This window comes from Bradyrhizobium manausense (assembly GCF_001440035.1).
Classification (GTDB): Bacteria; Pseudomonadota; Alphaproteobacteria; order Rhizobiales; family Xanthobacteraceae; genus Bradyrhizobium; species Bradyrhizobium manausense.
Genome location: NZ_LJYG01000062.1, coordinates 165068 through 210395, shown reverse-complemented (window position 1 = coordinate 210395; position 45328 = coordinate 165068). Strand labels below are relative to the sequence as shown.

34 protein-coding genes and 1 pseudogene are annotated in these 45328 nt (G+C 64.4%); 19 read left to right on the top strand and 16 right to left on the bottom strand.

Translation table 11 applies throughout. The features are described 5' to 3' along the window. On the bottom strand, positions 1 to 5655 hold a 5655-nt coding region (locus tag AOQ71_RS16470), incomplete at its 3' end, for a non-ribosomal peptide synthetase (protein ID WP_245316906.1). Between the two features lie 135 nt (positions 5656 to 5790). On the opposite strand from AOQ71_RS16470, the gene AOQ71_RS16465 reads away from it, so the two are divergent. Both AOQ71_RS16465 and AOQ71_RS16460 read left to right on the top strand, forming a co-directional pair. Further along, a complete protein-coding gene (locus AOQ71_RS16465; RefSeq protein WP_057748082.1) occupies positions 5791 to 9249 on the top strand; it encodes an ATP-binding protein in 3459 nt (1152 codons plus the stop codon). Then, the gene (locus AOQ71_RS16460; protein ID WP_057747871.1) at positions 9246 to 10040 is read left to right on the top strand and encodes a protein-L-isoaspartate O-methyltransferase family protein; all 795 of its coding nucleotides are present in this window, start codon (positions 9246 to 9248) and stop codon (positions 10038 to 10040) included. The genes AOQ71_RS16465 and AOQ71_RS16460 overlap by 4 nt, the downstream gene beginning before the upstream one ends. A gap of 67 nt (positions 10041 to 10107) precedes the next feature. Here the strand turns inward: AOQ71_RS16460 and AOQ71_RS16455 are convergent, their stop codons facing one another. Beyond that, complete coding sequence (locus AOQ71_RS16455; RefSeq protein WP_057748079.1) at positions 10108 to 11178, bottom strand: endo-1,4-beta-xylanase; 1071 nt, start codon at positions 11176 to 11178, stop codon at positions 10108 to 10110. 100 nt (positions 11179 to 11278) lie between these two features. Continuing rightward, positions 11279 to 12367, bottom strand: coding sequence for a glycosyltransferase (locus tag AOQ71_RS16450; protein ID WP_057748077.1), 1089 nt, complete (start codon positions 12365 to 12367; stop codon positions 11279 to 11281). 303 nt (positions 12368 to 12670) lie between these two features. Between AOQ71_RS16450 and AOQ71_RS16445 the strand changes: the two genes are divergently transcribed. From AOQ71_RS16445 to AOQ71_RS16435, 3 genes are all read left to right on the top strand, one after another. Further along, on the top strand, positions 12671 to 14101 hold the full coding sequence (locus tag AOQ71_RS16445; protein WP_057747868.1) for an oligosaccharide flippase family protein: 1431 nt from the start codon (positions 12671 to 12673) through the stop codon (positions 14099 to 14101). A gap of 91 nt (positions 14102 to 14192) precedes the next feature. Beyond that, a complete protein-coding gene (locus AOQ71_RS16440) occupies positions 14193 to 15422 on the top strand; it encodes a CaiB/BaiF CoA transferase family protein (RefSeq protein ID WP_245316905.1) in 1230 nt (409 codons plus the stop codon). A gap of 320 nt (positions 15423 to 15742) precedes the next feature. Continuing rightward, positions 15743 to 17302, top strand: a complete 1560-nt coding sequence (locus AOQ71_RS16435) for a L,D-transpeptidase (protein ID WP_057747865.1) — start codon at positions 15743 to 15745, stop codon at positions 17300 to 17302. Positions 17303 to 17332: 30 nt separating this feature from the next. Here the strand turns inward: AOQ71_RS16435 and AOQ71_RS16430 are convergent, their stop codons facing one another. Next, positions 17333 to 18145 (bottom strand): class I SAM-dependent methyltransferase, encoded by an 813-nt coding sequence (locus AOQ71_RS16430; RefSeq protein ID WP_057747862.1) that lies wholly within the window; start codon positions 18143 to 18145, stop codon positions 17333 to 17335. Between the two features lie 161 nt (positions 18146 to 18306). On the opposite strand from AOQ71_RS16430, the gene AOQ71_RS16425 reads away from it, so the two are divergent. From AOQ71_RS16425 to AOQ71_RS16415, 3 genes are all read left to right on the top strand, one after another. Beyond that, positions 18307 to 18891 carry a HutD/Ves family protein gene (locus AOQ71_RS16425; protein ID WP_057747859.1) on the top strand — a complete coding sequence of 195 codons (585 nt, stop codon included), beginning with the start codon at positions 18307 to 18309 and terminating at the stop codon, positions 18889 to 18891. Between the two features lie 106 nt (positions 18892 to 18997). Further along, positions 18998 to 20203 (top strand): adenylate/guanylate cyclase domain-containing protein, encoded by a 1206-nt coding sequence (locus tag AOQ71_RS16420; RefSeq protein WP_057747856.1) that lies wholly within the window; start codon positions 18998 to 19000, stop codon positions 20201 to 20203. A gap of 92 nt (positions 20204 to 20295) precedes the next feature. Next, a complete protein-coding gene (locus AOQ71_RS16415) occupies positions 20296 to 21093 on the top strand; it encodes an adenylate/guanylate cyclase domain-containing protein (protein WP_057747853.1) in 798 nt (265 codons plus the stop codon). A 97-nt stretch (positions 21094 to 21190) separates the two neighbouring features. Here AOQ71_RS16415 and AOQ71_RS16410 read toward each other — a convergent pair whose 3' ends face one another. The 4 genes from AOQ71_RS16410 to AOQ71_RS16395 all read right to left on the bottom strand — a co-directional run bounded on the left by AOQ71_RS16410 (position 21191) and on the right by AOQ71_RS16395 (position 25206). Next, positions 21191 to 22654, bottom strand: coding sequence for a tetratricopeptide repeat protein (locus AOQ71_RS16410; RefSeq protein WP_057747850.1), 1464 nt, complete (start codon positions 22652 to 22654; stop codon positions 21191 to 21193). A 129-nt stretch (positions 22655 to 22783) separates the two neighbouring features. Then, complete coding sequence (locus AOQ71_RS16405) at positions 22784 to 23110, bottom strand: hypothetical protein (RefSeq protein WP_057747848.1); 327 nt, start codon at positions 23108 to 23110, stop codon at positions 22784 to 22786. A 160-nt stretch (positions 23111 to 23270) separates the two neighbouring features. Continuing rightward, positions 23271 to 24266: an alpha/beta hydrolase gene (locus AOQ71_RS16400; protein WP_057748071.1), complete on the bottom strand. Its 996-nt coding sequence runs from the start codon at positions 24264 to 24266 to the stop codon at positions 23271 to 23273. A gap of 16 nt (positions 24267 to 24282) precedes the next feature. Beyond that, the gene (locus AOQ71_RS16395) at positions 24283 to 25206 is read right to left on the bottom strand and encodes an MBL fold metallo-hydrolase (protein WP_057747843.1); all 924 of its coding nucleotides are present in this window, start codon (positions 25204 to 25206) and stop codon (positions 24283 to 24285) included. Positions 25207 to 25453: 247 nt separating this feature from the next. On the opposite strand from AOQ71_RS16395, the gene AOQ71_RS16390 reads away from it, so the two are divergent. Then, positions 25454 to 26401, top strand: coding sequence for a LysR family transcriptional regulator (locus AOQ71_RS16390; protein ID WP_057747841.1), 948 nt, complete (start codon positions 25454 to 25456; stop codon positions 26399 to 26401). Positions 26402 to 26455: 54 nt separating this feature from the next. Here the strand turns inward: AOQ71_RS16390 and AOQ71_RS16385 are convergent, their stop codons facing one another. From AOQ71_RS16385 to AOQ71_RS16375, 3 genes are read right to left on the bottom strand one after another with little or no spacing between them, the layout of a single operon-like run. Beyond that, the gene (locus AOQ71_RS16385) at positions 26456 to 26764 is read right to left on the bottom strand and encodes a DUF4387 domain-containing protein (RefSeq protein ID WP_057747838.1); all 309 of its coding nucleotides are present in this window, start codon (positions 26762 to 26764) and stop codon (positions 26456 to 26458) included. Further along, positions 26757 to 28166, bottom strand: a complete 1410-nt coding sequence (locus AOQ71_RS16380) for an acyclic terpene utilization AtuA family protein (protein WP_057748068.1) — start codon at positions 28164 to 28166, stop codon at positions 26757 to 26759. The genes AOQ71_RS16385 and AOQ71_RS16380 overlap by 8 nt, the downstream gene beginning before the upstream one ends. A gap of 35 nt (positions 28167 to 28201) precedes the next feature. Beyond that, the gene (locus tag AOQ71_RS16375) at positions 28202 to 29626 is read right to left on the bottom strand and encodes an MFS transporter (RefSeq protein ID WP_245316904.1); all 1425 of its coding nucleotides are present in this window, start codon (positions 29624 to 29626) and stop codon (positions 28202 to 28204) included. Positions 29627 to 29776: 150 nt separating this feature from the next. On the opposite strand from AOQ71_RS16375, the gene AOQ71_RS16365 reads away from it, so the two are divergent. Continuing rightward, positions 29777 to 30484, top strand: coding sequence for a GntR family transcriptional regulator (locus AOQ71_RS16365; protein ID WP_063958248.1), 708 nt, complete (start codon positions 29777 to 29779; stop codon positions 30482 to 30484). A gap of 392 nt (positions 30485 to 30876) precedes the next feature. Here the strand turns inward: AOQ71_RS16365 and allE are convergent, their stop codons facing one another. Both allE and AOQ71_RS16355 read right to left on the bottom strand, forming a co-directional pair. Beyond that, positions 30877 to 31674 (bottom strand): (S)-ureidoglycine aminohydrolase, encoded by a 798-nt coding sequence (allE, locus tag AOQ71_RS16360; RefSeq protein ID WP_057747829.1) that lies wholly within the window; start codon positions 31672 to 31674, stop codon positions 30877 to 30879. 47 nt (positions 31675 to 31721) lie between these two features. Then, the gene (locus tag AOQ71_RS16355) at positions 31722 to 32687 is read right to left on the bottom strand and encodes a LysR substrate-binding domain-containing protein (RefSeq protein ID WP_057747826.1); all 966 of its coding nucleotides are present in this window, start codon (positions 32685 to 32687) and stop codon (positions 31722 to 31724) included. A 273-nt stretch (positions 32688 to 32960) separates the two neighbouring features. On the opposite strand from AOQ71_RS16355, the gene AOQ71_RS16350 reads away from it, so the two are divergent. From AOQ71_RS16350 to AOQ71_RS16330, 5 genes are all read left to right on the top strand, one after another. Then, complete coding sequence (locus AOQ71_RS16350; RefSeq protein WP_063958239.1) at positions 32961 to 34544, top strand: ABC transporter substrate-binding protein; 1584 nt, start codon at positions 32961 to 32963, stop codon at positions 34542 to 34544. A gap of 62 nt (positions 34545 to 34606) precedes the next feature. After that, a complete protein-coding gene (locus AOQ71_RS16345) occupies positions 34607 to 35317 on the top strand; it encodes an aspartate/glutamate racemase family protein (protein WP_057747821.1) in 711 nt (236 codons plus the stop codon). Next, positions 35314 to 36189: a polysaccharide deacetylase family protein gene (locus AOQ71_RS16340; protein WP_057747818.1), complete on the top strand. Its 876-nt coding sequence runs from the start codon at positions 35314 to 35316 to the stop codon at positions 36187 to 36189. Before AOQ71_RS16345 ends, AOQ71_RS16340 begins: the two co-directional genes overlap by 4 nt. Before the next feature lie 31 nt (positions 36190 to 36220). Continuing rightward, a complete protein-coding gene (locus AOQ71_RS16335; protein ID WP_057747815.1) occupies positions 36221 to 37159 on the top strand; it encodes a polysaccharide deacetylase family protein in 939 nt (312 codons plus the stop codon). 47 nt (positions 37160 to 37206) lie between these two features. Next, positions 37207 to 38331: a M20 family metallopeptidase gene (locus tag AOQ71_RS16330; protein WP_205668233.1), complete on the top strand. Its 1125-nt coding sequence runs from the start codon at positions 37207 to 37209 to the stop codon at positions 38329 to 38331. A gap of 23 nt (positions 38332 to 38354) precedes the next feature. Here AOQ71_RS16330 and AOQ71_RS16325 read toward each other — a convergent pair whose 3' ends face one another. From AOQ71_RS16325 to AOQ71_RS16315, 3 genes are all read right to left on the bottom strand, one after another. After that, complete coding sequence (locus AOQ71_RS16325) at positions 38355 to 39383, bottom strand: hypothetical protein (RefSeq protein ID WP_057747812.1); 1029 nt, start codon at positions 39381 to 39383, stop codon at positions 38355 to 38357. Positions 39384 to 39650: 267 nt separating this feature from the next. Further along, on the bottom strand, positions 39651 to 40442 hold the full coding sequence (locus AOQ71_RS16320) for a helix-turn-helix domain-containing protein (protein WP_162268366.1): 792 nt from the start codon (positions 40440 to 40442) through the stop codon (positions 39651 to 39653). Positions 40443 to 40791: 349 nt separating this feature from the next. Further along, the gene (locus AOQ71_RS16315; RefSeq protein ID WP_157083539.1) at positions 40792 to 41277 is read right to left on the bottom strand and encodes a hypothetical protein; all 486 of its coding nucleotides are present in this window, start codon (positions 41275 to 41277) and stop codon (positions 40792 to 40794) included. 414 nt (positions 41278 to 41691) lie between these two features. Here AOQ71_RS16315 and AOQ71_RS16310 point away from each other — a divergent pair. The 4 genes and pseudogenes from AOQ71_RS16310 to AOQ71_RS47885 form a co-directional block, all read left to right on the top strand. Beyond that, positions 41692 to 42423: pseudogene (locus AOQ71_RS16310) on the top strand (IclR family transcriptional regulator); the annotation flags it as partial. Between the two features lie 113 nt (positions 42424 to 42536). Continuing rightward, positions 42537 to 43460 carry an SMP-30/gluconolactonase/LRE family protein gene (locus tag AOQ71_RS16305; protein WP_057747802.1) on the top strand — a complete coding sequence of 308 codons (924 nt, stop codon included), beginning with the start codon at positions 42537 to 42539 and terminating at the stop codon, positions 43458 to 43460. A 194-nt stretch (positions 43461 to 43654) separates the two neighbouring features. Beyond that, complete coding sequence (locus AOQ71_RS16300) at positions 43655 to 45019, top strand: MFS transporter (RefSeq protein WP_057747799.1); 1365 nt, start codon at positions 43655 to 43657, stop codon at positions 45017 to 45019. 2 nt (positions 45020 to 45021) lie between these two features. After that, positions 45022 to 45273 (top strand): hypothetical protein, encoded by a 252-nt coding sequence (locus tag AOQ71_RS47885; RefSeq protein WP_245316903.1) that lies wholly within the window; start codon positions 45022 to 45024, stop codon positions 45271 to 45273. Positions 45274 to 45328: the final 55 nt, after the last annotated feature.

Here is a 45328-nt window from a genome sequence, read left to right as displayed (position 1 = left end):
GCGCTGCCAGCGCGCGACGCTGGAAAACGCCAGCGGCGTGCCCGGCAGGGGCGGCGACGGATGGCCCGCCAGCACGGCATAGCGGCCCGACAATTCCTCGAACAGCACGCCGATCGACCAGCCATCCGCGATGGCATGGTGCAGCGTCAGCAGCAGGACGTGATCCTCGGCATGAAGGCGCAGCAGGCGCGCCCGCAGCAGCGGTGCCCGCGCGGTGTTAACGGGGGTATAGGTCTCCTGCGCGATCAGGAGCTCGATCTTCCTGAACTCGAGCGCCTTGCGCCGCTGATTGTCGTGGGGCCGCCCGTCACCGATGGTTTCGACGGTCAGGACCGGACCGAGCGTGGCTGGCGCGATGACCTGGCTGACCGGCTGCTCGCCATTCCAACCGAATGCCGTTCGCAAGGATTCGTGCCGACGCACGATGTCGTCAATGGCTTGCGCCAGGGTGAGCGGATCGACCGGGCCTTCGAGGTGGAACGCGAAGGGCAGGTTGAACAGCGGCAGATCGGGCAGGTTCCGCTCGATCCGCATCATCTGGTCCTGCGCGATCGACAGCGTGGGAGGAGCGCTTTCGGCCAGGCGTGGAACGCCGGCCGCAGGCTTTTGCGGTGCCGTGGCCACGGCCTCGTCGACCCGCCGGGCGAGCTCCGCGATCGTCGGTGCCTCGAAGATGGTCTTGATCGGCAGCGATACGCCAAGCGCTCGGGCGATGCGCGCCATCGCTTGCCCGGCCAGCAGCGAATGGCCGCCGAGATCGAAGAAATTGTCGGTGACACCAAGGCTCTCGACCTTCAGCAGATCGATCCAGATATCGGACAGGACCTTTTCCGTGAAGCGCCGGGCCGGCACGGTCATCTCAGTCGCGGCGCTCTCCTGTTGCGGAGGCGCCAGCACGGCGGAGCGATCGAGCTTGCCGTGGGCGTTGAGCGGGACCTGATCCCGGAACAGGAACGCCGACGGGATTGCATGAACAGGCAGCCGGCTTTTGAGAAAATCGCGCAGCTCGCTGGCGCTGATCTTGTTGCCGGCTTTGGCTACGACGTGGGCAATCAGCCTGACATCGCCATTGGCATCGCGCCGCGGCTCGACGATGCCGGCCCGCACGCTTGCGTGGTCGGCCAGCGCAGTCTCGATCTCCTTGAGCTCGACGCGATAACCACGGACCTTGACCTGAAGGTCGGCGCGGCCGAGGCATTCGATCGTCCCGTCTCCGCGGCGCCTGGCAAGGTCGCCGGTGCGATAGAGCCGGCCGCCTTTCCCCCGCGCGAACGGATCGGGGATGAAGCGCTGCCGGCTCTGCGCGGGATCGTTGACATAGCCACGGCCGACGCCGGCGCCGCCGACGCAGAGCTCGCCGACCACGCCGATCGGCTGCGGCTCCAGATCCGGATCGAGCACGTAAAGCTGGGTGTTGGGCAGGGGCGCGCCGACCGGAACATTGGTGGTCGCAGCATCGGGTGCATGAGTCAATCGGTGCAGCGAGACGTCGTCTGAGCATTCCGAGGCGCCATAGGCATTGATCAGCGGCACTTTCGGGCAGCGGGCGAACCAGGCGCGGCAGAGCTCGACCGGCAGCGGCTCGCCGGTCGAGATCAATAGTCGCAACTTCGCAAAAGCGCGCAGCATCGGCGCCTCGTCCATCCGTTCGAGGATCACGCGAAGCAGCGAGGGCACGATCTCCAGCACCGTTATGCCTTCGCGCTCGATCTCCCGCGCCAGCAGCATCGGATCCTGCACGATCGAATTGCCGCAGACATGGACCCGCGCGCCAACCATGGGACCGGCGAGGAACTGCCAGACCGAGATGACAAAGCTCTGCGGCGCGGTCTGCGCGATCACGTCCGTGGCCGTAAGGCCGAGTTCATCGATGAGCGAGGCGAGATGGTTCGACAGCCCGCGCTGTTCGATCATGACGCCCTTCGGTGCGCCGGAGGAGCCGGACGTATAGATGAGATAGGCCAGGCTCGAATCCGCCCGCCGGGCAGGGCGGCCCGGCTCGCTCGATCCGCCTGCGATTATATCGTCGACTACGGCGACCCGGATGCGTGCGACCAGCGGTTCGAGTAGCGCGTCGACCACGGCGGACTGCGCGCGTCCCGTCAGCAGCACGTTTGCGCAGCTCGAGCCGAGGATGGTTGCGAGCCGCGCCGGCGGCTGCTCGGGATCGAGGTTCAGGAACGCTGCGCCCACACGCTGCGCCGCGATCATCGCTGCAAGCAGGTCCGGTCCGCGATCCGCCAATACCGCGACCACGGTCTCCGCACCGGCACCTTCGCTGGCAAGCCAGCGCGCGATCGCCTGGCTGCGATGCGCTAGTTCGCGATAGCTCCGGGACTGATGTCCATCTGAAATCGCGACGGCATTCGGCGCCTTTTTCGCCTGCCGCTCGAACCGTTCGCAGACATTTCCGCGCGCTGCGAAATTGGCTGGCCGGCCCTTCGTTAGCAATCGCCGGCGCTGCGCGGCCGTCAGCAGCGGCAGGCGCGAGATGCGCTGCTCGGGATTGGTGATGACCGCCTTGAGCAAGGTCTTGAAGCGATCCGCCATGGCCTCGATCGTCGCCGCATCGAACAGATCGGTGGCGTATTCGAAGAAGCCGGTGAAGCGGCCCTCGGCCTCGACCAGCTCGAGCGTGATGTCGAAGCGGGCGACTTGCGGATCGATTTCCAACCGCCGCGTCGACAGGCCGGGAAAGCGCGCGCTCTCGATCGATGCGTTCTGCAGGATGAACATGATCCGGAACAGCGGATTGCCGTCGCTCCTGCGCGCGATCTGCAAGGCACGCAGGACTTCCTCGATCGGAAGGTCCTGGTTGCGGTAAGCATCGAGCGTGGCCTGACGCACCCGGCGCAGCAGCTCGCCGAAGGTCGGGTCGCCGCTGAAATCGTTGCGCAGGATCAGCGTGTTGGCAAACAGCCCGATCAGGCGCTCGCTCTCGATCTGGTTGCGGTTCGCGATCAGCGAACCCGTCGCGACATCCTCGTGCCCGGTGTGGCGGAACAGCAGACACTGAAACACCGCGAGCAGCGCCATGTAAGGCGTCACGCCCTGGTCCCGGCTCAGCGAGCGGATGTCGGCGGAAAGGGGCTTTGAGAATTCGAAATAATGACGGGCGCCGTGGCCGCTCCAGAACTCCGGCCGTGGCCGATCGGTCCGCAGCGGCAGCGTGGTGACGCCGTCGAGCTGGGTCCGCCAATAGTCGAGCTGCTCGCTCGCGGCCGGGGTCTGCGCCCAGCTCTGCTGCCAGCGCGCGAAGTCGCGATACTGAAAGCTGGGCGGGGCGAGCGCCGTCACACTTCCCTTGCGCGCGGCAGAATATCCGGCGGCGAGCGCCTCCCACAACAGCCGTTGCGACCAACCATCGGTGACGAGGTGATGGACATTGACCACCAGCGCATGGCTGCATTTGTCGAAAGAGAGCAGCGTGACCTTCAGCGGCGGCTCACCGGCAAGATCAAATTCGTACTGCGCAAGCTTGAGCGCCTCGCGCCTGACGACCGCAACCTGCCTCTCGGCAGGGCAGGGCTCGAGCTTGATCCGCTCGAGCTGTGGCGATGCCTGAAGCACGCGCTGCACAGGCTCGCCCTCGCGTTCGACGAAGATCGAACGCAGCGCTTCATGACGTGTGCAGATCGCGTTGAGGCTTACCTGAAGCGCGGCAATATCGACCTCGCCCTTCAGCAGCGCGACCTCGACCACGTTATAATTGTAGCGCGTCGGGTCGAGCCTTGAGAGCACGTACATCCGCTGCTGCTGGAACGACAGCGGCGCGTTTGTTTCGGCAGCCTCCTGGCGCCAAGCCGGCAACGTCGCATCGCGGTGCGCCGTGGTCTCGATCCGGGCGGCAAGAGCACCGACCGTGGCGCAATCGAAGATGTCCTCGAAGGAGAAGTCGACGTTGTAGCGTTCGCGCAGGCGGGAGCGCATCTGCGTGACCGCGAGCGAATCTGCGCCGAGCGCAAAGACGTCCTGGTCGATGCCGACCTGCGGAAGCTCGAGCAGACTGGCCCAGATTGCGGCGAGCTGGGTCTCCAGCTCGTTGCGCGGCAGCTGCGTTTCGTCATCGTCGTGGGGGGCTGAAATCAGCTCGGCCAGCGCGTTGCGCTTGACCTTGCCGCTGGCGCCCTTCGGCAGCGCGGCCATCTTACGGATCAGGTTCGGCACCTTGTAGGCGGCGAGACGCTTGCGTGCGAATTGGCGCAACTGGTCTGAGGTCGTCTCGGCATTGTCCCTGAGCACCACGACGGCGGCGACGTTCTCGCCGAGCGTGGCATGGGGAATGGCGAACACGCCGGCCTCCAGCACCGCCGGGTGGGCCAGCAGCACCTCCTCCACCTCCAGCGGCGAGATCTTCTGGCCGCCGCGGTTGATGACGTCCTTGATGCGGCCGACGATGAAGAGATAGCCGTCTGCGTCGAGATAGCCGAGGTCACCGGTCCTGAACCAGCCATCGCGGAACGCGGCCTGCGTCGCCGCTTCGTCATTACAATAGCCGCGGCTCATGTTGGGCCCGCGCAGCATGATCTCGCCATGCTGGCCGGGCGCAAGCAGGCGGCCCGTTTCGTCCATGATCGCGATCTCGGGGCCGGCGGCGCGGCCGACCGAGCCGATCTTGCGTAGCTCGAACGAATTGGCGGCAATCTGCGAGGCAGCTTCCGTCATGCCGTAGGTTTCCAGCACGGGGACGCCGAACATCGCCTCCAGCCCGTTCAGGACGGCGGGTGCAAGCGAGGACGAAGCCGAGCGGATCACCCGCAGCGACGACGACCGGACGCGCTCGGGGCTCGCTTCCGCGGCGGTGAGCAATGCGCGATGAATGGTCGGCACGGCCGTGTACCAGGTCGGTTGCAGGTCCCGCATCCAGCCGAAAAAGGACGGTGCGTCGAAACCGCCTGTTACGATCACGCTGGAGCCCGCCGCGAGTGCGGTCAGGAGGCCGGAGATCAGGCCGTGGGCATGAAACAGCGGCAGGACGTTGAGCAGGCGATCATGCGGAGCGAGCGAAAGCACCCGGCCGGCATTCTGCGCGGAGAGACACACATTGCGGTGCGTCAGAGGCACCATCTTCGGGCGCGCGGCCGTGCCCGATGTCAGCAGGATGAAGGCGTCGTCCTCCGTGCGAGCGGTGCCGTCGGCACAGGCTGGCCCGATCGTCGGGCCCACGAACTTGCAACCGCCGAGATCCGTCTCCGGTCCCGGCACGAAATCGATCACCGCGATATCAAGTGCCCTGGCGACGTCGCGGCTCGGCGAGTTCATGTCCGCCCGTGTAACGAGTGCCGTGAGCTTCAATTCGCTGAAACAACGTTGCAGCTCGTCCGCGGTGAAGTCGGGATTGACGGGGACGCAGGCGCAGGTCGATGCCACCGCGATCAGCGCCAATGCACTGTCGGCTCCGCGCGGCAGTGCGACGGCGATTCGGTCGGCAGGTGTAATGCCGAGCCCGCGCAGCGTGCGGACGCAATGCGCAATCCAGGTGCCGAGCGCGCCGTAGGCCAGAGGAGGCCGGCCGGGCGCGAGCAGGGCGGGCGCCGCCGGCATCGCGCGCGCGTGAAAAGCGAGAAGGCTGCCGATATCGGCAAGGTTCTCGGTTTCGACGCCCGCGCCGACTGGCCTATCTCCCGCCTCGGATGCGATCTCCGACAATGCCATTCCCTTTTGATCCGATTGGGCTATTCTTCCCTGGAGTTTGGCAACGCGTCCAGTCTGAGGTGAAGTTTTGGCCCCAAAATCTGTGGTTGAGGGACCTTAAGCCCTTTGGCGCAGGGAGTGTACGGCGGGATCACCATGCTGGAGAATGAGCCGGGGACTGAAGTCGGGTTGAAGCGTTGGCTCGAAGGCATTGGTCTCGGTCACTATGCCGATCTGTTCACGCAGCACCGCCTCGATCTCGACGTCATGGGCGACCTGACCGAGGCCGATCTTGCCGAGCTAGGGTTACCGCTTGGCGATCGCAAACGGTTGCAGCGGGCAATGGCCGCGCTGTTCAAGGCGGAGACGGTGGAGGCGCCGGCTGCCCCGGCGCGTCCGCAGACCCGCACCGAGGTTGGCGCCGAGCGTCGCCAGCTCACCACCATGTTCTGTGACATGGTGGATTCCACGAAGCTCTCGGCCCAGTTCGATCCGGAAGACGTGCGCGACATGATCGCCAGCTTTCGCGAAACCTGCGTTCGCGTCGTCAAGCATTATGAAGGCTTTGCCGCCCGCTTCGTCGGCGACGGCATTCTGGTCTATTTCGGCTATCCGACCGCGCATGAGGACGACGCCGAGCGCGCGGTGCGCGCCGGGCTCGAGATCGTGCGGGTGCTGTCGACCGCGCGCGCGATCGAGCCGCGCGGCGCGCTCAGCCACGTGCCCGCCGTCCGCATCGGGATCGCGACCGGCCTCGTCGTGGTCGGCGACCTCGTCGGCCAGGGCACCGAAGAGCGCGACTCCGCCGTCGGCGAGACCGTCAATCTCGCCGCGCGTCTGCAGGCGCTGGCGCCTCCCAACGGCGTGGTGATCTCCGCCTCGACGCAGTCGCTGCTGAAGGGCAAGTTCGATTACCGCGATCTCGGCGCCCAGACGTTGAAAGGCATCTCGGAAAAAACCCAGGCCTGGCACGTCGTGCGCGCCACGCGCGTGGAGACCCGCTTCGCCGCCGCCATGGGCACGCGGCTGACCCCTCTGGTCAACCGCGAAGAGGAAATCGCGCTGCTGATGGCTCGCTGGCAGCAGGTCAAGGACGGCGACGGCCAGGTCGTCGTCAAGTTCGGCGAGCCCGGGATCGGCAAGTCGCGCATCATCCAGGAGATATTTGAGCGGATCGCAGGTGACCGGCACGGGCATGTCGCGTTCCAGTGCTCTCCCTATTACACCTCCACTGCGTTCTATCCCTTCGTCGAGCAGCTCAAATTCTCGCTCGGTCTCGATCGCGAGGATGCCTCCGCGCTGTCGCTGGCGAGCCTGGAGAATGCGATCGCCGCAGCCCACGGCGATATCGAGCAGGTGGCACCGCTGTTCGCCGCGCTGCTGTCGATCCCGACCGGTGGGCGCTATCCGCCGCTGGACCTGTCGCCGCAGCAACACAAAGACGCGACCGTCGCGGCGCTGGTCAATCACTTCCTGGGGCTCGCGCGCGAGATGCCGCTGGTGATGGCCTTTGAGGATCTGCACTGGATCGATCCGACGTCCCGCGAGGTGGTCGATTTGCTGGTCGACCAGGTGCAGAACCGGCCGATCCTGGCCATCATCACGGCGCGCTCCGAATTCCAGCCGAGCTGGAACGCGCATTCGCACATCACAACGCTGGTGCTGAACCGGCTGAGCCGGCCGCTGCGCACCACGCTGGTCGAGCGCGTTGCGGGCAGAGAGCTTCCCAAGGAGGTCGTCGAGGAGATCATCGTCAAGACCGACGGCGTGCCGCTGTTCCTTGAGGAGTTGACCAAGACGGTTCTCGAATCCAACCTCCTGACCGAGCGGCACGGGCGCTACGTGCTGTCGGGTCCGTGGCGGCAGCTCGCGATCCCGGCGACCTTGACGGACTCGCTGATGGCCCGTCTCGACCGGATGGGGCCGTTCAAGCGGATTGCACAGATCGGCGCCACCATCGGCCGCGAATTCTCCTACGAGACCCTGCACGCGGTCGCCAACACGCCGGCGGAGCAGATCGAGGCGGCGCTGACCCATCTGGAGGAGGCCGGCCTGATCATGCGCCGGGGGCATCCGCCAGACGCGGTTTACTCCTTCAAGCACGTGATGATCCAGAATGCGGCGCATGCCAGCCTGTTGCATAGTGAGCGGCGCAAGCTGCATGCCAGCATCGCCCAGGTCCTTGCCGAGATGTATCCGGAGAAGACCGATCGCGAGCCGGAGCTGCTGGCCCACCATCTGACCGAGTCCGGACAGAGCGAGGGCGCGGCGAGCTTCTGGCTGAAGGCCGGCAAGCAGGCGGCAAAGAGCGGCGCCAATCTCGAGGCCATCGGCCATCTTCGCCGTGGCTTGAGCGTCGTGCAGGCCAACGCACGCATGCAGGGCGCCGACGAGGTGGAGCTTGAGCTGCGGATCGCGCTCGGCAACGCGCTGATCGCCGCCAAGGGCTACGCCGTGCAGGAGGTCGAGGAGAACTACATTCGCGCCCTCGAGCTTGGCCAGCAGCTCGACGACGACGAAAAGACCTTTGCGGCGACGCGCGGGCTATGGGTGTGCCATTTCATCCGCGCCGACCTGACCCGCGCGCATCATCTCAGCGTCGAGCTGCTGAAATTCGCCAAGCGCGAGCGGTTGAACGAGGACGCGGCGCAGCAGACCGGCTACCTGATCGAGGCGCACCGCTCGATCGCGATGACCATGCTCTATCGCGGGCGCTTCGCCGCCGCGCAACATCATCTGCATCGCTGCATCGATCTCTACAGTCCCGATCTGCATTCCGACCTGATGGAGCGTCACGGCACCGATCCCGGTGTCGTCTCGCTGTCCTATCTCGGCTACCTGCTCTGGTTCCTGGGCCAGCCGGACGCGGCGCGCCAGCACAGCGAGCAGGCGATTGCGCTCGCGGAGAAGATCCGCCATCCGTTTTCGCTCGCCTTCGCGCTCGTGTTCGGCGCCTATCTCTGCCAGCATCTGCGCGATATCGAAGGGACGCGCGATCACGCCAACCGCGCCATGATCATCGCCACCGAGCACAATTTCCTGCACTGGAAGCAGCAGGCCGCGATTCTGCGCGGCTGGGCGCTGGCCCAGCTCGGCGACCTCGACGAAGGCATCAGCCAGATGCGCTTCGGCCTCGACGAGTATGAGGCGATGGATTCCTGGCTCGCCGGCTGCTGGTTCCGCTGCCTGCTCGCGGAGGCCTATGCCAAGGTCGGCATGCGCGATGCCGCCTTGCGCGCGCTGGACGGTGCGCTTGCGACCGCAAGGCGCACCGGCGATCACTCCTACCTCGCCGAGGTGTACCGCCTGCAGGGGGAGATCACCTTGTCGGATGGCAATCCGGCCTCGGTGCAGGAGGCGGAAGATCTGTTCGAGCTGTCGCTGGAGACGGCGCGCAAGCAGGGCGCGTTGTCCTGGGAGCTCAGAACCGCCGTGAGCCTCGCGCGGCTGTCGCACGCATCGGGCAAGCGCGAGCACGCAAGCCTTCTGCTCGTGCCGATCGTCGGCAAATTCAACGAGGGCTTCCTGACGCCCGACCTGAAGCTGGCCATGCAGCTGGTGCATGAGCTCGGCGGCGATACGCCGGCTCGTCCGCAGGCCAATCCGGTGAAATGAGCGATCTGTCCGCTGCGCGGGCGCGCTTCGTCGAGCTCATCGCGAAGCGCGAGCGGATTGCTTCGTCGCGCCTGCTTGCGGCGCTTGCGGCGGTGCCGCGTGAAAATTTTCTGGCGAAAGGACCCTGGCGCATCAAGAGCGGGGCGGCGCGCAACTACCGGCTGACGCCCAGCGCCGATCCCGTTCATCTCTACGATAACGTGCTCGTCGCCATCGACGCGCGCCGCAAGCTCGACACCGGGCTGCCGAGCCTGTGGGCCCATTTCATCGATGTGCTCGACATCCGAGCGAAGGATCGCGTGATCCAGATCGGTTGCGGGCTCGGCTATTTCTCGGCGATCCTGTCGGAGATCGTGGGGACGAAGGGCAGGGTGTGTGCAATCGAATGCGACGCGCGACTCGCGGCGCGCGCTGCGAATTACCTGCGCGCCTATCACAATGTCGAGGTCGTCTACGGCGACGGCTGTCGTGATATTGGCGAGCCGGCCGACGTCATCATCGTGCATGCCGGCTTCGCGCATCCGCATCCGCTCTGGCTTGCATCGCTTCGCCCGCGCGGCCGGCTGCTGGTGCCGCTGACGCAGCGCGACCGTGAAGGTGCCGCCCTCATGATCACGCGCCGGGGCAAGGGGTTCGTCGCCGAAGCGGTACAGCAGATCCGGATCTTTCCAGGCCACGGTCGCGGGGTGACCGCGCTCGACGACCGCGTCGCCGACTGGTGGCAACGCGCATCCGCCCTGGCGCCGCTGCGCTTTCGCGGGATCGAGCAGGGATTGCCGTCGGATGGCTAACACTGGCTTAGATCGGACGTGAGTGTTCACCTCTCCCCGTCGGGGAGGGGTGAGACCCTGCCAGTCCTCACACGTCCTTCGTGAACTTGCTGATGACATCCATGAACGGCTTGGGCTTGAACTCGCCGTCGAGCGGCAATGGCCGGTTCGGCTGCTTGTCCGGGCGTTTGACGTAGCCGTTGATCCAGCTGTAGCGATCGGAAATGCCCCAGGTCAGGACCGAGCGCACGGGGCCGCTGCTCGCGATCGCCGTCAGGAGATCGTCGACGCGCTTGGCGACAATGGCGTCGCGCTCCAAAGGACTTCCGGTCAGCTTCTGATCGTCGACGTCGAGCTCGGTGACGAAGACCTCGAGGCCCCATGAGCGGATCTCGGTGACGAATTCGGCAAGCCCGTGGGTGTCAATCTCGAGCTCGGCATGGAGATGCGATTGCAGCCCGACCGCGTGCAGCGGAACGCCTTGATCCAGCAGCTCCATGATGAGGTTGCGGTAGGCCGCGCGCTTGGCGATGAACGAATCCTTCGCCGACTCGATATCGTATTCGTTGATCGCGAGCTTGACGTAGGGATCGGCGGCGGCTGCGGTGCGGAACGCCAGCGGAATCCAGCGGTCGCCGAGATGCTGGGTCCAGAAGGTGTCGCGCCGGTCCTTGACGTCCCTGGGATTGTCGGGGATCGGCTCGTTGACGACGTCCCACGAGGTCAGCTTGTCCTTGTAATAGGACGCGACGGTCGAGATGTGATCCACATAGGCGCGCTCGACGCCCTTCGAATCCTTGATCCGCTTGGTCCAGTCAGGAATGTCGTGATACCAGGCGAGCGTATGGCCGCGCATGGTCAAATCGTTCTGCTGCGCGAAATCCAGAATTGCGTCGGCGCGTTCGAAGGCGAAGGTGTGCGCGTCCGGTCGCAGCATCGGCCATTTCAGCTCGAGCACCGGCACCACCTGCGTGCAATAGGTGCTGATGGCCTCGCCCAGCCGTGGATCTGACTGCAAATCCCAGAGCGTGGCCGCCGCACCATAGCCCTGATGACGCCGGGCAAGTTTCGACGCCGGCAGCGCCGCGGACGCCGATGCGCCCGCCGCGAGCGTAGCGGCGCCGCCGAGGATAAATTCGCGTCTGTCGAGCTTGGTCACGTGGCTGCAGTCCTTTCGGAACCAACGCGCCATCGTACCAAGCGGCGCCTTGCAACGCCGCGGTTTCCTGTTGTTGGGTTAATTGTCGCGAATGTTTGGCTCAGCGCGCGTGGCGCTGCATCACCGCTTCGGCGATGTCGTAATAGTGCAGCGCGCCCTTTTCGAGCGTGAGGTTGTCCATGACATAGTCGCGAGGCGCGAAGCCGCCCGCGCTCACCTGCGACCAGAAGCCGCTCCAGCCGGAGATGAAGCCATCGGCATCGATAAATGTGCTGCCGCAGCGTGCGTCGAAATAGGGCACGGAGGACACGCCGCCTTCGTATCTCACTTTGTCCGGGAAATATTCCGGATCCTGCCACGGGCCGCCGCGGTCCCAGGCGAATACGGGCACGCCGCTGGACAGCGCCTGCTGGCAGGCGATGCCCTGGCTCTCGTGTTCGCAGAGGAAGACCATGCTGCGGCAGCGCGCCAGCGCTGCCTTGTAGTCGTCTTCCTTGTAATGGCCGTAGCGGATCACCTCGACCGTGCGACCGCTCGCTTCGAGATGCGATCTTATCGGTTCGATCAGCTCGCTGTCGTAGCGGTCATGTTCCCAGCGAACCTTGTCGTAGAGCAGCACGTCGAGGCTTTTTTGCGCGGCCGGCGTTGGCGTCCACAAATCGGTTTCGATGCCGACCGGCCACACCTGGACGTCAGGCCAGTAGGGCCGGCACATCTGCGCATACCAGTCGCAGGGCACCAGGATCGTGTTCTCGTGAACATGCTTGAGACGCTTGGGCACGTCAACCGGATGGTTGTACATGACGACGCCGAGCAGCAGCGGGTTCTTCCATGCGAACCAGTCGAGCACGAACGGACGCCCGAGAATGCAGGCGAGCTCCTCCGGATGCTTGCGGATGTAGCTGTAGTCGTTGACGCGATAAGGAATTCCAACCCGGTCGAGCCCGGCGCAGAGATTGAGGAATACGCGCCGCTGGCCGCTGATCCAGGATTTTCCGAGCAGCATCCGCCGCACCAGCGGCCGGACATGGCGGTCGCCCGGAAACCAGCGGTCGTCACGCTCCTCGAAGAACAAATTGAGCGTCATCCGCTCGCCCCCGTCCCCGGGGGATGCCGGGACCAGGGACGCGTTCGTCCCGGCATGGGGGAGGGCGCTCGGGTTTGCCCCTATGCGTTCGACAACGTCCATCTCAGCCACGTCCACACATTAACCAAACGTCGGGCGACGTCTTTAAAATCATGGTTTCCTTTCGGTGATCGCGGCGGCGCGTTCAAGCACAGGGCAAATTTAACGATAACGCGCGAAAGCGGTGGCTCCGTCCCATTCGGCGGCCGATTTGCAGACTTAAAAGACTATCTTGGGAGATGCTGCGGCGCAGTCCGATCGCCAGCCTTTGTTCACCAGGTCTTCGTTCACCAAGTCTTCGTTCACAAGCCAAGGTCCAACTGAATAACGGCTGCTCGATTTCAAGGCCGCCGGTCCCGTGCACGCATGCTGAACCGCCATTTCTCCATCTACCTCGTCAGCTACATCCTGTCTGCTGCGATGGGTTTTTTCGCGGTCACCGCCTACACGCGGCTGCTGACGCCGGCGGAGTATGGCGTCTATGTCGTCGGCATGAGCATGGCCGGCATTCTGGGCGCGATCTTCTTCGCCTGGATCAAGCTGTCGGTGTCGCGCTATCAGGCGATGTCGGCGGAAGTGGATTTTCGCGGCACGGCGATGGCTGGCTTTGCGCTGACCGTCCTTGCCATGTGCGCGGCGACCCCCCTGGTATTCCTGTTCCGTAGCGACGTCAGTGTCGAGCTCGTGCTCGCCAGTATGTTCGTCGCGATCATGTCGAACGGGTTTGACGTCGGCCAGGAGTTCGAACGCGCCAAGTTTCGGCCCTTTCGGTTCGCGGCGATCTCGATGGTACGCAGCGTGGCGAGCGTCGGATTCGGCCTGCTCGGGATCTGGCTCGGCTGGGGCGGCATGGGCCTGCTCGCCGCCTTTGGCCTCGGCTCGCTGACCGGCGTCATCCTCAATCTCGTCAGCGATCGCGCCAGGGTCGCAAGCTTTTCGCGCAGCCAGTTCATGCAGCTGGCGCGCTACGGCCTGCCGTTGACGCTGGCCGGACTTTCCGTCGCGGTCTACTCGGCCAGCGACCGGCTCATTGTCGCCTATCTGCTCGGCAAGGATTCCGCCGGCATTTTCGGCGTCGCCGCCGACCTGCCGCGCCAGTTCATGGTCATGATCGCCACCAGCGTTGCCGCGGCCACCGTGCCGATGGTGTTCCGCTCGCTGTCGGAGGGGAACACGACGCGGGAGCGGCTGACCGAGAGCCTCGAGCTGCTGCTGGCCGTCGTCGCCCCCGTCGCGGTCTGGCTTGCGCTTGCCGCCGATCAGGTCACGGGCACGCTGGTCGGTGTCGATTTTCGCGGCGGCGTGGCCGCACTGCTGCCGACGCTGGTGCTCGCCCGCTTCTTCGGCATTGCCAATCAATTCTACGTCCAGCTCAGCTTCCAACTCGCCGAACGCCCTTTCATGCTGGCGGCACAGTCGTTTCTCACGCTGGTGGTGAGCGTGGCGCTCATGTTCACTATGGTTGCGGGTTACGGCATCTACGGCGCTGCGCTGGCGACCCTCGCAACCGAGGTGATCGGCTTCGTCGTCGCCGTCGTGCTGATGCACCGCGCCCATCCCGTACCGTTCGACGTCGTCAGCCTCGCCGGCGTCGCCGCTTCCGCCGCGGCAATGGCAGCTGCAATCCTCCTTGCGCGGTCTCAGGTCCACGGCACCGGTATCGCGGCGCTGATCATCGTGAGCGTTGCGGGCGGCCTCGCCTACGTCGCCGTCACGTGGCTTCTCAATGTCGCGAATGTGCGGACGCTGTCGCTGCGCATCCTGCAGACGTTCAATCGCAAGGCGCTGGGCGTCTAAGCCGCCGAAGCTGACGAACCGGTCAGGCGGGACGGCTGCGGCTTGCGCATACGCATCTGAATTCCGCGCCACATCTCACGCCTGACAATCCATGTATCGTCTCACCTCCTCCAGCCACGGTGAAGCGACGATGGCACCATCAGGCCCTCTCAGCGGCATCCGCGTCCTCGATCTGACCAGCGTGCTGTTCGGTCCCTATGCCGCGCAAATGCTCGGCGATTGGGGCGCCGACGTCATCAAGATCGAGCCACTCACCGGCGACACCTGGCGCTACGCCGGCCTGTTCCGGAATCGCGGCATGAGCGGCCAGTTCATGGCGGTCAACCGCAACAAGCGCAGCCTCGCGCTCGATCTGAAGCATCCTGATGGCAAGGCGGTGCTGGCGAAGCTGGTCCCGACGGTCGACGCGCTCGTCACCAATGTGCGCCCGGCCGCAATGGCCCGGCTTGGCTTCGGTTACGCCGACTGCGCAAAGCTCAATCCGAGGCTGATCTATGCGGCCGCGACCGGCTTCGGCCAGGACGGCCCCTGGGCGGCGCGCCCGGCCTTCGATGAGATCATCCAGGCGGCCTCGGGCCTCGCATCGTCGATCGGATCGGACGATGAGCCGCAATTCGTCCCGAGCCTGATCGGCGACAAGATCTGCGCGATGGCGATGGTCGGTGCGGTCTCGGCAGCGCTGTTTCGGCGCGAGCGCACCGGGCAGGGGCAGATGGTCGAGGTGCCGATGCTGGAGACGATCGCGGGCTTCAACAGCATCGAGATGCTGGGCGGGCATGCGTTCGATCCGCCGATCGGCCCGTCCGGCTACAAGCGCATGAAGAACCGCCGTCCGGTGAAGACCAAAGACGGCTGGCTGACGATGCTGCCCTATTCGGGGGAGAATTGGTGCGCCTTCTTCGAAGCCGTCGGCCGCCCCGAGCTGATCGAGGAGCTCGGCGTGCGCGATCCCGTGCTGCGCTCGCAGAACATCGACAAGGTCTACGACCGCATGAGCGAGATCGGGCCGACCCGCACCACCGCGGAGTGGGAGGAGCTATTGCTGCGGCTCGACGTGCCGCACACCGCCTTCGCCAAGCTGACCGAGCTCGGCGAGCAGCCGCATCTTAAGGCGGTCGGCTTGTTTGCCGATATCGATCACCCGACGGAAGGTCGCCTCCGCCAGGCGCGTCCTGCGACAAAGTTTTCCGAGAGCCCGGCCGGCATCCATCGCATGGCGCCGCGGCTTGGCGAGCATTCGCGTGAAGTGTTGCGCGAGGCCGGCATCGGCGACGCCGAGATCGAGACCCTCGTCGCGAACAAGGCCGTCGGCGCGCCGTAACGCGTTTCGCCTGATCGCTTGGCGCTGGCAGATGCCGTCACCTTCGCCAGTCCGCGATCTTCTGTGATTCTGGTCACATCCAGTCAGACTGCTTCCCGGGGCGGACAGTGCGTCCGGGCGGTCACCGCCATCGCCAGCTCCGGGCCAGCCTCGGCCGCCCGCCCTTCCGCCCGCACGGACCCTCGTATAAGAGAGTTTCGTCGCTGGAATGGACCGAATAATGCCGGAAACGGAACAGATGATGGCTGCGAATTCTTAATCCGAAGATCGCAATCTGACGGATCATCGATGCAAGTGCGGACAGACAACCGGGGAATGGCATGAAAGACCTGATGACGACGGCGCAATCCAATCGAGCGGTGCGACGTTGGGGGGCTCCCGGAGTTGTGATGTTCGCTCTAGCGCTGGCGCTGGCCGCCCCGGGCCAGGCGCTGGCCGCCAAGCAGCCGCGCCAGACCGTTGAGGCGGTGGCGCCGCGCGAAGCGGGCGAGCCGATCATGGCGATCGTGTCGATCAAGAGCCAGCAGGTGACGTTCTACGATTCCGAGGGCTGGATCCTGCGCGCGCCGGTCTCGACCGGCACGACGGGACGCGAGACGCCGGCCGGCGTCTTCGCCGTCATCGAGAAGGACAGGGATCACCACTCGACCATGTATGACGATGCCTGGATGCCGAACATGCAGCGCATCACCTGGAACGGCATCGCGCTGCATGGCGGACCGCTGCCCGGCTACGCGGCCTCGCACGGCTGCGTGCGCATGCCCTTCGATTTCGCCGAACGCCTGTTCGACAAGACCAATATCGGCATGCGGGTGATCATCTCGCCGAACGACGCCGCCCCGGTCGATTTCTCGCATCCTTCGCTGTTCGTGCCGAGCAAGGAGGCCATCGCGGCGGCCCCGGCGCGTGCGGACAAACTCCTCGTGGAGGAGGAGGAGGCCGTCAGGGCGGCCGATGAAGCCAAGAAGGCCGCTTCTGCTGCGGCGAAGGAGGCGCAATCGCTGCCGGCCATGCTGCGCAAGCTCGAGCAGCAGAAGGCGCGCGCCGACGCCGAGAACGCCTATGCCGACAAGCTGGTTGCCAATGCCAAGAACGACCAGGCCAGGGCAAAGGCCGACGAGCTGAAGCAGAAGGCGGCGGCCAAGGCCGCTGATGCCGCAACCCAGCTCGACGCCGCCAAGGCCGCCGCTCAGCCCAAGCGCGACGCGGTTGCCGCGACCAAGGAGGCGGCCAAGGTCGCCGCGGCCAAGAAGGTCGAGGCTGTGAAGGCTGCGACCGATGCCAAGCTCGCGATGGAGCCGGTCTCGGTCTATATCAGCCGCGCCACGCAGAAGCTCTATGTTCGGCGCAATACCCACAAGCCCGCGCCGGATGGCGGCGGCGAGGTGTTCGATACCAGCATCGAGGTTCCCGTCACCATCCGCAATCCCGACCAGCCGATCGGCACGCACATCTTCACGGCAATGGCGAAGAGCGGCGCGGGCCTGCGCTGGAGCGTCGTCAGCATTGACGAGGGCGACGACGCCAAGGACGCGCTCGACCGCATCACGATCCCGCAGGACGTGTGGGATCGCATCGCGCCGACCGCGTTGCCGCGGTCCTCGATCATCATCTCGGACGAGCCCTTGAGCGCCGAGACCAACTATCGCACCGAGTTCGTCGCGGTCCTGAGCAATCATCCGCAAGGCGGCTTCATCACCCGCAAGCCGACCGCGCCGCCGGTGGAAATGGCCAGCGACGATGGCTGGGGCGGTAATGGCTTCTTCTTCTTTGGGCAGCGCGATCCCTATGCGCAGCCGGTCAATCCGCGCCGCCGCGCCGGCCAGTACCAGTATTATCAGCCGGCACAGCCGATGCCGATGCAGCGGAGTTTTTGGTAAGGGCAAGGCTGGAGCATAGCTGCTGCGGCATTACGGCCGGGCCGTGATCACCAGCGCCTGAATCTTTGCTTCGACCGGTCCCGAGCCGTGGCGTTTCCGGATCGCTTCGGCGACCGCGTCGGTCGCGGCCTCGAGCCTGCTCGCATCCCTGGCCTCGATCTCACCGCGCAGCGGCGTTCCCTGGCAATACGCGATCGCGACATATTCGGCCGATGGCGCGCGGCTCGTCGCCGTCAGGATTTCGATCGATATGTCCCTGAAGCCTGCGCGCTCGAGATCGGCCTTGATGACCGCCTTGTCGTGATAGCCGTGCGGCGTCCGCGCCATGAACAGCGGCGGATCGTCGGGGAACATCTTGCCGAGCGTGGCGGTCGCCTCATCGGCGAACACATTGTCAGCGATACGGTCCCACACATTGAACAGATAGGTGCCGCCAGGCTTCAACACCCGCCTCGTCTCGGCGTAGCCCTTGCTCCGGTCCGGAAAGAACATGGCGCCGAACTGGCAGAAGACCACGTCGAACGCGGCGTCGTTGAAGGGCAGCGTCAGCGCATCGGCCTGACGCCAGGTCATGCGGGGATCGTCACCCTGACGCTGCCTGGCGACTGCGAGCATCGGCTCGTTGAGGTCGGTCGCGACATAGCGGACATCCGACGGCAGCAGAGCCGCCACGGCCCGTGTCACCGCGCCGGTGCCCGCGGCGATCTCGAGCAGGTCCGAGGGCGACAGCGCGGCGACGCGTCTGGCCAGGTCGTCGGCATAGACCGAGAAGATCAGCGGGACCAGATATTCGTCGTAGAGCTTGGGGACCGAGCCGGCGAAAACCTTGTCAGTTGCAGACATGCTTGCCTCTCTGAAGGTTGGACCGTCGCGGGCACGATAGCACGGTTCGAGCCGGCAATCCGAAGATCGTGGCCACTTGGGAGCTCGGGCATACGCCTCGACGCCGAGGCGTGAGACGATTAATGATGCGTGGGTGATCCCCTGCTGGATGCCTGCACGACATGAAAACCACGCTGCTGAAACCGGAAGACTACACCCGTGCGCCCTGGAAGAACGGCGGCGGCATCTTTACCGATATCGCGGATGCGCATCGGCCCGGCACGGAGGTGAAGAACTGGGACAGCCTGCTGTGGCGCTTTGCCTCGACGCCGATCGTCGCGCCCGGGCCGTTCTCGCACATGCCAGGCATCGACCGGCTGCAGATGGTGATCGGCGGGCGCGGGCTGGTGCTGAAAGCCGAGGGGCAGGAGTTCGACGAGCGCGAGCCGTTCACGACCGTCCGCTTCACCGGCGAGATGGAGATCGTGACCGAGCTCGAGGCCGGTCCGGTCGAGGTCGTCAATCTGATGGCGCGGCGCGGTGCGGCGGAGATCGCGGTGGTGGCGCTGAAGGAGCCCGGCGAGCGGTCGTTGCCCGCCGGCACGCATCTGGTGTACGCGCTATCAGGCGATTGCGGCATTCGGGTCAGTGGCGAGGAATTTCTCGTTCCCGGCGGCTGCACGCTGAAAGTCGAGCTGGCCGAGGCGTCCAGGCTGGCATTCGTTTCGGGACTTGCCGTGCTGGGATCGATTCGGCTCACCGGCTAGGCCGCGGTCGTGCGAATGCGTACAATCCGTGCAACTGGCTAGGTTGACGCGGTCCATCCGGAACACGATATCTGCTGACGTAAAGACTGCCGCCGAAGGCCAGGATATGAACGCGTCAGACAAGATTCCCGCTGCCACGTTAGCCGACGGCGTTGTCGACTGGCTGACTACCGGGACGCACAACGAGCGCTTCATCGACAACATTTTTGCCGAGATGTGCATCCGCGTCCAGCAAGCGGGCATTCCGTTGCAGCGGTCGACGCTTCACGTGCTGATCCAGCATCCGCAATGGCTGGGGGCGCGTTTCATGTGGGCCGCCGGCATGCGTGAGGCCGAGATCGCACGAGTCGATTTCGACGTGCGGGAGCGCTCCGAATATATCGGCAGTCCCGCCAACGAGATGCAGAATGGCGCAACTGAAGTGCGCGAAAATCTCGAACGGGATCCGGCGCTCGGCCGCAAGCACGCACTCTACGACGAGATGCGCTCGAAGGGCCTGACGGACTATGTCGCCTGGCCGCTCTATCACACGCTTGGCAAGCGCCATCTCGTCACCTTTGCTACAGACCGCCGCGGCGGCTTCGAGGATGCGCACATCGCGGCCCTGAAGAAGCTGCTGCCGGTGCTGGCGCTGGTCAGCGAAATTCGCATCAAGAACCGCCTGGCGCGGACGCTGCTGGAGACCTATGTGGGTTCCCATGCCGGCGAGCTGATCCTCGCCGGCGCCACGCGCCGTGGCACCGGCACGACGGTGCGCGCCGCGATCATGATCTGCGACCTCAGGGATTTCACAAAAATCTCCGATAACTGGCCGCGCGATGACGTCATCGATCTGCTCAACGATTATTTCGACGCGATGTCGGACCCGATCGCCCGCCATGGCGGTGAGATCCTGAAATTCATCGGCGATGGCCTGCTCGCGATCTTTCCGCTCAGCCAGCCCAACGCCTGCGCCAATCTCCTGCACGCCGTCACCGAAGCCCGGCAGGCGATGGCTGCCCTGAACGCGCGCAACAACGGCACGGGCCGCGCGCCGCTGAATTACGGCATCGGCGTCCATGTCGGCGACGTCATGTACGGCAACATCGGCTCGAAAAGCCGGCTCGACTTCACCGTGATCGGCCCCGCCGTCAACATGGCCTCGCGCCTGGAGGCGCTCACCAAGCAGATCGGCAAGAAGGTGCTGCTGTCGCGCGACTTCGCCGAGCTGGTCGATCGCGAATTCGAGCTGGAGCGCGTCGGCAAGCATGCTGTGCGCGGCTTCAGCGACCCGATCGAGCTGTTCGCGTTTGAGCCGGCCGCGCGGGCCTAGGCCCCGCCGCGCGAGCGCGCGCTGTTGCCAAGGCGCGGGCGTCGAATTACGCTTGAGGTCCGCCACATCGGTTCAGCATCAGCCGCATCGTCATGCCCAAGTTTCTTCGCGTCGGCCTGCATCAGTCGAACGTATCGGGGTACACGTCGAAGGCGTGGTGCGTGCGGCGGGTCGGCTCGGTGGTGCTCCTGAAATGGGGCGCCGTCGAAGTGCAGGGCGCCGGCAAGAGCCGCAAGGTTTACTGGACGCATTTGCCACAGGAGAAAACGATCCGCTGCCGCACGGCGCAGCGCGCCCAGGACTACACCAGATCCGCCATCGCACGGCGGCGCAGCCATGACTATGAACCGCTCAGTGGAGCCATTGGCGTCAGGAGAAATTCTGCCAACGGCGGCGCCGAGCTCAAGCAGGCGCTCGCCACGATTCTGATCGTCGACATCGTCGGCTCCACGGCAAAGGCCGCAAAGCTCGGTGATGCGCGCTGGACCAAGGTGATGGGCCTCTACTATGCCGCCGTCCGCAAGGAGCTGAAGACGTGCCGCGGCAAGGAAGTCGTGACGACCGGCGACGGCGTGCTGGCAACCTTCAAGTCGCCGGCCGCTGGCATCAGTTGCGCAGCCGCGATTCAGAAAGCCGTGCGCACGCTCGGCCTCGAGATCAGGGTCGGCCTGCACGCCGGCGAATATAGCATCAGCGGCGGCGAGATGGTCGGTCTTGCCTTCCACATCGGTACCCGCATCGCCGCCAAGGCGCGCGCCGGCGAAGTGCTGGTCTCGAGCGCAGTGAAGGACCTGCTCGCGGCGCAATCCCAGATCCGCCTCAGCGATCACGGCAGCCACCAGCTCAAGGGCGTGCCGGCGCGGTGGCGGCTTTACCGGGTGGAGGGTTAGAGCATGATCCGGAAAAGTGTGAAGCGGTTTTCCGAAGAGATTGTGCTCAAACAAAGAGCTAAAACGCGATGACGATTCAACCCAATCTCATCGCGCTTTAGCCGCGAGGATGGCTTCCGCTCTGCCGGGCCTGCCACGCAGCAATTTTTCCTTCCAGCTCTCGCCGAACGCTGTCCACCACGCTGGCCCAGTCGTCCCGCTTCTTCTGCCTGAACAGGCGCATCGACCGATACCACGGGCTATCGTCGCGATTGAGCAGCCAGCGCCAATCCGGGTTGAAGGGCAGCATGATCCAGACCGGTGCGCCAAGCGCGCCGGCGAGGTGAACGACGCTGGTGTCGACCGAGATCACCAGGTCGAGGCAGGACATCAGCGCCGCGGTCTCGCTGAAATCGGTAAGCTGCTCGGTCAGGTCGATCATGTCGGAGCGTCCGGCGAGGAAGGCGCGATCCGCATCGCGAATGCCCTTCTGCAGGGAGACGAACTGGACGTCGCAATCCAGCAGCGGCACAAGCGCGCGCAGTGCGATCGACCTGTTGTGATCGTTCTTGTGACCGGGGTCTCCCGACCAGACCAGACCGACGCGAAGCTGCGTGCGGGGGCCGAGCCGGCTCGCCCACGACTCCACACGCGCTGCCGGCGGTGCAGGAAGATAGCCGTCCGCGAACGGAATCGTATCGGGGCGCGTCCCGAACGCCAGCGGCAGGCTACCGAGCGGGCAGTGCAGGTCGAACGCCAGCGACGGCGTCGACGACCGGTCGATACAATCTGCGACACCGCTGATCCCGGCCAGCAGCGGCCGGACTGCAGACTTGACCTCCAGAATGACCCGAGCCCCGAGCGCGGCCACCATGGGCGCGTAACGCACAAACTGGATGGAATCGCCCAGGGCCTCGTCGGCATGAAGCAGGATGGTCCTGCCCTCGAGCGGGTGGTCGCCAAGCCAGCGCGCTTGCGAAAAGCCGCGCTCCGCAAGGCCCAAAGACGGCGCCTTCCAGCGGGCCTCGCGTCCAAGCCAGCCCCGCTCGAAATCTCCGGTCAGCATCTGCAGCAGCGCGAGATTCCAGATTGTATCCGCATTGTCGGGGGCGACCGCCAGTGATCGGTGAAACGTCGCGAAGGCCTCATCCAGCAATTGCAGGCTCCACAGTGCCCGCGCCTTTTCGTTGAGCGCCGCGGAAAAGTCGGGACGAAGCGCGAGCGCGCGATCGAAGCTAGCAAAGGCCTGCTCCATCCGGCCCAGTCTCGCATGCAGCGTGCCGAGATTCTTGTGCGTCTCGGCCTCAAGGGGGTTCAGCGCAATGGACTTCTCGAAGTCGGCCTGCGCCTCCGCAAGCCGGCCCAGCCGCTGCAGGCAAAGCCCGCGCGTCTGATACAGAGGTGCGACATCGGGATTGAACTTTTCGAATGCGTCGAAGCATTCCAGGGCTTCGGCATACCGGCCGAGCTTGAACAGCGATTGGCCCTGCTTCGCGGCCTCCAGGCTCTTAGCGGTCACCAGATGCTGCGACGCGACTTGTGGGGATTGCCTGGCCGCGGCCCGGCGCTCTCTGCGGTTCATGAGCTGACCAGAAATGGAGACGACGTCCCGTCGCGCTATTTTCTGGTGCCAGGCTGGTGCGAGGCTGGCGCAGCCTGAAAGGCTCCCGCAACGAAAGAGGCCGCCTTCGCGGCGGCCTCAGTTCTGTTGTTACCATCGACCGGGACCGACGCCGATCGTGACGCCAGGCCCGTCATATCCGCCGTCGTAATAGCCGCGGTCATAATAGCCGCGATCATAATAGGTGCGCGCCGGCGCCTGATAGTAGCCGTAGCTATCGCGCCACCTTGCGTGGCGGTGACGGCAATTTCCAACGCCGGCCATCAACTGACCACCACTCATGGCAGGGCCTTCGGCGCCGACCGCGTTGTTGCCTGAGCTCGTGCAGGGACCCGGGCCTTGCGCGAAGCTCGGGGTCGCCATCGCAGTCACCGCGATGGTCGCGGCAATCACGGCAATGCTTGGAACGATCTTCATGTCTGTCCTCCAGTTTCGAGAGGGATCAACGACGCGTAGCTGCCGACGTTCCCTGCGATGCGCTGATGCGAGCATGCGGAACATGGGAGCCTCCGTCTTCGCTACCGGGCGGTTCCAGCTCTGTGCAAAATCCTGCGCGACGTCAGCCTGGTGGGGTTCCCTACGGATCGCGTTCGGCCAGGAACTGGCTGATGGCGTCAAAGGCCTGCATGCGGTTCTTTTCGAGCAGCACCATATGGGTGCCTTCGCCGATTTCCACCCATCGCTTGTACGGCGCCCGTTTGAGCGAACTGAACAGATCCTGCATCGTGGCCATGGGCACATCGCGGTCCCATTCAGCATGAACGAGAAGCACGGGGACGCGGATGTCGTTCGGATCATAGTAGGCTTTGCCGGCGCCCCAGTAATCGCGGATATCCTGGATCGGACCATTCACCGCGCGCATCACGCGGGGGCGCTCAGCGTTCCCCAGCGGATCTGACGCGAGCGAGGCTTCCGCCCAGCGCTCGAACCAGCCTTCCGGGATCAGGCTCGCGCGTGCCGCTTCCGGCGCCGCGGCGAGCCAGCGCTCCCTGAAATCGAGCACGGCGACCTTGCGGTAGCCACCGAGTGCGCCACCGGAATCAATCGGGGCAGGGGTGTTCAGCAGCCACAGCGGCGCGACCAGCGCCAGCCGCGCGACCTTGCCGTTGTTGCCGGCGGTATAAGCCCCCGCCACCGAGCCGCCCCAGGACATGGCGACGAGATTGAGGCGCGGGATGCCGCGGTGTGCGAGGACATAGTCGACCGCGCTGGCGAGGTCGCGCACCGCGACTTCGGTGCGAACGAGCGGCGCGGAGTCCTGCGCCGGCGCGTCCATTTCAGCCGGCCGGGTCGATCCGCCATAGCCGCGCGCGTCGAGTGCGAACACATCAAAGCCCTGCGTGGCGAGATGATCCATGAAGGAGCGGCCACCGAGCGGCACGTCGAACAGACTGGCCGACGAATAGGTCGCGCCATGGACCATCAAAATGCTCCGCTCGGCGGAGAAAGTCTTTTGCGCACTGGCGCGCTTGTTGCGCAGGTGAAGCGAAATCCCCGGCGTGTCGCTCGGGACGGTGAAATCCTCGACCACGAGGTCGGGCCTGTATCCATGTGCAGGAATGGTCTGGTCCATCGTCATTCTCCTTCTGTCAGAGGAATTGCCAGGCGAAGCGCTCGCCGCTGCGCGTGATGCGCCCGATGGAGGACTGTGCGAAATGGGTGGTGAAGACGGTTGCGCCGCTCTCGGCCGCGTCCTCCAGCACGAATTTGCGCGAGCGAAGTGCTGCGTCGGGGAATTCGCAGAAGCAGGAATTGAGCGAGGGCTCGTAGACCTGGAGCGGGTGATGCATCACGTCGCCCGCGAACACGGCTTGCTCGCCGCGAGAGACGAGGCGGATGGAGGCGTGGTCGACACTATGGCCCGGCGTCGGGATCAACGAAATTCCCTCCAGGACCTCGCCGCCGTCGACAGTGACGAGCCGTGCCAGGCCGGCATCGATCACCGGGCGTACGCTATCGTCATAGACGCGGTCGGCGGGCTTGCGCAGGGCAGGGCCCAAGGCCGGATTCGTCGCTGGTTCCTCACCATTGGCCAGGCTCTCGCCATAGCCCTGCTCGATGCGAGAGAAGATGTAGGTCGCGTTGGGAAACGTCGGCAGCCAGCTTCCGTCGATAAGGCGCGTGTTCCAGCCGACGTGGTCAGCATGGACATGGGTGAGGAGCACATAGTCGACCTCCTCAGGCGTGACGCCCGCAGCTTGCAGCCGCGCGAGGAAGGGCTCGTTGAGCCGGTGCAGCGGCGGAATGTCGGGCCTGTTCTTGTCGTTGCCGGTCGCCGTATCGATCAGGATGGTGTGGCGCGGTGTCTTGACCAGCCAGCTGTGGATGCTCTGGATGAACGTGCCGGTGGTGGCATCGAACGAGCCGGCCTCGAGCCGCGCGCGCTGGCGCTGCAGCGCCTCCGGGTCCGCGCCCGGATAGAGCATGTCGAACTGAAAGGCCGCGAGCGACAGTTCGTCGATCCGGGTGATGGTGGCATCGCCGACGCGATAAGCCTTCGTCTCCTTCGTCACTGAGCGTCCTCCGCTTCGGTCGGCGCCGGATCCGGCGAGATTGCCGACATCCCGGACCTGCCGCCGTGGCTGTGAGGTACGCGCCGGGCGCCGCGTCCGGGAGGGCCGTGGGCTCGATACGTCTCATCGATGCCGGTGATATCAGGGCCTTGCGGCGGGCTGCTTTTCATGCCCGCGTGAAGGCCTTAACCTCTCTCGGTGCGGCTCATGCGGCCGCGATCTTCTTGCCTTGAATGGAGGTGCCGCGATGGCGGATGTCGAACGCGGTCCGGGCCGGTCGGCCGACGATGCCGACCTCGCCGAGATCGACCTCGGCCTGTTGCTTGCGCTGGAGGCGCTCCTGCGCGAGCGCAACGTCACCCGTGCGGCATTGCGGCTGAACATCGGGCAGCCGGCGCTGTCGGCCCGGCTGAACCGGTTGCGGCAGGTGTTCGACGATCCGCTGTTCGTGCCGGCAGCGGCGGGACGGGGCGTCGTGCCGACACCGCGAGCCCTGGAGCTGCAGGCGGAACTCGCCGAAGTGCTCGGCAGGTTGCGCCGCATGGTGGAGGGGCCGGCCGCTTTCGACCCGGCGCGGGACCAGCGCACCTTCGTCGTTGCCATTCACGAGAATCCGGCGGTGACACTGGCGCCAGGTTTCGTCGCTCAATTGACCGCGATGGCGCCCCGCACGCGGCTCGCCCTCGTTCATCCCACGCCCGACATCGTCGATCGCCTTGAACGTGGCGAGATCGATATCCTGGTCACGGGACCCGGCGGGACCAGCAGCGAGCTGATGCAGCGTCCGCTGTTCGAGGACAGCTTCCTGACCGCGCAGCGCAAGGGCCATCCGCGCGGCACAGACGCGCTCGATCTCGACGCGTTTTGCGCATGCGATCATCTGCTGATCTCCGCAGATGGCGGCGGCTTTGCGGGCCTGGTCGACGACGCGCTATCAGCGCTCGGCCGCAGCAGACGTGTCGCGGTCTCCATCCAGACTTATGCGCTTGCCCCCGTCATCCTCGCGCACAGCGATTGCATCTGCACCCTGCCGCGGCGATTCCTGATGCGCTTCGCCCACGAGCTCGATCTGGCGCCGCCGCCGCTCGAACTGCCGCCCGCCCGCATCGTCGCGCTCTGGCACCCGCGCAACCAGGAGGACGCAGGCCACGCCTGGTTGCGGGATCGCCTCTACCAGGCTGCTGCCGCCACGTGATCTCTGCGACCGCGTGGAGCAGCCGAACTCGCGTTTGACAAAGGCCGGACGCGCCTAATCAATCTCAAGGTCCAGCAGGCGCGCGAATTGCTGCCCGGCATGCATGTCGCGTTCCTGCATCCAGCCTTGCGGATGCGGGCGCGGATAGGAAATCTTGATCACGTGCAGATTGTCGACCGGGATGCGTTTGACCAGGTCGGGATTGGTGCCGAACAAGCGCGCAAATGTCTGCGGCGACAGCGCCGGCGTATCGCGATAGCGCCTGAAATTCTCCTCGCCATCGAAGAAAAGGTCGACCGTCACCCAAAATGGCCCGGCATTCTTGGAGCGGACGTGGCGGCAGATGTCGCTGAGCTTAGGCATGGAGTGCCCCCTTGTTCGCATCCGCCGGGTCGATGCTCACGCTGCGCACGAGCTCGAAGGCGTCGCTTGTTCGCACGACGTGGTTGAGAACGAACTCATACACCTGGCCGCGCGGAATTTCGGCTGGCGTAAACGGGAATGCATAGCTCGGCATCTCGATGCCCGGGCGCAGCGGCGTGTGGAAGAAATAGGGGTTGCACGCCTTCGCCATCCGGTTGGCGAGGTCCTGCGTCGGCGCCGTGACCACGAACATCACGCCGACATCGCGCGGCGGGACCGTGTCCCGCGGCACCGGCCGGCCGGACGTGCCGTTCCACCCATAGATGCGCAGCGACACATCGAAGCGAACAGCTTCGTCACCAAAGGTCTTTCTGATGCGCCCCGTCAGGGTCTCCAGCATGAGATCGTGGAATTCGTCGAGATTGGCGAGCACCTCCGGATCTTCGATGCCGATCAGCATGATTGTCTGGAAATCACCGCCGCGGGCGCCTTCGAGCTTCATGGTGTAGGGCTTCGGCGTCCAGCGCGAGCCGGTGACGCGGGTGATGCGGTTATCGACCCAGCGATAGTCCGCATCCCGGGCATCAAGCACGCCGCCGGGCTCGGTCAGCGTGAACGGGTCGCTGTTTTCGTACAACAGGTGCGCGGACACGGTCTCCGGCGAACACTGGTTGTCGATATCGAGCGGCTCGATCTCGAAGGCGTCGCGGCCGACCCGCATCAGCACGCCGCCGAGCCCGGGATTGACCGTACATTGACCGCCGCATTCGGCGATCTTGGCGGCGTGCCAGGCTTGCGCGATGCCGGCGCCGCGCATCAAGGGAACCGCGGCGAGCACGGCCGTGTCGGTCGTGCGTCCGCCGAGCACGATGTCTGCACCGGCCTCCAGCGCTGCGATGTACGGCTCGGGTCCCATCAATGCGACGATATGCTCGCAGGATTTCAGGTCGGCGTCGCTGAGCGGGCCTAGCGGCGGCAACGGCGTGATCTCTCCCTTGCCGTTCTTCCTGACGAGATCGTCCGCCTTCTGCTCGCTGTAGAGACAGACGATCTTCGGGGCGATGCCGAGCTCGGCGGCCACTTCGAGCGCAATGTCTCGGGTCCAATCGACGCCGCTGTCGGTGCCGCTGGTGCCGCAGCTTCCGACCAGCAATGGAATTTTCGCCGCATGCGCTTCCGCCATCAGGATCTGCAGGTCGCGTTTGATGGATTCGCGGTTCATCTTCGATACGCCGCGCGCGAGATAAGCCGGCCCGCTATCGGTCGATCCGGAGTCCACCGCGATGGCGCTGGCGCCGCGGCGGAGGCCGTACTGGATTTGCGTGCGATTGACGCCGGCGCCCAGCATCCCCGTCGGGACGATGACGCTTACCGTGTCGGACAGATTTACACTCTCGGTCATGTACCTGATCACCTCTTGCGACAAATGAAGTTGCGCTAGCGCGCAATGTCTTCAAGCGAACGTCCGCGTGTCAGCGGACCGTAGATGCCAATCGAGCCCATCACCACGAACATGCTGAGCGAGATGAACACGAAGACCCATTGTGCACCGAAGTCCCTGAGAAGAAACGCGATGATGAAGCTCGTGAACACCGTCGACAGGCGACTGAACGAGTAGACGAAGCCGACCGCGCGGGCTCGCACCTCGGTTGGATAGAGCTCGGCCTGGTAGGGATGGTAGGCATACGACATCAGTGTGTTGGCGCCGACGATCAGCGTACCGCACAGGATCAGCAGCGAGGGAACCGTCAGCATGGCAAAGATCAGGCCGAGCCCGGCGGTGGCGCCTGAAGCGACGACGATCTGCCATTTGCGCTCGTAGCGTTCGGCGACGGTAAAGCCCCACAGCACAGCCCAGAGCGGAAAGGCCACCGCAATCACGGCGGAGTAGAACAGGCTCTTGGTGATCGAGTGCCCTTGCGCCGCGAGCAATGTCGGCAGCCAGTTGGTGAAGCCGAAGAAGCCGATCGTCTGAAAGAAATTGAACGCCATCAGCATGATGGTGCGCTGCCGATAAGGCGGCTGCCAGATTTCCGCAAAGCTTGCGCGGCGCGGGACGCCGACAATTTCAGGCGCAGGCGCCGGCAGCGCATGGCCAAGGTCCTGCTCGAGCTGCTGTTCGATTTCGCTGACGATCCGATCGGCGGCCTCGATGTTGCCGTGCTGCGCAAGCCACCGCGGTGACTCCGGCAGATTGACGCGCAACCACCACACGAAGGCAGCGCCACCTGCGCCGATCAGGACAACCCAGCGCCAGCCCGCAACGCCAAGGGGATCGAGCGGAATCAGCAAATAGGAAACGAACGCAACCAGCGGGATCGCAAGATAGGCGATCGCGTGCATGATCGCCGCCGCCTTGCCGCGCATATGCTTCGGCACGATTTCGACGAGGTAGGCATCGATGGTGACCAGCTCGACGCCCAATCCAATTCCGGCGAGCAGGCGGCACGCGAGGATGCCGTTTGCGGTCGATTGCAGCGCCATCACCAGCGTCGCGATGCTGTAGCCGACCAGCGCCCACAGGAAGATCGTCTTGCGCCCGAAGCGATCGGCGACGGAGGCAAACGCGATCGCGCCGATGAACAATCCAAGGAAGGTTGAAGACGCAAACGCGGCCTGGTCCGGCAGGCCGAACAATCCTTTGCCGCCTTCCGAGAAGATGCCTGATCGCACCAGGCCGGTTGGGACGTAGGCGGTCTGATAGAGGTCGTAGACTTCGAACATTCCCGCCAGCGAGATCAGGACTGCGAGGCGCCATGTGTGCCTGTTCTCCGGCAGCCGATCGATGCGCGCGGTGATCGCCGCGGCGTGCGCATGCGGCAACGGCTCGGCTGGCCGCTCGGCGATAGCCGTGATGCTCACTTGGACTTCCCCTGGAGAATGGGCGTTTCTACCTCAGGAGATTGAATACAATAAGCGAGATTGTCAACAATATCTTATATTGGCAACAATTTACTGGCCAGTGACTGTGATTCTGGTAGTCTTGGCAGGAGACAATTCCGGATGAGAATCATGACGTTACAGCCAGCCAGCGGCGCTCTCGTCGACCAGATTGTCGCCCGCCTTGAACAGGCGATCCTCACCGGTGAGCTGGCGCAGGGGCAGAAGCTTTCGGAGCAGACCCTGTCCGACCGGTTCGGCGTCAGCCGAGGTCCACTCAGAGAGGCGATCCGCACCCTCGAGGGGCGCCAACTCCTCGAACGCACGCCATTCTCCGGCGTCCGCGTCGTGCAATTGTCGCTCGACGATCTGGAGCAGTTATTGACGACGCGCGAAGCGCTCGAGGGCATGGCGAGCCGGCAGGCCGCCGAGAACATGACGCTGCACGAGACACGGCAGCTGCGCGTCCGTCTCGCCGCTTTCGAGGACAGCTATCGTCGCGAAGGTGTCGATGGCGTGTTCCGTGTCCGCAGCGCCGGCGACGATTTGCACACGCTGATCGTGCGCGGCAGTCGCAACCGCTGGCTCATCGACATCATCTGCAACGAGCTCTATCCGCTGCTGCAGATCTGCAGGTTTCAGAGCACGGCGGTGACCTTACGAACCCGGCAGCGGATCGAGGTGGTGCACCGCGAACACGAGGCGATCATCGTCGCGATCGAACGCCGCGATGCCGATGCCGCAGAAGCCGCAATGCGTGCCCATCTTGTCGCCTCGCGGACGATTCTGATGGCGCAGTTGCGCGGCGAGCCACCCGCGACCGCCGTGGCCGGAGCTTGAGGCGCGAAGGGGCGCGTTCGTCCTGTCGCGGGGACGAGGCCAGTAAGCTTCCTTGGTCTTACCTTCGCCACGCTTCAGCGCTGCTATCCGGCAGCTCGTCTGGCCGAGGAGGCGACAATGGTGAGGACGATTGCGATCGGTTGTCTCGCTGCAACACTCTATGCCGCTCCGCTTCGCGCGGAGCCCGCCGATGCCGTATCACCGGCGATCACCAAGCCGAACAATGACGCGACATTGCGTCCGCCGCACGTACGACCGCCGGCACCGCGTCGCACCGCTCCGGCAACCGGGTCTGCTCCAACGGATCAATTGCATCGGTGATGTGATCGAGCAGAGAGTCGCGGGCCGCGGCGCGAGCTGCGCTTCTCAGGTCGACAGCCGTGGGCGCGGCGTCAGAGGACGACGTCGCGGTTGACGTTCTTGTAGAGCAGATAGACCGCGTGATTGAGCCCGGTGGGATAGAATTGCTGGGGGCAGAAAGATCCCATCCAGATGAAATCATCAACCCAGATTTCGTGCCAGCCGCCGCCAAGATAATAGAGGCCCTGCCCCTCCAGCATGAACAATCCGTGCTCCATGATGTGCGTTTCCACCGCCGGGAAGCAGACGCCGGGCTGGAAAAACATCAGGTTCATCTCGAAGTCGAACCTCAGGTCGCCCAGCGGCAGCAGGTGCTTGAACCCGCGGCCCTGCAATCCGGTATGGTTAGTCATCGGCATGGATTGCTGCTGGCCGATGATCGCCGTTGGGGCGGCAATGCCTTCGGCTTCCTCATAGCGTTTCTTGACGGCGATGATGCGCGCTGGCGCGGTGGGGCGACACGTCATCGCAAATGACAGGCCGGGCGGTACATAGACAAACGCCCCCGCTCCGAGCGGCACTGTGGAGTCGGAGCCGATGGTCACGTCCACTTCGCCTGCCACGACATAGAAGAAGTGCTGCAGATCCACACAGATCGGCCGGGCCGTACCTCCGGCCGGTTCGATTTCCAGCACGAACTGGACAAAGCCGGCGCCGAGCGATGGTGCTGCCAGAAAGCGCACGACTGTCGATCTCCACGCCGGAAGCCTGCTGACCAACACACCCTCCGGAGGGATGAACGCGAAGTTGCGGCCGACAACGCCGCGATTATGGCCGATCGCTCCGGGCGGAACGACACCGGGTTGGCCGGGCAAATCGCTGGGGTTCATCTGATGTCCTCGATCAATTCGCGGGAGTCCGAATTCAATGGAAAGCCCTAACGAGAGGCGCCTCCCGGTTTCGGAAACATATGGCGGACGCTGGAGCCGGCTTCGCGTTGCAGCCAGTTTCGGACAGTCATCATCACGGGATCCTTGCGGCGAACGCGCGAATGCAGAAGGTACCAGCCCGTCCCTCGCATCAACGGGGGGAAAGACAGCGGAGCAATCAGCCGGCCGAGGTCGAGTTCCGACGTCACCAGACTGGGATTGATCAGTGCAAACCCGAGACCGTTCATGGCGGCATGTGCGGGCAACACGCTGCTGGCGAAATGCAGCATGCGTTGCGGTTGTTCGCCATGCAGTCCGACCATTGCAAACCAGGCGGCCCAATCCTGCGCCGTGTCGTCGGTGGAGATCAGGGTCTCGGTGAGCAAATGGGCCGGTTCGATAAGCCGTCGTTGTGCAGCGAGGTAGGCCGGACTGCACATCGGTATCAGCCGGTCGGCGAACAGGAAATGGGCGTTCAGTCGCGGCCATTCGCCTCGGCCGTGGGCAATCGCCGCATCAGGAGCACCCTCACGCAAAAGATCCGGCAGATCGGGTTGGGTGAGCAACCTGATGGTCAATTCCGGCTGCTCACGATGGAAGCGGGCAAAGCGCGGCAGCAGCCAGCCGGTGGCGAAAGCCGTCGGCGCATTCAATGCGAATGTCGCGCGCGGCCGCTCCGACAGCAGCCGGGCAGTCCCGCTTTCGAGCGTATCAAACGCCTCGGACACGACGGGCAGCCAGGTCCGGCCAAACTCCGTCAGCTCGAGCGACTGCGGGTAGCGATCGAACAGCTTGCGGCCGATTTGGACCTCCAGCGCCTTGACATGCCGGCTGACTGCTCCCGGCGTCACGGCCAGCTCATCGGCGGCAAGCGCAAAGTTGACGTGACGAGCAGCCGCCTCGAAAGCGCGCACCGCGTTGAGCGGCGGCAGACGGCGACGGGCCGGACGCTCGCGTTTCGACAGACGTGACACCGGCTGACCTGCCCTTTCACCCGCCTCGGTGCCGTTTCGAAGCGGTGTCCATGAGGCTTAGTTTTTATCATGCTCAGCCGCAAAACAAGTGGTTTGCTGAAAAAACGCCGGGGACGGTAGGTTCATCGGGTCGATGATGCGGCTCAATGAACTCGCATCATGGGCCAACGATGCAAATCGGCCGGGAGGCGACCGAACACTGATCAGTCCTGTGATCGATGATGCTTCGCTCCAAAGCTGCGGCGAAGTATCTGGCAACAAAAGAGGTCCTCCGTGGGATTGCGCCATTTTGTGCTGTCAGCCGCGCTTTCACTTGTCGGTCTCGCCGGCGCTTCTGAGGCCGCGCACGCCGAAGACAGGGTGCTGAAAGTCTCGTTGCAGACCGAGCTTCAGGTTCTCGATCCGATCATCACCACAATCAATGCGACCCGCGTGTTCGCGTACCTCGTTTTTGACGAGCTCGTGGCGATCGACAGCGAAGGCCACTACAAGCCGCAGATGCTCTCCGGCTGGGAGGTCAGCTCCGACCGCCTGACCTACACCTTCCATCTCCGCGACGGGCTGAAGTTCAGCGATGGCGCGCCCGTGACGTCGGAGGACTGTGTCGCCTCGATCGAACGCTGGGCCAAGCGCGAGGGCTTCGGTGCCCAGCTGATGGATGCCGCGGAGCGATTCACGGTGATCGATTCCAAGACGTTCGAGTTGAAGCTCAGGCGGCCTTTCGCCTTCGTCATCGAGGCGCTCGGCAAGCCCGGCCATCAGATACCCGTCATGATGCCGGCACGCCTGGCCCGCCTGGACGCGAACACCGCGGTGCCGGAGGTCGTCGGCTCAGGGCCGTTCATTTTCCTGAAAGACGAGTGGCGCCCCGGCGCCAAGGCGGTGTTCGCCCGCAATCCCGACTATGTCCCGCGCTCCGAGCCGGCAGATGGTCTTGCCGGTGGGAAAGTCGCGAACTTTGACCGCATCGAGCTCTTGAGTATTCCCGATCAATCGACCCGCGCCGCGGCCCTGCAGAAGGGAGAGGTCGATCTTCTGGAGGTCGTGCCCTACGATTACATCGACGTGCTGCGCAAAAATCCCAAGGTGACGATCGGCAAGCAGCCGGCGATCGCCCAGAACATGATTGCGATCAATGTCGATCACACCCACGCGCCTTTTGACAATCCGCTTGTACGCCGGGCGTTGCAGGCCGCGGTCGAACAGAAAGACGTCATGGCTGGTCTGGGACTACCGGCCGACATGTACCGCACCTGCTATTCGATCTACATGTGCGGCAACGACGGAAGTTCGGACGCCGGCACGGAATATTCCCGCGACATCGGGCCGAAGGCCGCCCAGAAGCTCCTGAAAGAGGCCGGCTACAAGGGCGAGCCCGTGGTGTTTCTGCATGCAGGAACATCCGCCATTCTCAATCCGGTGGGCTCCGTGCTGGCCGACCAGTTGAAGCAGGCGGGCTTCAACGTCGATCTGCGGACATCGGACTACGCGACGGTTGCGGCGCGTCGCCTGAAGAAGGCGCCGGTGGCGGAGGGCGGCTGGAGCGTGACCCCGCTGGTGATGGCGGGTATCGATCTGGTCAATCCACTCGCGCAGCAGATGGTGTCGTTGAACTGCCTGGAGAACAATCCCGGCTGGTATTGCGATCCGGAGATGAGCAAGCTGCTGAAGGCGTATTCCCAAGCGTCGAGCCCTGCCGAGAGCAAGAAATACCGCGACGAGATCCAGGCTGCCTTCCACAACAACGTCAACTACGTTCTCGCCGGACAATTTGCGACACCTCCGGCCTACCGTTCGGATCTCAAGGGCATGATCCCTTTCAGCTTCCCGGTGTTCTGGAATGTTCGCCGCGAGTAGCAGGAAGGTACGACGCAATCCGGCGGTCGTCGTCCTGCGTCTTGCCCGGGAGCAACGGTGACATGAAGCCCAGGATTCTCTATCAGTTGACCAGTCCCATGCACCGTACCCTCGGGGTCGAGGAGATCGAGCGGCGCCGCGCATATTTGTCGGAGGCCGCCGCGTCCGATGTCGTCATCGACGTCTGGCCGCTCGCCGATGGGCCGTCGGCCGTCGAGTCCAACGCCGACGCGGCCCGGGTCGTGCCCGAGCTTCTCCTTGCTGTTCCGAAATGGATCGCGGAGAGCTACGACGCCGTCATCATCGGCTGCTTCAGCGACCCCGGTGTTGCCGCCATTCGCGACCTCACCGATATTCCCGTCATCGGGCCGGGCGGCAGCGCGATGCACCTGGCGGCCCAATTCGGCGAACGCTTCTCGGTGCTGTCGTCCGATCCCACGCCCAAAGGGCTGCTCGCGCGCCTTCGTTCTCTTGGGGTCGCCGACGTCTTCGTCTCCGAACGCATGGTCGGCTGTTCGGTGCTCGATCTCGTCCGCAGACCGGATGAAGCCTTCAATGGAATTTTGGCAGCAGCACGCGCCTGTGTCGACGATGGCGCAGACATTCTGGTCATGGGCTGCATGGGGATGGGGTTCACGCCGCAGCTGACGGAACGTCTGCAGGATCGCGTCGGCGTACCCGTCGTCAATTCCGTGCTTGCCGGTCTCAAAATCGCTGAAGCAGCCGTTGGCATGAATCTTCGCCCTGCCAAAGTCTCCGGGAGCAACCGATGACCAGCGCCGCGCTCGCCGATGAGGTCGAACAGTTGAAGGCCGTGGCGCTTGCCTATGAGGCGCGGCATTTTCCGATTCCGGACTTCGTGCTTCCGCCCGGCGTGCGGATGGCGGTGAACTTCACGCTGGATTTCGATGCCATGCTGGCCCGCCGGCTTGCGAATGAGCCGCCGATGCAACTCGCGAAAGGGGAGTTCGGCGGCCGCATCGGGATTTGGCGCCTGCTGGAAATGTACGAAGCTCACGACATCAAGGTCACGATCTTCACGCCGGGGCGCATTTGCGAGCTCTATCCGGAAGCCCTGCGCCGCGCGGCCAGAGCCGGGCATGAAATCGCCGATCACATGTGGGAGCATCACGTTCCCAAGGACAAGGCGCTCGAGGAGGACCATCTGCTCAAGACCATCGCCGCGCTTGAACGCGTCGCCGGTCGCCGTCCCGTTGGAACCCGCAGCGAACACAGCCCCGCGCTGCTGCGGCGGCAGGGCTTCATCTACAATTCCTCGACCTCCTGCACCTACACACCGCTCTATCAGGACGACGAGAACGGGATGAACAGGATGGTGCAGCTGCCGGTGCACTTTGCTATCGATGACGCGATGTATTTCAGCGCGAATTGGGCTGGCAGCAAGACCGCCGCGCAAAGGCTGCTCGATCCGGATGAAGTGTTCGAGATGTGGCGAAGTGCCTTCTGGCACCAGTACAGGCTAGGCGGTTATCTCAACTTCATGCTGCACCCCTTCGTGTCCGGCCGTGCCTCCAGAGTCGATATGCTGGAGCGCCTGATCGTCGAGATGAAGAAGCTTCCAGGCGTGTGGTTCCCGACCTGCGAGGATCTGGCGCGGCACGTGCTCGCCCGGCATCCCGCCTGAAAATCGACGACAGCCCGTCAGGACCAGCTCAATGCCCTGGAAGCAGAACTACACGATATCGGACGAAATCGGGATGAAGGATTCGGAAGTCCGCTGGCCGGACGGCAAGCGTTGTTGCTTCAGCGTGGTCGTCGATCTCAGTCCTGCCTCGACACCTTCAGGGATTACCGCGCCCGATATCACGCATCCGACCTCGCTGTTCGGTATCACGGTCGGGCTGCAGAACATCATGCGGCTGCTGCGGCGATATGGTCTGCGCGCGACCTTCGTCGTCCCCGCCGTGATGGCGGAGATCCATCCCGACCGCATCAAGTCCATCCGCGACGACGGGCACGAGATCGCCGCCGGAGGATGGAAGCACGAGGATGTCAGCGCGTTGAGCGTGGAGGAGGAGAGAGAACGGATCGCGCTGACGACATCGACGCTGGAGCGGATTGTCGGACGCCGGCCGAAGGGATGGTTTTCCCTGCCCCGGCAGCAGGACGCGTTCGCCGTCGGCAGCGTGAGCTGTGCGACGATAGGCCTGCTGCTCGATGCCGGTTACGGCTATATGGGCAACGGGCTCGCGGACGATGCTCCGCACTATTGGGTCGCGGACTTCGTGCAGCGCAAGGCTTTCTTGACGCTTCCATACCATTACAGCTGTGACGATCAGTTTTTCCTGATGTTTCCGACCGAAGGCACAGGCCTTGATCGGGTCAATGCGCTGAAGCGAAATTGGCTTCGCGAGTTCGAGGCCCAGTATCGACGCGGTCGGTACTTCTCGCTGACGCTGCATCCGAAAGGGAGCGGCTGGGGACACCACGCCGAGGCGCTCGAAGAGGTGCTTGCATACATCGCGAATTTTCCTGGCCTATGGAATGCTACGGGAGCGGAATGCGCGGATTACTGGTCCGCGACCTATCCCGCGGACACCCATCTTCGCCTGTCCGCTTCGATCTGGCAGGACTATGAGGGCAGCCTGAGCTGACTCCTCGCGAATATTGATGCGGGGCGTTGCAATTATTTTGCGGGAGCATGATGCCGAACCAGACACAGTCAACCGAAGCGGAATCGCTTCTCGCCGGCCTGCGTCGCTGGGTCGAGATCGAAACGCCAACCGGTGACGTCGACAACATGGCGCGGCTGCTCGACGTCGTTGCCACAGACTTTGTACAACTCGGCGCCAGCCTGGAGCGAATTCCGGGGACCGATGGAATGGGCGACCATCTGCTGGTCCGGCTGCCGTGGGGGCGCGGGCCGGGCATCCTCTCCGTTTCGCATCTCGATACGGTATGCCCGCCGGGGTCGGTCGCCATGCGCCGCGATGGCGACCGCTTTCATGGTCCGGGCATCGCAGACATGAAGGCGGGCGGCTTTCTGGCCTTCAAAGCCGCTCAGCATATTGCCGGTCTGGTCCATCAGCCGCACCTTCCGCTGACGCTTCTCTACACCTCGGACGAGGAGATCGGTTCTCCGACCTCGCGCCGCATCATCGAGCGGCTGGCGCGGGAATCCCGCTACGCGCTGATCGCCGAGCCGGCCCGCAAGGACGAGGTCATCACCTTCCGCAGGGGCCGTGCGAAATACCGTCTCGACGTCGAGGGCCGGGAAGCGCATGCTGGCTCGGCTCACGCGAGCGGCCGCAGCGCCATCTCCGAGCTTGCTCGCCAGGTCGTGCAGCTTGACAAATTGACCGACTATTCGACGGGAACGACGGTCAATGTCGGGGAAGTCGGTGGCGGCACGGCGCGGAATGTCGTCGCGGGCCGCGCCTTCTGCACCATCGATGTCCGCTTCTCCTCCGCCGAGGCTGGCCGATTGGTTGATGAGACGATCTTGTCCACCGGGCCGATCGGCAGCGACGTCACGGTCACGGCCAGTGGGGAAATTGAAAAGCCGTGCCTCGAACGGACTGCAGGTGGATTGGAGCTGTTCTCGCTCGCGAAATCCATCGCGCGGGAGCAGGATATCGACCTCGTCGAAACCTCGAGCGGCGGTGGCAGCGACGGCAATTTCACCTCGGCCGTTGGCACCCCGACCCTGGATGGTCTCGGTGCGATCGGCAATGAGTGGCACTCGCCGAACGAATATGTCGTGGTCTCCGCGCTTCCACGACGCGCCGAGCTGCTGCGGCGAATGATCACGGCGCTTGGATCATAGACGAACCGGTCTCGGCGGCGTGCTCAGCTCGACATCAGCGCGCGCGCGGCGCGGGCGAGACGGCGGCTTACGGTCTTCTGCCGCAGCGCCTCCGTCCAGTCGAACATGCTCGAATTGACATCATAGTCGCCGCGCTGGGCATCCGGGATCGCACCGGCCACGATACGTGCGATCAACTGTGGCAATTCCCGATAGAAAGCCTCCGTGCGATACGGCGGATGCAGCGAGTAGAGCCCGGCGCCCGAACCGAGAAAGTCGATGCGGGAAAGCCCGTTGCGCATCATCGCCGCGGAGATGATCTCCTCGGCCGGCATCGTCAGCGGCGACTGGTGAAACAGTCTTGCCCGGATCCGGCGCTTGAGATTCGGACGCACCAGCTCCAGCGCCCCGACCGACGCATCGAACTTGTTCTGATCAAGCACGAAGATCCGCGTGCTCACGGTGCGAAAACGGTAGGCCGGGTAGGCGGCGGCGAGCCGCTCGGGCGGCTGGATCCCGGTCAGTCCGGGGAACCCGCCATGCAGATCGCCGAGCGTGCCGTCAGTGCGGGGCGGACCGGGAAGCGGTCCGGCGAACAGTGCATCCGGCGTTGCCGTCAGCCAGCCGATCGCTTCCTCCAGCCAGACCTGGCTGCCGCCGCCGAACAGCATGTCGCTGTCCATATGCACCACATAGTCCGCGTTCGCCTTCGACAGACCGTAGAAATAGGCATGGAACGGCCCGCCATCGAAGGCCTTTTCCGGATAGGCGCCGGACGTGGAGAAATAGCGCTGCCGCACGGCCGCGAGCGCCGCCGGCGAATAGTCGACCTCGGCAATCTCCGCCTTCGGCGACTTCCGCGCGATGGCCTCCAGCAATGCGAACAGGCGCCGGCGGCTCTCCTCGTTGGCGCTGCCGGCATAGCGGCCGCTCTTGCTCTGCCTGGTGTCGACGGTGAAGACGATACGATCGACCTGATCGCCCCACACCTCGAGCTGATGCGGAAGTGTGTGGACCGCATGGCGCACGTCCAGCGGATGCAAATTGATCTGAAGCGCGGATCTGACCTGCATCTCATCTCTCCTTGCCGGTGAACGGGCCGGTCACGTCCAAGAGCAGCTTGCGTCTGAATCAGCTGTTCGAGGGAGGCGGCCTCAGCGGATCGGCCTGGATTTGCACCTTTCCGTGCTTCTATCCGCAATTTATCAAACATGGTCCTCGGCAGAAGCCAATTCGCCCTGCGTCGTTAACGAACCGCAGAGCGTCAACGATTGAGTAACCATTCTTGTTAGCCAAGCGCCGGCTGGCGCATGATCCAGAGAAGTGCGAAGCGGCGGAGGTCAGCTCTTTCTGATCATCCGCCAGCGACCGGGAGTGGTCCCCACCCTCGCCGAGAAAGCTCTCGTGAAGTGGCTTTGATCGGCGAAGCCGCATTTGATCGCAATGTCTATGAGCGGCAACGAGGAGCCGACGAGCAGGCGCTTGCTTTCCTCGATGCGCTGATCCATCAACCAGCGATGCGGCGGAGTGCCGGTGCTGATCTTGAAGGCCCGGGCAAAATGGGCCGTCGACAAGCCGCATTCGGTCGCAATGTCTGCCAGGGAAACCTCCCCGTCGAGATGAGCGCGTATCAGGTCCTTTGCGATGCGAAGCTGCCAGGGTGTCAATCCGCTGCGTTGCAGGCGATCGACGGGAAGAATGCTGGTGTAGGTGTGGAGGAAATGCGTGTTGAGCGCCATCGCAACAGAGCCAACGAACAGCTCGTTGGCCTCGTGCGGCCGCTCAAGCGCGGGCAACAGGCACTTGCCGAGATGCGCCACGACAGGATCGCGGATGTTCGTACCCGCCGCAATGTCGAACTGAACGTGCGCAGCCTCAAGCTCGCTCGCAAGACCACTCAACGCGCTGTGCGGCAGATACAGATAAAGAAAATCGAACGGATCCTGGAAGCGAACGATCGTCTCGCATCGCAGATCGTAGATGCTCGTCTCGTCCTTCGCGGCGCCCTTGCGGGCATGGCGTCCATCAACCCATGCCTCGGCCCTTTGACGTCGCAATCGCAGACACAGCGCGAACGCTGCATCGGGCGGTGACGGCAAGGTTGGATCGCTGGACGGCCCGAAATGGGTCATCCGCACCGCGGCGAACGTTCCCTTCTGGAGCGACTTGACGAGGCCCGTGCTGGGCTGCCGGATCATCGGGAATAATGTGGCGAGCCGCTCGCCATAGAGTCCGCAATCGTCCATGCTCTACGTTCGACGCTCCGCCGGCAACGACCCCCAGTCATTGCCGTCGGCGTATACTCCCTTTGCCCGCGCCATTGCGGGTCTTGATGTGCCGGATCGCTTTATCTCGGATTGGCGTTGGTTCGCAGTCAAGTTGCACGAAGGTATCTTATTCCCGTCGTCGTCTCGTGGAGAACCGATCCCGGGTGACACGGGCCGCAACGAAAGGCCGGATTTGAGCCGTCGACGATAGAAACTACTGGACCGGGGCAACGTCGACCGAGCAGCCCTCGCTGTTGCCGCCTATGCGCTCTTTCTTGACCGGTCTCAGGTCAGCAAATGCCTCTTCCAAAATCGTGGCCACCTCCAGCAGCGAAATCATCAGCCGGGGCGTTCGCCGAAGCTTTTCTTCGACGGCGGCCGCATGGAGATCGTTCGGCGTTCGCCCGCCGAGCAGTCGCCGCCGCCCAAAGGCGATCTTGTGGACGTTGCCGGAAGTATATCCGACCGACTCCCACGACTGTTTCGACTCCTGCAACAGCTCGTCCGCCATTCGCTGCATCACCTTGATGATGGCAATCATATCCCGCCTGGCACCGATGAGGCCGCCATGGCCGTCGCGCTCGATAGCGGAGGCCGCCACGGATTGGCTTTGCAAATCGGCGAGTTGGTCCAATAGCGTCGTGAATTGCGTCCGGGCAACGCCGGCGAGAGCCTCGAGCAAGGACAGATTGCTCTGCATCGACGCGGTTGCGACCTCCGGCTTGATCAGTGTGAAATACATCAAATGCCCCAGAGACAACAAAGCAAACAGCTAAGGTGCGATTCTAGGAGGCTTCAATCGAGGGTGCTTGAACGTCTTGAGCCACGATTGATCAATGCAAGCCTCAAGAGCGAATTCGGGAACAATAGGCAATAATGTCCCGCGCGAGCACGCGGTGCGTGAATATCTGTTCATCTTCCAGCGGCACGACGCCCTGTTTGAGCCGAGCGACTTCACCTGCTTTCGCGCAACCACCAAGGCCGTGCTCGCGCCGTCAGCCAGGGCGTGTGCGACATTCGCTCGGAGCGGAGCTCAACGCCAGGGGGCACGATGGCGTAGCCCCTTCTCCTCGTGGTCGGAATGCCTTAGGACGGGACGAGGACGAGGGGTGAGATGGCAAAGCAGACCGTGAAGAAGCCGCCCGCACTCAAGGGCGTATCGGCGGCCGAACGGGCACTCGCGGTATTGACCGCGTTCCGCCGCGGAGACGGCGCCCTGAGCCTGGCCGAGCTCGCGGAGCGCACCGGCCTCGTCAAGAGCACGATCCTGCGGCTGGCCTTGTCGCTGCAGCAATACCGGCTGCTCGCGCGCCTGCCTGACGGCTCGTACCGGCTCGATGCGGAGACCTTGCGCCTCGGCACGGCCTATCAGCAGGCGTTTCGTCTGGCCGACCACGTCATGCCCGTGCTCGAGCAGCTCGCGGCAAAAACCGGCGAGACCACGTCCTTCTATGTCCGCAATGGCGAGGAGAGGCTATGTCTGTTCCGGGTGGAGAGCAGCAATCGTATCCGGATGACCGTGCAGCCGGGCGATACGCGCCCGATGGACAAGTCTGCCATCGCGCAAACGCTGCGACGATATGAGGCCGGGCCGCCCGGGCCGGACGATGAGTTGCCGCTGTTCACCTCCGGCGTGACGGATCCCCATGCGGCCGCTCTTGCCATGCCCGTCTTCGGTATCGGCGATTCCCTGGTCGGGGCGCTGGCGGTCTCGGGGCCGGTCAGCCGGCTCACGACAGCGCGGGCGGAGCAGATCAAGCCGGCGCTGGTCGAGGCCGCAACCAAGCTGACCCTGGCCTGCGGCGGAACGCCGTCCTCCGGCACGGCGAAAAGCGGACGCCGGCGANNNGTTCGGCTTAAAACGAAACGCAGTTTCGTTTCAGCTTGCGACGTTGGCTTCGGCGGGCGACAATCCTGTCGAACTCTATGTTCTGCCAAGCGCGTCACAAAGGCCAGCCCATGACATTCTTCAGCCCGCCGCGCCGGATCGAGACCAGCATCTTCACGCGACTGCCGGATCATCTTCGCAAACCGCGCCGCACCGCCTGGGCCGATGCCAATCAGGGCGGACGCGAGATCGACTCCTTCCTCGAAGGGCCGTCCTTCGATCGGCAGGGGCGGCTCTACGTCACCGACATTCCCCATGGCCGCATCTTTCGCGTCAGCGCTGACGGGGGGTGGGAGCTGGTGTCCGAATATGATGGCTGGCCGAACGGCCTGAAGATCCACCGCGACGGCCGCGTGTTCATCACCGATTACAAGCGCGGGATCATGCTGCTCGATCCCGCCAGCGGCAACGTCACGCCGTTCCTGGAGACGGCGGCGAGCGAGAGCTTCAAGGGCGTGAACGATCTCGTCTTCGCATCCTCAGGCAATCTCTATTTCACCGACCAGGGCCAGACCGGCATGCATGATCCGACGGGCCGGGTCTGGAAGCTCACGCCGGATGGCCGGCTCACCTGCCTCATCAACACGATCCCGAGCCCGAACGGCATCGTCGTCGATCCCGAGGAAAGCTTTCTGCTGGTCGCGGTGACGCGCGCCAACCAGATCTGGCGCGTGCCGCTGCCGGCGAGCGGCCTGACCACCAAGGTCGGCATCTTCTCGCATCTGCACGGCGGCCCGGGTGGTCCCGATGGACTGGCGCTGGATGACGGCGGCAACCTTCTGGTCTGCCACACCGGCTTCGGCTCGGTCTGGCGGTTGTCGCCGCTGGCCGAACCGCTCGACCGCATCGTCTCCTGCGCGGGCGTCGGGACGACCAATCTTGCCTTTGGCGGCCCAGAGCGAAAGAGCCTCTTCATCACCGAGAGCCGTACTGGAACGATCGTGCGTGCCGAGCTCGAGACGCCGGGCCTGGCGATGTTCTCGCACGCCGATTGACGGCGGGAACCGCCGCCGTAACCAACGGCCACCGCTTCACTTTCTCCTGGGCACACCCTCGTCCGGCGGACACGGGCGCCGCTTTGGCTTTTCACAAAATGAAACGCCGTTGCAAAAAAAATTGCAACGGCGTTCTGTTTTTGCTAAGGCGCTTGCCATGGCCGGGACAACACCGGCGCCCCGGGAGGGAACCCATGGCAAACGTCGCTGCCGCTTCAGTCCAACAGGGCTTCACAGCCGAGGAGGAGAAGATCCTCGCGAAGGTGCTGTGGCGGATCGTGCCCTTTCTGCTGCTCTGCTACATCGTCGCCTATCTCGACCGGGTCAATGTCGGCATCGCCAGCCTGACGATGAACGGCGACCTCGGCATCTCGCCGTCCGCATTCGGCTGGAGCGCCGGACTGTTCTTCTTCGGCTATTTCCTGGCGGAAGTGCCGAGCAACCTGGCCTTGCAGGCCGTCGGCGCCCGCAAATGGATCGCCCGCATCCTGATCACCTGGGGCCTGATCTCGGCGGCAACGGCGTTCGTGGTCGGCCCCGTCAGCTTCGGCGTGATGCGCTTCCTGCTCGGCCTTGGCGAGGCCGGCTTCACGCCCGGCGTGTTCCTCTATTTCACCTATTGGTTTCCGGCGCGCATCCGCGGCACGGCGACGGCGGCATTTCTGCTCGGCATCCCGATCGCGAACATCATCGGCGCGCCGATCTCGAGCTCGCTGCTCACCCTCGATGGCCTCGGTGGCCTGCATGGCTGGCAGTGGCTTTTGATCCTCGAGGGCCTGCCGGCGACCCTCCTGGGAATCGTGTGCTTCTTCACGCTCACGGACAAGCCAGAGCAGGCCAAGTGGTTGAGCCCTGACGAGCGGCGTTGGCTCGCCGAGGTGCTGGCAGCAGAGCGCGAGGCCATTGCCACAAAACATCCCTCGCGACTCAGGGACGCCTTCATCAATTGGCGCGTCCTCGCCTGCGCGGCCGTCAATTTCTGCGCCATCATCGGCTCGGTCGGTCTCGGGCTGTGGATGCCGCAGATCATCAAGGGGCTCGGCTTCGGCGTCGTCGCCGTCGGCTTCATCGCCGCCATTCCCTATATCTGCGGCGCCATCACCATGATGCTGTGGGCGCGACTGTCGGACAAAGGCGGCGAGCGCAGCTGGTTCGTGGCATCAGGGCTGCTCGTCGGCGCGGCCTCGCTGATCGTCTGCGGCTACGCGACGTCCTCCGCGCCGGTTTCGATCGTCGCGCTCTGCGGCGCCGTGATCGGCATCATGTGCTACCAGTCGACGTTCTGGCCGATCCCGTCGAGCTTCCTCACCGGCAGCGCCGCCGCCGGCGGCCTCGCGATCATCGTCTCGATCGGCAATCTCGGCGGCTTCGTCGGTCCTTATCTCATCGGCGTGATCAAGCAGTCGACCGGCAGCTTCTCCTGGGCCCTGATCTCGGTGGCCGCGTTTCTCGGCCTTGCCGCCATCCTGATCCGTCCGGTTGGCGCCAGTCTGCAGCGACAGGCCGGAACGGCTGACGGCCGCACCGGCCGCATCGCATCCCTCTCGAAAGGAATTTGAAAATGAGCGAACGAAAGCAGTTCCGTCTCGGTCTGGTCGGTTATGGCGAGATCGGCAGCACGCTGGGCAAAGGGCTGCGCGAGGCCGGCCTGCAGCAGATCTTCTGCTACGACAAATATGCCTTCGACGGTCCGTATGCCGATCTGATCCAGGGCCGCGGGCGTGACACTGGTCAGGTCCAATCGGGAATTGGCCGATGCGGCGGAGCTGATCTTCAGCGTCACGCCGGGCTCGAGGTCGCTCGAAAGCGCTGATGCCTTCGCGCCTGTTCTCGACGGCCGCCACACCTTCCTCGACTTCGCCTCGGCC

What these genes read in the sequence shown, in the direction of transcription:
- AOQ71_RS16465 (WP_057748082.1), top strand. Translation starts at nt 5,791, where the DNA reads ATGCTGGAGAATGAGCCGGGGACTGAAGTCGGGTTGAAGCGTTGGCTC.
- AOQ71_RS16460 (WP_057747871.1), top strand. Translation starts at nt 9,246, where the DNA reads ATGAGCGATCTGTCCGCTGCGCGGGCGCGCTTCGTCGAGCTCATCGCG.
- AOQ71_RS16450 (WP_057748077.1), bottom strand. Translation starts at nt 12,367, where the DNA reads ATGGACGTTGTCGAACGCATAGGGGCAAACCCGAGCGCCCTCCCCCAT.
- AOQ71_RS16445 (WP_057747868.1), top strand. Translation starts at nt 12,671, where the DNA reads ATGCTGAACCGCCATTTCTCCATCTACCTCGTCAGCTACATCCTGTCT.
- AOQ71_RS16440 (WP_245316905.1), top strand. Translation starts at nt 14,193, where the DNA reads ATGTATCGTCTCACCTCCTCCAGCCACGGTGAAGCGACGATGGCACCA.
- AOQ71_RS16435 (WP_057747865.1), top strand. Translation starts at nt 15,743, where the DNA reads ATGAAAGACCTGATGACGACGGCGCAATCCAATCGAGCGGTGCGACGT.
- AOQ71_RS16430 (WP_057747862.1), bottom strand. Translation starts at nt 18,145, where the DNA reads ATGTCTGCAACTGACAAGGTTTTCGCCGGCTCGGTCCCCAAGCTCTAC.
- AOQ71_RS16425 (WP_057747859.1), top strand. Translation starts at nt 18,307, where the DNA reads ATGAAAACCACGCTGCTGAAACCGGAAGACTACACCCGTGCGCCCTGG.
- AOQ71_RS16420 (WP_057747856.1), top strand. Translation starts at nt 18,998, where the DNA reads ATGAACGCGTCAGACAAGATTCCCGCTGCCACGTTAGCCGACGGCGTT.
- AOQ71_RS16415 (WP_057747853.1), top strand. Translation starts at nt 20,296, where the DNA reads ATGCCCAAGTTTCTTCGCGTCGGCCTGCATCAGTCGAACGTATCGGGG.
- AOQ71_RS16410 (WP_057747850.1), bottom strand. Translation starts at nt 22,654, where the DNA reads ATGAACCGCAGAGAGCGCCGGGCCGCGGCCAGGCAATCCCCACAAGTC.
- AOQ71_RS16405 (WP_057747848.1), bottom strand. Translation starts at nt 23,110, where the DNA reads ATGAAGATCGTTCCAAGCATTGCCGTGATTGCCGCGACCATCGCGGTG.
- AOQ71_RS16400 (WP_057748071.1), bottom strand. Translation starts at nt 24,266, where the DNA reads ATGGACCAGACCATTCCTGCACATGGATACAGGCCCGACCTCGTGGTC.
- AOQ71_RS16390 (WP_057747841.1), top strand. Translation starts at nt 25,454, where the DNA reads ATGGCGGATGTCGAACGCGGTCCGGGCCGGTCGGCCGACGATGCCGAC.
- AOQ71_RS16385 (WP_057747838.1), bottom strand. Translation starts at nt 26,764, where the DNA reads ATGCCTAAGCTCAGCGACATCTGCCGCCACGTCCGCTCCAAGAATGCC.
- AOQ71_RS16380 (WP_057748068.1), bottom strand. Translation starts at nt 28,166, where the DNA reads ATGACCGAGAGTGTAAATCTGTCCGACACGGTAAGCGTCATCGTCCCG.
- AOQ71_RS16365 (WP_063958248.1), top strand. Translation starts at nt 29,777, where the DNA reads ATGACGTTACAGCCAGCCAGCGGCGCTCTCGTCGACCAGATTGTCGCC.
- allE (WP_057747829.1), bottom strand. Translation starts at nt 31,674, where the DNA reads ATGAACCCCAGCGATTTGCCCGGCCAACCCGGTGTCGTTCCGCCCGGA.
- AOQ71_RS16345 (WP_057747821.1), top strand. Translation starts at nt 34,607, where the DNA reads ATGAAGCCCAGGATTCTCTATCAGTTGACCAGTCCCATGCACCGTACC.
- AOQ71_RS16340 (WP_057747818.1), top strand. Translation starts at nt 35,314, where the DNA reads ATGACCAGCGCCGCGCTCGCCGATGAGGTCGAACAGTTGAAGGCCGTG.
- AOQ71_RS16335 (WP_057747815.1), top strand. Translation starts at nt 36,221, where the DNA reads ATGCCCTGGAAGCAGAACTACACGATATCGGACGAAATCGGGATGAAG.
- AOQ71_RS16330 (WP_205668233.1), top strand. Translation starts at nt 37,207, where the DNA reads ATGATGCCGAACCAGACACAGTCAACCGAAGCGGAATCGCTTCTCGCC.
- AOQ71_RS16325 (WP_057747812.1), bottom strand. Translation starts at nt 39,383, where the DNA reads ATGCAGGTCAGATCCGCGCTTCAGATCAATTTGCATCCGCTGGACGTG.
- AOQ71_RS16320 (WP_162268366.1), bottom strand. Translation starts at nt 40,442, where the DNA reads ATGACCCATTTCGGGCCGTCCAGCGATCCAACCTTGCCGTCACCGCCC.
- AOQ71_RS16315 (WP_157083539.1), bottom strand. Translation starts at nt 41,277, where the DNA reads ATGCAGAGCAATCTGTCCTTGCTCGAGGCTCTCGCCGGCGTTGCCCGG.
- AOQ71_RS16305 (WP_057747802.1), top strand. Translation starts at nt 42,537, where the DNA reads ATGACATTCTTCAGCCCGCCGCGCCGGATCGAGACCAGCATCTTCACG.
- AOQ71_RS16300 (WP_057747799.1), top strand. Translation starts at nt 43,655, where the DNA reads ATGGCAAACGTCGCTGCCGCTTCAGTCCAACAGGGCTTCACAGCCGAG.
- AOQ71_RS47885 (WP_245316903.1), top strand. Translation starts at nt 45,022, where the DNA reads ATGAGCGAACGAAAGCAGTTCCGTCTCGGTCTGGTCGGTTATGGCGAG.